This window comes from Pseudomonas sp. S06B 330, from assembly GCF_002845275.2.
Lineage (GTDB): Bacteria > Pseudomonadota > Gammaproteobacteria > Pseudomonadales > Pseudomonadaceae > Aquipseudomonas.
In genome coordinates this window covers 3,032,821-3,090,491 of record NZ_CP088149.1, presented here as the reverse complement: position 1 = coordinate 3,090,491, position 57,671 = coordinate 3,032,821, and the positions used below count along the sequence as shown (strand labels likewise).

Below are 57,671 nucleotides of genomic sequence, written 5' to 3'. Positions count from 1 at the left end.
TTTGCAACGCTGTAGTGTGTGAACGCCGCTTCCGTTGGCCCGCCGCTGTGGCTAAGGTGAATAGCAGCACGGTGCGACGAGGGAGCGGTATGCAGCCACTGATCAACTATTTCAAGATGGTTCTGCACCCGGGGCCGGACACGTTTCGCTTCGCCCTGCGCACTATCGTGGCCTGTTTGCTGACCCTGTACCTGGCCTTCATCTTTGACCTCGACCAGCCCAAATGGTCGATCATGGCCGTGTTTATCGTCAGCCAGCCTTTGGGCGGCATGACCTTGCAGCGCAGCTTTGCCCAGGTGGTGGGCACCACGATAGGCGCCGCCGTAGCCGTGCTGATCATGGCGCTGTTCCCCCAGGCGCCTTTGCCATTCATGGTTACCCTGGCGCTGTGGCTAGCCCTGTGTACCGCCGGGGGTACCTTGTTGCGCTACACCAGTTCTCACGCCTTTGTGCTCAGTGGCTTCACCGCCGTGGTGGTGGCCATGCTGGCGATTCCGGAGCAGGACAATACCCTGATGCTGGCCATCACCCGGGTTACTGAAACCCTGCTGGCGGTGGCCTGTGTGAGCGTAGTGAGTTTGCTCAGTGCCAGGCCGCAGGCGGTGACTCGTGGTTACTTTGCCAAGGTCGACAATTTGATCAAACTGATGGCCAGCCATGCTGCGGCGGCCATCCGTGGCGAGGAAACGGCGGCCGCCTTCAGCCAGCGACAAATGCAGATCCTTGGCGAAATCAGCGCTTTGGAGAGCTTTCGCCGCCACCTGTATTTCGATGCGCCACACCTGCGCGGCGCCAACGGCCTGGTGCAGTTGCTGGGCAATCAGCTGGTGTTGCTCACCTCCAGGCTTACTGTGCTGCGCAACCAGAAGCTGATGATTGCCGAGCGTTGGCAGGGGGCCTATCCGGATTTCATCAACCGCCTGCTCACTGACGAACTGGCGTTCCTCGACCAGTTGGCGCAACAGGGCAGGGCCATGCCAGCCAGTGCTCGCGAGCACTTCAGTGCCTTGCAGCGGCGCTTCGACCAGGCAGCGCTGCAGGCCGAACAACTAAAGAATGACATGCCGGCCACCCTGCGTTCGCTGGCCTGGGCTCTGCGCTGGGAGCAGGCGCGGATGCTGGAACAACTGAGCGAAATGCTCGAACTCAGCGATGCGATCCAGGAAGGCCGGTCCGGGGATTGCTTGTACCGCCAGGCCCGGACCAATCCTTTGCACCTGGACTTTCGCCTGGCTGCGATGAACGCCAGCCGTGCCTTCATCGCCTTGCTCTGCGCGGGCTTGATCTGGATCGAGACCGCCTGGGACGGCGCCCGTGCCGGGGTCATCATTGTTGGCATCCTGTGTTCACTGATGGCCACCTTTCCGCGACCACTCATGGCTGCGCAAAACTACGTGCGCGGCTTGGGCTTGGCCCTGGTGGTGTCGGCCTTGTATCAGTTCTGGCTGATCCCTCAGGTGGTCGATGTCGAAATGCTATTCCTGCTACTACTGCCGTTGCTGTACGTGGTCGCAGTCGGGCTGTCGACGCCTATGACGGCGGGTATCGGTATGGGCCTGGGGTTGTCCAGCTTTCTGCTGTTTGGCCCGCAGAACATCGGCGCCTGGCAGAACACTGCGATCCAGTGGTTCGAATTTGCCGGCGCTTATGTATGCGGTGGGGTGTTGTCGCTGCTGGTGTATGCCTGGGTGTTCCCATTCAACCCGCAGCTACGCATCGAGCGTCTGTTTCGCGAGACCCGTGAACAAGTCTACGCGCTGCTTAAGGGGCCTACCTCCGATGAGCGCCAGTTCGCATTCGAAAGTCGCATGGTCGATCGTTTGACCTTGATCCTCGGCCTGTTGCCAGCCACTCAGGATGCTCGTTCCAAGGCGCTGTTCGAGGTCAACCTGGCCTGCATGGCATTGGGTGTGGCCTTGCGACAACTGCAGGAGCAGAGCCGCGACAACCCGTTGATCGCAGCACAGACCCGCGCGCAGCTGGAGCAGGTGTTGCGCGATACTGGCCGCTATATCGCCGGACGCACGCGGGTACAACTGGCGGCTTTGCTTGACACCTTGCAGGCCCTGGGTGAAGCGCTCGACGCCTTGCACAGCGAGCAGTTCAACGCCCCCGCCGAGGATTTGCGTTCGCTGTTTCGTATCCGTGTTGCGCTGCTGGTGATCGCCGGCTTCTTGCGCCATTACAGCAGTTACCTTGATCCCGCAACTGAAGGAGCGCCAGCCCTTGCCCATTGATTTCGAGGTGGGCGGTGTCTACTTGCCGCCGATTGCCCAGGCCCTGTTGCTGGCCATGCCGTTGTTGTTTGCGCTGTTGTGGCTGCTGCAGCGCCTGGGGGTGATGCAGCGGGTGTGGCATCCGGCGCTGTTCGAAGGAGCGCTGTACACCTGCATTTGTGCCTTGATCATCCTGTTCATGGGGAGCTGAAACCGTGAAAAAAGTTGTCGCCCAGGCCTCGACCCTGGCAATTGTGCTGCTGGCGCTGCTCCTTGGCTGGTATGCCTGGGAGCATTACACACGTGATCCCTGGACCCGCGACGCACGGGTGCGCGCTGACGTAGTAACACTCTCGGCGGATGTCTCCGGGCGCATCATCGCCTTGCATGTGGACGATAACCAGCATGTGAACAAGGGCGACCTGCTGCTGGAAATCGACCCGGCGCGCTATGCCCTGGCGGTGGAGTACGCGCGTCGGGCGGTGGAAGTGTCCAAGGCCAGTGAGGGCCAGGCGCGGGCGCAGATCGTTTCCAGCCAGGCCTTACTCAAGCAACGTCAGAGTGAGGAACAGCGGCGACGCACGCTCAAGCAGGGCTTCGCGATTTCCGGTGAAGAGTGGGAAAAGTCCAGTACCGATGTCGCTGTCGCCCAAGCCGAGCTGATGCGTGGCCAGTCGGATCTGAGCCTGGCATTGGCCAATATCGAGCTGGCGCAAGCTGCGTTGACCCAGGCTCAATTGGACCTTGAACACACGCGCATCTATGCGCCGGTCAGTGGCTATGTGACCAATCTATTGACCCGCCAGGGCGACTACGCCAACAGCGGGATCGGCTTGCTGGCACTGGTTGACAGCGCCTCGTTCCATGTCAGTGGCTACTTTGAAGAAACCAAGCTGCCACGGATTCATCCCGGCAGCCGTGTGGATATCGCCTTGATGAGTGGCGAACGTTTCGAGGGTACGGTGCAGAGCATTGCCTACGCCATTACCGATCGCGAAAATGCGCTGGGCAACCGCCTACTGGCCAACGTCAACCCCAGCTACACCTGGGTCAAACTGGCCCAGCGCATTCCGGTACGTATCCAGATCGACCCCAACTATGCCGGCAAAGACCAGCTGCGTGCCGGCACTACCGCCACTGTTACGGTGCGTGATTGAGGCCGTCAGGTTAGCGTTGCCGGCGTGCTCAGTCGTGCACGATCATTACTTTGGCATGCTGCTCCGGGCGGGCCAACTGAGTAAAGGCATCGGCAACGCCGTCCAGGCCGACCGTGCCAGTGATCATCGCGGCAGCATCGAGGCTGCCATCCGCCAGGGCGTGCAGGGTGTCCACGAACTCTTCAGCCGTATAGCCAAAGGTAAAGTGCACATTGAGCTCCTTGGGCAAGGCCATCAGCGGTTCTATCTGGTCGCTCTGCATGCACATGCCGACTACGATCAGGCGCGAGCGCGGCGGTGCGTGCTGAATCATCTGCTGGATCATGCCTGGTACGCCGACGCATTCGAATACCACACAGGGGCGTGGTTGCGGGCCCAGCCCCAGCAGCGCCAGAGGGCTGCGCATGTCGTAGTCGCTCGGGGCGGCGACCTCAAGCCACGACGTGTAGGGCGAGTTTACGCCCGGATCGACCACCTGGTCGGCACCGAACTTTTCTGCCAGGGCGCGCCGCGCCGGGGAAAAGTCCGCGGCAATCACCGGGCCCACGCCTCTGGCCTTGAGCGCAGCAATCACGGCCAGGCCAATTGGCCCGCAGCCGATCACCAACGGCACTTCCTCACCGCTCAGTTGCGCGCGATTGACCGCATGTACGGCCACGGTCAAGGGCTCGGTCAACGCCGCGATAGGCGCTGGCAAGTCCCCTGGCACCGCTACCAGCATCGGTTCGGCAAGTACCATTTGCTCGCCATAGCCACCGGGATAGGGGGTGGAGAAGCCGATATGCTCGAAACGTGTCGGGCTGATCACAAATGGCAAGGCGCAGACCCGTGTGCCAACCTTTAGCTTCTTATCGCAATCGGGGCCGTGATCGAGAATCTCGGCGCAGTACTCGTGGCCCATTACCAAGCCCTGGCTGGGGTCAAAGGCCACCGGGATGTTGGCATTGCGAAAACCGCTGAGCACGTTTTCACAGTGGTGGTACATGTGCAGGTCAGAACCGCAGATGCCACAGGCCAGAGTTTTCACCAGTACCTGGCCGTGGGCCGGTTGAGGTGCCGTGAGCTGTTCAACGACCAGCGTTTGGTTACGCATTACGACTGCTTTCATGGGGCAGGCTCCTAAGAGGCAGGTTCAGCTCAGTTGTCCGGTTTCGCTCAGCCAGGCTTTGGACCGGCGCAGGCCTTCCTCCAGGGCGACCTTGGGCTGGTAGCCGAGCAGGCGTCTGGCCTTGTCGATGGAGATCCCACCACTGCGGGAAAACATGTACATCACGTCCGGGGTGACTTCGTCGTGGCGACCGAGCCACTGATTGATGCGCCATAACAGCCCGGTGATCGCCACGGCGGCCTTCAGCGGCAAGCTGCGCGGGCTTCCGGAACGCCCGGCCCAGTGCCAGTGGTTGGAGAAAAACTGCTGGCAGCTGACGGCTTCGTGGGCACTGATGTGAAAAATTTGCCCCAAAGCCTGAGGCAGGCCAGCAGCTAGCATCAAACCATCGAGCAGGTCATCGATGTACACAGGCGTGAACATGCCGCGGCCACCGTCGGGAAGGATCAGCATGCCCGACTTGGCCATTTTCAGCGGTTCGCTGAGCCAGGCCCGGGAGCCGGGCCCATAGACATCGCCGGGGCGAACGATAGTGCAGTCGATCTCGCCAGCACTATGGGCGGCCAATACCACATGCTCGCTGGCGCCCTTGGCGACGCCATAACGGTACTCATTGCCGATCACCACGTCGCATTGCTCATCGGCCTGATCGGGATACTGCCAACCCAGCGCGGCGATGGATGACAGCTGGACAAAACGCGTGGCTCCGCCGGCAATGGCCACGTCCAGGCAATTACGCACACCACGTACCGACACCTGGCGATAACGTTGCCAGGATGCGGCAAGCGAGACGATCGCTGCGGTGTTGATGAACAGTTCGCAACCTTTGGCATGGTCACGCCAACCTTGCGGGTTGCACAGATCGCCGGCCACCACGTTGTGCGCCGGGTCGGCGTTAAGATCCATGCCGCGTACGTCACAGCCAAGGGCTTGGTAACGCTTGCGCAGGGCCTGGCCGATAAAGCCACTGGCACCGGTGATGAACACGGAGCGGGGGATAGGGGGCACCTGCCCCTCAGCACCGTTGGGGAGATTGGCTGGGTTCATCGATGAATTCCACAAAACGCGCGAGTAAGTCCCAGCCGCAGCGCAACCGCGGCGGGGCGTTCATGAGCTAAGGGTCAGGCGGTGGTATAGCGCGCCTGCGCCGGGCGGATATAGCGCGCCGGTTGCATGCCGCGTTCGCGCACCAGCCGGTCAATCAGTTGCATGATGTCGCTGGCGTCCATCAGACCGACGTAGTTGCCGTCCTGGTCGAAGTTGATGTTGGCGCCGTGCACCACCATGAAGGTGTCGGTCAGTTCGGTATTGTCTGCCGGGGTCGAAAAGGTATGCACCGACCCCCCGGGCTCGAACAGGTAGCAGCCAGCGGTTTGAGGCTGGTCTGGGTATTCAAGGTAATTCCAGCGCCCGGACATCGTGTACAGGTGCACGGCACCTGTGTGGTAGTGGCAGGGCAGGGTAACGCCTGGGTGGAAGATAACCCGCAGCACCCAGGTGCCGACGCTGGGATCGAGGAACAACGGTTGCACGTCGACGCCGGGGAAGTACGGGGCCAGGGCATCTTTGAAAATCGGCAGGCGGTTGGTGTCCAGCGACAGCAAATGGTCGTGTTCGTAGACGGGGGTTGGCATTGTCATTGTTGTTATCCTCAGCGGCTGTTGTAGATCAATCAAAAAGCGCCACTGATGGTAGGCGTGCCAGGCGCGGCGTGGCTTTGTAAATCATGCTAATGATCATCCATTTCGCGCCACGCCCAAGATGGCTTGGCATTTGACTTGAGCCGTGCTTGTCTCGACTATGTGAGCCTTGCATTTCAGTACTTCCAATAACTTTAAAGCGCCTGAACATGTCTCATCTGACCCGTGCTTCAGCACTCGCCGGCTTCGCCGAATTTGCCTGCAGCCAGCAGCTTGACCCCGAGGCCTTGCTCAACCATGTGGGCCTGTTGAGCGATGTCCAGGACAACCCCAACAACCTGATCAGCTACGACAAGTTCGTGCACCTGCTCGAGCATGCCGCCAAGGTTGCCAACAATCCCCTGTTCGGTTTGCAGTACGGCTTGTTTCAGGGTGTCGACATCTTTGGCACGCTGCGTTATCTGATCCGCAATGCGCGGAGCGTGGAGCAGGCGCTGCACGACCTCAGCCACTACTTCCATATGCACAACAACAGCACCGAAGTGCTGTTGCAGCATAGAGACGGCCAGACGGTGCTCAGTTATGTGTCGAGTATCGCTAGCCACCGCGGGCAATTGCAGATCGACGAGTTGGCCATGGGCGTCGGCCAGCAATTGATGCAGGGTCTGCTGGGCAGCCACTGGCAACCGCAGGCGTTACTGATCAAACATGCCCCGTTGGCACCCAGTAACCAATACCGTCAACTGCTGGGTATTTCCCCGCAGTTCAACGCGCCAGACAATGCCTGGGTGTTCAGTGACAGCTTGCTGGCCATGCCAGTGCCCAACGCCGATCACGCGCTGCATGAGTTCATGCGCCAGCGCCTGGCACAGTTGAGTAACCGCAGTGAGGGGGGATTCGCCGGTCAGGTGCAACGTCTGCTACGCAGCTTCCTCCCGGATGGACGGGTCACGCTCGACTACATTGCCGAAGTCATGCACCTGAGCCCGAGAACTTTGCAGCGGCATTTGGCCAACGAAGGCACTTCGTTCCAGAAACTGCTCGACCAGACCCGCCAGCACATGGTCCGCCACTACCTGTCGGAGCCCGACATGAGTGTCTGCCAGCTATCAGAATTGCTCGGGTATGCGGACCAGAGCGCCTTTGCCCGGGCATTCCAGCGTTGGTACGGCATGAGCCTGACGCAATGGGCCAGGCAGCAAGAAGCGGGCAGTGCCGACTGATACCGGTCGGCGGATATTTTCTGTGCTGTCCTGAAAAGATAAGCCAGTGGCACAAAATGACAAGACATCTGCCCGGCAAACAGTGAAAGTAGGTGACCAACAACAAAAAACTTCACCATCCCGGCCACCGCCAGGATGCAGGAGCTTCGTTATGCATCACTATCTGCTGTCCCTGCTTGTCATCGGCTTTGTCGGCATCGCGACCGCCTTGCCACCATCACCTCCCGCCCAGTCACACACCTACAGCGTCAGTCACTATCTGCCCAAAGTCACCGAAAGCGAGACGTTCAATCGTTTTTAAGCTCAATCAGGGTGTGCCCAACGGCGCCGTGGTGGTAGGCTTTTCGCCCTTGATGCCACCTCTACACCGCGCACGCAGGTCAGCCGTTTTCGATGATCCTCAACCTCGCTGTATTTTTCTGCACCCTGACAGCCATGGAAGGCATCGGCTACCTGGCGCATCGTTACATCATGCATGGCTGGGGCTGGTTCCTGCACCGTTCGCACCATGAACCGCATTTAGGCGCGCTGGAAACCAACGATATTTACCTACTGGCGTTGGCATTGATTGCCTTTGCTCTGGTGGCGCTTGGCCGTGCCGGGCATGCGCCGTTGCAGTGGGTTGGTGCCGGAGTGGCGGCTTTTGGGGTGATCTATGTGATTGTCCACGACGGCATCGTGCACCGGCATTGGCCGTTCAAGCCGCAGCCGCGCAACCGTTACCTCAAGCGCTTGTACAAAGCGCATTTGCTCCACCATGCCTTGAAGGGCCGGGAAAACAGCGTGTCGTTTGGCTTTTTGTATGCGCCGCCGCTGCATCGGCTCAAGCGTCAGCTGCGTGCACGACGCACTGGGAGCGCCCCCAATAACGGCAACGTGTCGTAGCCGCTGCCGAGGCACGAGGCTGCGATCGACCGCAGAGCAGTCGCAACGGGGCACCGTCTTGGGCCTGACGAATCCGGTGGCAGGTTTTACGAGCGTTTCACGCCCGATCGCAGCCTCACGGCAGCGGCTACAAGGGGCCAATCAAGACAGTTGTCCGCAATTTCGTACAAGATTGAGCGACGCGTTAGGCGTAGGCTGGAGGTGTTCTCTACAGGGAGTAAGCGCATGAGCCTGCATATCGAAACCCCACTGCTGGCATCCCGCCCGCTGAGCCTGGCCAGTGGCCTGGACATCTGGCTGAAACTCGACGCCTTGCAGCCTTCCGGCTCGTTCAAGTTGCGCGGTATTGGCGCGGCCTGTGAGGCCTATGCCAAACAGGGCAAGCGCCGTTTTGTCTCCTCCTCAGGCGGCAACGCGGGCATTGCCGTGGCCTACGCCGGGCGCTGCCTGGGCCTGGCCGTCACTGTGGTGGTGCCGGAAACCACCACCGAGCGCGCCAAACAGCTGATCCGCCAGGAGCAGGCCGATGTCATCGTTCACGGCAAGGCCTGGCATGAAGCCAACGCCCTGGCGCTGTCGCTGCTGGGCGATGACGATGCCTATATCCATCCCTTTGATGACCCGCTGCTCTGGCAAGGCCACGCGACCATGATCGATGAAGTGGCGGCCAGCAACTTCACGCCTGATGCGGTAGTGGTCGCGGTTGGCGGCGGCGGTCTGCTTTCTGGTGTGTGCGAAGGCCTGGCGCGCAACGGTTGGGATCAGGTACCGGTGTTTGCCGTGGAAACCCAAGGTGCTGCCTCCCTGGCCGCGGCCATGGCGCAAAAACAATGGATCGCTCTGGACAGCGTCAACACCGTGGCCACTTCGCTGGCGGCCAAACAGGTCTGCCAGCGTGCCTTTGCGTGGAGCCAGGAGCGACCGGTGTACAGTCATGTCGTCAGTGACCAAGACGCATTGGACGCTTGCGAGCGCTTCCTTTCTGATCAACGCATTCTGGTTGAACCGGCCTGTGGCGCTGCACTGGCCCTGGCGTATGCCCCAACCGAGGCGCTCAAACGCTATGACAAGGTCTTGGTGATTGTCTGCGGTGGCGTCACCGCAACCATCGATCAGATCCGCCAGTGGCGGGCGGCCTGCTAGTTGGATAGCGTCGTTCATCAGGCGCCGGGGCATCCAGGCGTACGCCTGATCGATGCCCGTTACCAGCAATTTGCCTTTCCTCGGCATTTTCACCTGGAATATCACATTGGCCTGATCGTCACTGGTCAGCAGCGTTATGCCGCTGGAGGCGAACGCCAGTTGGCCGGGGCAGGGGACATTCTGCTGATGGCACCGGAGCATGTGCATGACGGTGCCAGCGCTGATGACCAAGGGTATGCCATCCGCATCCTGACCCTGGATCCCACCTGGCTGACCGAAGTCAGCCGCGACCTGAGCGACGGTCGCCAGGGCTTGCCGACCCTCAGCGCCAAGCAACTGCGCAATCCGCAGTTGCAACAGTTGCTCTATGGCTTGCATCATCAGCAGGATGCGCTGGCCTTTGAGAGCCAGCTATGGGAAACCTTGGCGCTGCTGCTCGGCATGGGCTCCAGCCTCAACGTCAGCGAACCTGGCAACGGTTTCGATCCCCAGCGTTGGCGATTGTTACGCGACTGGCTGGAATCACGCCTCGACCAGCCGCCGAGCCTGGAAGAAATGGCGGCGTTCGTCGACTTGAGCCCTTGGCAACTGTTACGGCGTTTTCGCAACCATTGCGGCTTGCCACCGCAGCAATGGCTGACTCAACTGCGCTTGGAGCGCGCGCTGCCACGGGTATTGGCGGGGCAGCCGTTGAGTGCGATCGCCCTGGACCTGGGCTTTTACGACCAGGCGCATTTCAGCCGTTTGTTTCGCCGCACTTACGGCGCGCCGCCGCGTGGGCTCAAGGTGGTGAAACGGTAATCACAGTGGAGCCTGAGAACGGCCCTGGGGCAACTGTTCCGTTTGTGCTCAAGGTCGAGGTGATATCGAGCCTGGTGCTCAGGCCATCTGAAACCGCCACATTGATACCCGCCGTGGCGTCTTTACCGTTGACGGTTACTTTCGAGTACAGGCTGTCGTCGCTTCTGAGTCGCACGCCTGAAGCATTTGTTCTGGATGCCGAGACAGTAACGCTGGCCGGCCCTCGGCACTGCAAACTGAGCTGGGTCGAGGCCTTTACGCCGTCCAGCGCATTGTCAGGCAGATTTTTATGGTTGATCGTGGGATCGCCCTTGATCTCGCACTGCAGCACCGGCTTAACAACACGGGAGCATGGCCCGAACAGACCTATGAATCCACCAAGGTCGGGCCCGATTCTCGAGGAGCTGAAACTGATGCAGAGTTCATCGTTGACGTCTTCAAGTGGGACCAGAATCGATGCACTCAGCGGTATCCGAAAACCTTTACTCTGCAGATCCAACAGCAGATGGTCCATCGACGAGCTGCCACGGCGAACGGGCAGATCGTACGAGTTGTACCACCCTACTGCATCGTAGTATCCCGGACGTTTGCTCGCGACAAGCCCAACTCTACAAACGGTTAGACGCGGATCGTCCGTTTGGCACGGGTTAGGCCGACCTGCCTCGCCCGACATCCAGTCGTTCACTACGAAGTAATAACGTACCCCACCTGGCTCATAACGACTTTCAGTTGTAGTAATGGTAATGGCTTGTACCTGCATCACCGCACCGCATAGCAGCACCGATGCCAGGGCGCTGCGCAGCGCAGTTGCGTAAGGCTTTTTCAAGGTGATCACTCGTAACTCAAGGCAAAAGTCAGGGACCCTTTAAAGTCGCCTAACCCAAGGGTTCGATTGGCCAGCACCTCGGGCTCCCCTTGCAGGTAAGCCTTGAAGCTGACCACGTTGTCGCCACTGGAGAGTTCTCCCATGCGGTGGGTCTTGTTCAAGGGCATGGCAGTGCCGGCCGTGGTCTCCAGCCCCACCATCAGGCCTTGGACAGTGGCGCTCTCAAGTACCAGCAGGCCCGGTGGCTCGATGCTTTCGTTGCCATCGGCGCTGAGGGTGATGCTGACCATGCGCTTGCCAACGTCCAGATCGCAGTTTGTCAGGCGCAGGTCGATGGGGCGTCCCAGCGTTCTGCCGTTGAGGTAAAGGTCCTTGTTGATCACGGTCTTGAAGTTCAGGTTGAACAGTTCGTCTTCCGCTACCAGTACACAAGGTTCATTCACCAGGGTGCCGGAGAAGTACAAGTTGTCTTCTGCCTGCACCGCAGGCAACCAGAGGCTGGCGGTAACCCAGGCACTCAGGGTCATGGTCCACTTGCCCATAGATCCTCCTAATAAAGCTCGGCCATCAATAGCGCCGAAGCGGTAAAGTCGGTGCTGGGCAACTCCGCGCCGGTAAACTTGACCGGTACAGCTTCCAGCACGGGCGGTGTCGATGCGTAAACATCGACTTCCCGGGGTTCATTAGGAATCAGTGCGGTACCACCCAGCAGTACCCTGATACCCAGGTCGTTCACCGAGGTCTTGAGCGCGGCAGGGTCGAAGTGGACGTCATCCCCCTTGAGGGTCAGGCGCATGTGCCAGGTGATGCCGGCGCCGGCCGCCCCCGGGCATTCGATCTGATAGGGAATCGCCTGGCGGTAGCGTTCACCATCGATGCGGTTGACCGCGATATTGCGCTCGAAGCGCACCTCGATACGCCCGCCCTTGTCGCTGACGGTGCAGCCGGGCGGCGCCAGCAGGTTGCCGGTAAACTTCATGTTTTCCGCGCCAACGTACGGCAGGGGCAAGGTCGTAAGCGACAGGATGAGCAAAAAGCGCCATAGGGTGTTCATCGATAATCCACCACCAGGGTTGCACCGGCATTTAAGCCGCCGGCTTGGACCACACTGTTTTCTCGTTTGACCAGGACGGCTTGCAGCACTGGCTTTTTGCGGGTGTCGAAGTCAGCCCAGGTATTAAGCGCAAGCGGTACGCCGTCTTTTTTTAGGGCAATGCCGAGGTTGTCATAACCCCGCACCAACAGCAGCGCGGGATCGAAAGCGGGGTCACCGCGTACCTGCATGCGCAGTTCATTGGTCGCCGAGCGGCTGCAGTCGAGCGCGTACTCCAGGGTGATGGTCTTGTAATTGCCATCGATACCGGCGGTCTGCACATCGCCAAAGGGGCCAGTAATGGGCGCGTTTTTATTGATCACGCAAGGAATCGCCGCATAGACGACCCCCTCGATCGTCACCACCTGCTGCTCGTCAGCGTGGGTAATGGATGCACAGCCAAGCAGCATGGCCAGCAGTGCGGGACGTGCGGTAGTCATTGCAGGGGCCTCAGTCATACGCCAGGTTCACATTCAGGCTGGCGCGGAAGGCGCCCGGGCGCAAAGGGGCCGCTGTGCGCTCAGGGCGAATGTAATAGGTCAGCTGGTTATCGCCTGGCGAGACGAACCACGCCGGCGCGGTTCGGCCCAGGCGCACGTCGCGGCCCTGGACATCGAGCAAGCGCAGGCCGAAGCCCTCGGCCCCGGCCACCTTGATCAGTTCGGGGCTGTCGGCATCGGCCACGGCATTGAAGGTCAGTGCCAGGACCGGTTCGATGGCGCTCCAGATCAGGGTTCCATGCTGACTGTCCCGTCGACCGCCGTCACTGCGCACACAACCGTGCAGCTTGAGGTGCAGGGCCACAGGGGTACCCTGATCGCCCACGCGCAACAATCGGGCGGTGCTCAGGTCGCCCAGTGCCAGGGTCTGATAGGTGGAGCGCGGGTCCAGATAGCAGGCGCTTTCAAGCAAGGTCCCGGTCACTTGAACCTCGGCCGTCTGCGCAAGGGTGCCAGCGGCATGAGACAAGGTTGAAACACTTGCGCTGTAGAGCAAGGCTGCCAGGCAGCTACGGGTTCCAGGCATCATGGTGTGCACTCACTTGAATACGACAGGGCTCGGGAGTCAGCGTTTGTTGTCGACGGGACTGGCGGTACAGGTGCTGGCCACACAGCTGAACTGCAATTGCGGGCGGCCGCCGTAGTCATTGACGTAGGTCAGTACTGGCTTTTCGCCCAGCGTCTTGCTGCTCAAACCCAGGTCCTGCTGGGCCTTGGGGGCGATCATCAAGGGTTTGAAACCGGTCACGGTGTCGGCCTTGGGGTCGCGCGTTGCATCGATTACGGTGATGTAGAAGGGTGTCGGGTTATTGACCAGATAGCGGTCGTTCTGGCGGGTCAGGGTCAGTTTTTCCTGCCAGGGGGCTTCATTCACCCCACGCTTTGGAGCAATTGCCGCTGGCCGATAGAACAGTTTGACCCGCGTCTGCAGGGCAATCTGCAAGGTGTTGGGTTTATCGCTACGTGGCGGAATTTCGCGCAGGTTGAAATAGAACAGCGACTCGCGATCCTGGGGGAGCTGGCTCAGTTCAGGTAGGCCTTGAATCTTCACCTGACTGTTGGCACCGGCTTCCAGGCGCTGGATCGGCGGCACCACCACCAGGGGGCCGGTGATTTTCTCGGCCTGCTCGTTCTCGACCCAGGCCTGGGCCAGGTAGGGCAGTTGGCCGTTCTGGTTGCTGATGCTGAGGCTGACCGATTTTTCGGTGCCGGTAAAAATCACCCGAGTGCGGTCCAGCGACACGGCAGCCAGGCTGGTTTGTGCGGTGCACGCACCGAAAACGGCGAGCAGCGACAGGGTGTTGCGTTTGAAGCGGGTTTTCATAGAGGTACCTGTTGCAAAAAAATTAAGCGGCGGCGTTGTCCGCCTCGCTGACGGGCTGACACAGCAGCTCCAGTTGTCGTGCAGGCGATTGGACCTGGTCGGGTAGGGTGAAATGGCAGCGCGCGGCGCCATCCCAATGCACCGACATGGTTTCGCCCGGCTTCATGCCGCTCAGATAAGTCGATCCTTCTTCGCCGACAATGCCGGTTTCCTGGCCGCGGCTGTTCTGTGCGGTCGCGCCAAAGGGCGGAGCGATGCGATTGGCCATGCGAATGATGACCATGGCCTTGTGGCCTGCGATCACATCGAAACGGCGGTAGCCAATCGCGCCCTCGGTCAAGGTGGCCTGGGTAATTGACTGGGTGGCTTCGACATCGTCGGCCAGGTCGTCCAGCACGATGTTGGCTTGGTTGCGGTAGTAGCTGTTAACGTCGGTAATCACCGCCTTGCCGAAGCGGTTGGTACGGCTGACCCCGCCGTTACCGCGCACTGGGACGCCCGCCACACCCTGGGTATCGACCAGCAACCGGGTGCCACCCATCACGCTGCTACGGTGCAGCGCCGCGCCCTGGCCGGTCAGCGTGGCGCCGCCTTGCAGGGACAGGCCGGCCGAGGTGTATTCACCGGCCTGATAGCTGGCGCTGGCCACTACCTGGGCCTGGTCACCGTCATGAGACAGGAAACCACTGGCGGTTGGCCCGCTTGAGGCCTTGCCGGCGCTGAGCATGTAACGGCTACGCTCATCGAGACTGTCGTAGTAACTCAGGCTGTGGGCGCTTTCACCGCGGTTGACCGATGAGCTGTAGCTGAACGAACCGGTGCTGTCCCAAGGAATACTGACCGACAGGTAGGCGCCGTCATCGGAGGTACCGTTGGACTTGTTCTGGTACGCAGTCAGCGACAGGCTAAGGTTCTTCAAGCCGCCCACATTGAAATAGCGCGACAGTGACAGGCTGTAGCGATCGCTCGCTTGGCTGTTCCAGTAGGTCTGGTGGTTGTAGTTGAGGTACACGCTGAGCGAGGAATCACGAAACTGTTTGCTTACCGTTGTCGTGTACAGCTCCTTGCTCTGGTTCAGCGGCTGGCCGCCACGCCGGGTTTCGATGAATTCGTTCATGCTCATGTAGTTCTCCTCGGAGAACCGGTAACCGGCGAAGGTAACTTGGCTGTCATACTCGTCAAAGCGCTTGGAATAGCTGGCACGGTAGGACTTGCCGCTGAGCGTATCGTGTTCCGGGAGCGTCGCCCGCGACTGGGTGACATCGAATGACAGTGCACCGAAGGCCATCAGGTCGCGGCCCACGCCCACGGCCAGCGAGCTGTAGTCCTTGGCGCCGAGGCTGCCGCCATACAGCGACCAGCCATTGCTTACACCCCAGGAAAACTCACCGGTGGCGAAGGCCGGGCCATCCATCTGATGTTCCCAGTCGGAGGGTTTGCCGGCGGCCAGCTTGTAGCGCACTGTGCCTGGGCGGGTGAGGTAGGGGATGCTAGCGGTGTCCATCTGGAATTCCTGGACGCTGCCGTCTTGTTCTTCGACGCGCACATCAAGCTGACCAGAGACCGCATCGTTGAGGTCCTGGATACGAAAAGCGCCCGGCGGCACCTGGGTGTCGTAGAGCACCCGGCCTTGCTGGCGAATCACCACGCGTGCGTTGGTGCGGGCCACACCGCTGACTTCAGGGGCGTATCCCCTGAGGTTGGGGGGCAGCATATTATCGTCGCTGCTCAGGTTGCCGCCGGTGTAGCGGAAACTGCCGAACAGGTTCGAGTCCAGGTAGTCTTCGCCAAGAATCAGGCTCGAACGCAGTGACGGCACAGCGCGCAGCGCATAAAAGCGGCTCCAGGAAAACTGGTCTTGAGACGGCTGGCCAGCACTGTGTTGCATCTGGCTTTGCCAGTCGCCGCGCAAACGCCAGGCGCCCAGGTTGACACCTGCAGTACCGTTACCACTGAGGCTGTCGCTGCGACCTTCGCCGCGCTTGCGATCGGTGGTCTGGGCGTTGAAGTTGTAATCGAACAGCACGCCGGAAATCCCTTCGTCCCAGCGCGAGGGTGGGTCCCAGTTGGCCGCGGTGTATTCCAGCTGATCCTGGGGGATGCTCAGGTACAGCCCCGAAGTGCCCAGGTCGCCGCGTGCCTGCATGCCAGGCACACTACTGAAGTCCAGGCAGGCGCCGTCGTGCCACCAGGTCAGGGCTTTGACAACCTGTTCCTTTAAACCCAATTCGCTGACCAGCGCCGGCGAAAGACAGGCAACACTGCTTTTCGGATCGTCCTGGGCAGGGAAATAAGCAATGGGGAACTCGCTCAACGTATCGCGGTTCACTTGTACCAGCAGGGTATATTGGCCGGGCATAATGAAGTTGGCCGAAGCAAACACCCCAAGATCAAGGTTCTCGCGATCCTTGACGTCGAGTACATCGGTGTTGAATTGGAATTCTTCGGCCGCATTTGCCCACGCCGCCACGCAGTACAATGCAGTGGTAGCCAGTACCTTACGATGATCCACGTGACTAAATCCTTGAGCGCTACTGCACAATCAGTATCGGCAGTTCAGAAGTGCTGAATACTCAGCTTGATCGTGGCGTGATAATCGCCCGCTTCCAGTGCATGCCCGCTACCGACGAGGGTCAGCGAGTAATTAAGCATCAGCATGTCCGCAGACGGTGTGCTGTGTTCCAGTAACATGCCAGGTGAAATCAACTTCCCTTGTTCATCTTTTATCTGTAATGCAATGCCTCGGGCGGCGCCCTGAACACCGAAGTGTTTGCCTTCACGTTCGCTTTCGAACGTCAGCCGGAAGCGTTGTGAAGGATCACCATCGGCGCTTGAATTCGAAGCAATGCAATCGCTGATGTAAATGTTCAAGGTTTGTTGATCAGAGGTGGCGCCGCGCACTAGTCCGCCAAGTGCAGTAGGTTTGAAAGCGACGGCCTGATTGGCATTGCCTACACGGATGCTGCACGCGCTGTCGACAATGCTCCCGACCAGTTGCACGCGCCCCTTTTGCGCACCGCCAGGTAATGGTTCAGTGGCGCGAGCGGGCTCGCCAAGCCCGAACAGCGCCAGCGGTATCAGCAGCACTGTGGTTGAGCGAATCATCTAAACCTCCACAAGCACCCCGGAGCACGCACTGGGTACGTGCTCCGGGTCACCTCAGTAACGATGCGTGTTACTGATAGTCGAGGGTGAAGTTGGCGAAGGTTTCGTAGGTGCCCGGAACGATAGCCGCTGGTATGGCTGTGCCACCACCTTGTGGCTCAACCATGTCGCCCTGCAGGTAAGCGTTGAACTGCAGGTAGGTGTCGCCATCGGAAAGCGGCTGTGCAGGCGATTCGGAGCCGAGCTTGATCAGTGCGCCGGTGTGGTCGGCAATCGCCAGGCTAGCGCCCTGGGCGGAGCCGCGGATGGCCAACAGGTCAGCGTTGCCCGCTGGCGAACCGGTGAACTTGGCGGTGGCGGATTTCATCGTGCCAAGCTCACAGCCGATCAGGTCGATCTTGAATGGAGTCAGGTGGGATTTGCCGCCGTTCTTCAGGGCAACGTTGGAGATCTGGTCCATCTCGACGGTCTGGTAGGCCGACTTTTGAGAAATAGAGCAAGGCGCGTCGATAATCGAACCTTCGAAGGTGATTCTTCCGTGACCTTTATCGGTTGCGAAACTTGCCGCAGACGTCGCAGCAAGGGTAACTGCCATGATTGCGCTGGCCAAGGTACTAACTTTCATTTCACACTCCTAAGTTTAAATTGATGTCCTTGAAGGGGACTCAATGGAACACTCTCGAAGCCCCGGTATCTGTGTACCGTTGAGCTGGAGTAAGTCTAGGAGTGAAGATGGTAGAAGTGAGTAGGACGTTGCCGACGCGACCCTAGGAAATTTCCTACAGGCCTTCAGCGCTGACTATTAAGGCGTCAGTGCATTGCGCTTGGCGAACTCGGCAAGATCTACGAGCGAAGCAGCACCCAGTTTTTGCAACAGACGGGTTTTGTAGGTGCTGACCGTTTTGTTACTGAGAAAGAGCTTTTCACCGATCTCCTTGTTGGAGTATCCCTGGGCCAGGTACTGCAGTACGGTAACTTCCCGATCGGTCAAGGACTGTATCTGTTCAAGTTCAGTGAGCTGATCTGTCGAATTGACACTGTCATAGGTCAATGAAGGGAAAAAGTTATAACCCGACTCCACCGCTTTGATCGCGGTAATCAGGCTGCCGAGGTCTTCTTCTTTATTAATGAAGCCGCGAGCACCGAGCTGGATGCAGCGCCGGCAAACGGCGTCGGCGGTTTGCGATGTCAGCACCAGTATTTCACTGCGCACATTAAGCGCCTTGATACGGCTGATAACTGTGAGGCCATCGAGTTTGGGAATGCCAATATCCAGAATGACCACTTGCGGGGTCAACTCCCGAACTAGTTGAACGGCATCCAGGCCATTGTCGGCTTCGCCCACTACACGCATATCGTGCTTTTCCAGCAGGACCCTGACGGCCAGTCGAATCACCGGATGATCGTCGACGATCAATACGCTATGCATAGTTTCAATTAACCTTGTTTCTGGCTTGTCTTGGGCTGGGTTACATCAGCCGTGAAAGATTAACACCATTGGCGGGATTGGGCAGAATCCTGACCTCAGGTAACAAAGCTTAGGAAATTTCTGAGGACGCATGGGAAAAGTCGCATGGTGCCAACCGCCCCCCTGTCCACACACTGAGCACCCCTTTGTGTGTAGAACAAAAAATGCAAAACTTGACTGTGCTGGTGTTGGAGGATGAGCCCTTTCAGCGACTGGTTACCGTGACAGCGTTAGAAAAACTGCTGCCGGGCCCGATTTTGCAAGCAGCCAATGGTGACGAAGCCATCGCGATCCTGGACGGCTGCGCCCAGGTCGACATTGTCCTGTGTGATCTGAAAATGCCCGGCATGGATGGCTTGGCATTTCTGCGCCACGTCAGCAGCCTGGGCAAAGTGCGTGCAGTGGTACTGTGCAGCGAGCTGGACCCGATCTTGCGTCAGGCGACTATTGCGATGATCCATTGCCTTGGGCTGACATTCCTCGGTGACCTGGGCAAGCCCTTCAATCTGGAGGGTTTCAAACGCTTGGCCTCGCATTATCAAGCCCATAACCAGTCTGCGCCACGCATGCTCGAGTCTGCCGAGCTGCCCTCCCTGCAGGATGTAGAACGGGGCCTGGACAATGGCGAGTTCGAGGCCTACTTCCAGCCTAAAGTCACCCTTCAAGGGCAACGGCTGGTAGGCGCTGAAGTGTTGGCGCGCTGGACGCACCCACAGTGGGGCGTGTTGACGCCAGCGCATTTCTTGCCGGTCATGGAGCAGAACCACCTGATCGACCGGTTGTTCTACCAGATGTTGACCCAGGGCCTGACCCTGCACCAACGATTGGCGTCTCAAGGCCGAGCCATCAACCTGGCGTTCAACCTGCACCCCGCACAATTGGCCTGTAGCGTTTTGACTGAGCGTATCCCGGCCTTGCTCAAGCGTTTTCAGGTTCCAGCGACACAGATCATGTTCGAGATCACCGAGTCCGGGTTGATCAGTGCCCCGGCCAGCAGCCTGGAGAATCTGGTGCGCTTGCGCATCATGGGCTGCGGCTTGGCCATGGACGACTTCGGGGCAGGGTATTCGTCACTGGATCGGCTCAGCGAATTGCCGTTCAGTCAGATAAAGCTCGATCGCGCCTTCGTACACAAACTGCAGACTCAACCCAGAAGTGCCGCGATCATCAGTTGCGCGGTGGCCCTGGCCCAGGCGCTGGGCTTCTCACTGGTCATTGAAGGGGTGGAAAATGCTGAACAACAAGCACGCCTGATCGAACTCGGTGGCACCTATGCCCAGGGCTATCTGTTTGCGCGTCCTATGCCGCAGAACCATTTTGTCGATTACTGCACGGAGCAGGCGGGGCGCAGTTGATCGAATTAAATGGGCCGCTTTGAGCTATCATTCGCACAGCCATGACCGCTGTCCAACAGCGCATTCTATTCGCAAATGAATACCTCTCACATGGCTGACTCAGTCTTCAGGCACCTTCGGTTTCCCTCACACATGTATCTACGTCCTATTTGGCTTTCCATTTGCCTGATCGCGTTCAGTGCCTCATTGCACGCCGCGCCGTTGCCGCTGCCACTGCAAGTGCTGTCCAGTCAGTTGCATATCGACCGTCATGACATCGCGATTTCCACTGACGACTGGCACTGGTTGCGGCACAAGGGTGAAATCAGGCTCGGCATATCGCCCAGTGAGTCCGCGCCGTTCGCGGTCAATGCCGAAGACAACCAGTACGAAGGCATCAGTGCCGATGCAACCGCGCTGGTGTCGCAGTTGCTAGGCGTACAGGTCAAGATCGTCCCTTTTGCCAGCGATGCGCAGGCGCTGCAGGCCTTGCAGGCGGGCAGTATCGATATGATCAGTAGCCATGGCAGTCACCAGCCACGGGAAAACCTGATCCTCAGTACACCCTATGCCCGAGATCGGCTCGCGCTGTTCAAGCGCAGCGCCGAACCCCGGCATTCGCCCATCGACCTGGCGGGGCTGCGCGTGGCAACCACGGCCGCGCACAGCGAGGATTTACGCAAGCGCTTTCCCCGTGCCGACTTTCGGGTCTATGCCGATCACGACAAGGCCATCGCTGCGGCATCGTTCGGCCAGGCCGATGTGTACCTGGACGACCTGTACAGCGCCTACTACCGGATCAACCGCTCATTCTATGGTTTTGTCCGCTTCGAGCGTTTTACCGACCTGTCAGTGGGCGGCTACAGCTATGCCTTGCGCGCAGACAGCACCCGACTGCAGCACTTACTCAATGTGGCCATCGGCGCCATCGGTGAAGTGCAGTTGCGTAACCTGGCCAAACGCTGGGTCGGCAACAGTTTCATCCCCAGCGAAGAGCCTCTTAACCTGACCAATGAGCAATTGCGCTGGATCGAACGCCACCCGGTGGCACGCCTGGTGATCAATGATGACCTGGCACCCGGTGCCTATTTTGACTCCAGCGGGGTATTTTCCGGTGGCATAGCAGATCTTCTCGAAGTGGTGACCCTGAGCACCGGGCTGCACTTTCAAGTGACGTCGCGCAGTGGCGGTTTTCCGCAAATGATTGATGCCGTGCAAAAAGGTGATGCGGACCTGGCAATCATGACGGCCAGCCCTGAACGTGAAACCAAGCTGCGCTTTAGCCGACCTATAATTTCCGGGCCTTTTGTGTTGCTCAGCACTGTCGAGCAACAAGGCAAACTGGACAGTTTGGCCAACAAACGCGTCTCTATTGCGACCGGGCACGTGGCCATTCGACAGCTACGCAAACGCTACCCTGATGCGCAACTGGTCGAGGCGGGCGGATCGCTCGACAGCATGAACCTGCTGTATGAAGGCAAGGCCGATGCCGCCGTCGTCGCGCTACCCGCAGCGCGTTACTACATCGAGCGCCTGTTCCGTGACAAACTGGCGATCAATTACGTGCTCGACGTAGGGCCCGCTAAGGTCAACTTTGCCATGCGCCGCAGCGATGCCGAACTGCAGTCAATTATCGACAAAGTCCTGCAGAGCATTGCGCCGGATGAACTCAACGCGATTTCCAACCGCTGGCGTTCACCGCCCGGGATGAGCGGCCAGACCTGGCGTAATTACGAGCGCGTCATCAGTGAAGTCATTGCCGCCGCTGGCGTATTGCTGTTGCTCTCGCTGGTGTGGGTAGTCTATTTGCGCCGCCAGATAAAAGCCCGCCTCAAGGCTGAGCAGATGCTCAATGACCAGTTGCAGTTCGTTCAAACCCTGACCGATTGCATGCCGCCGCCCCTGTATGTGCGGGATATCAACGGCCGGATGCTGTCGTGCAACCGCAGCTACCTCAAAGCGGTTGGCCTGAGCGCCGAGCAGGTATTGAACAAGACGGTGCATGAACTGCCGATGGAGCATTTCGAAAGCATCCCAGACTTTCACCAGCATTACCTGCAAGCCATACGCGACGGCCAGACAATCGAGTCGGTACATCAAATTCAGGCCAACGGCAGGGACCTGTGGATCGAACACTGGGTACAACCCTTTCAAGACTCACGTGGGGTGACCAAGGGCGTGATCTGCGGCTGGCTGGATATCACCGAGCATCGCCATTTGGTGCAGCAGTTGAAGGAAGCCAAGAACCAGGCGGTGGACGCCAGCCGGGCGAAAACCAGCTTTTTGGCGACCATGAGCCACGAGATTCGCACACCGATGAATGCGGTCATTGGCATTCTGGAACTGGCTCTTAAACGTGCTGACAGTGTTCCCATTGACCGGGCCAGTATCGAGATCGCCTACACCTCGGCAAAAAGCCTGCTGGAGCTGATTGGCGACATCCTCGACATCGCGCGCATTGAGTCCGGACGCCTGAGCTTGTCACCCAACCGCGCCAACTTGCGTGAACTGGTCGAATCGGTGGCGCGTGTATTCGAAGGGCTGGCCCGACAGAAGCGTCTGAAGCTGATCTTGGAAATCGATTCAAGCATCAATTGTGATGTATTGGTCGATGCCCTGCGCTTCAAGCAGATCCTCTCCAACCTGGTGAGCAATGCGATCAAATTTACCGAGGAGGGTGCGGTCAAGATCAGCATTGCTGGCGTGTTGATCGACGCCAACCTGATCAACGTTCGGCTTAGCGTTGAGGACAGTGGCGTTGGCATCAGCCCGGCTGACCAGCAGCGCCTGTTCCGTCCCTTTGTTCAGGTTCAGCGTAATGTGCAGCCCAACGAAGGCACCGGTCTGGGCTTGGTGATCTGTCGCTCGCTGTGCGAAATGATGGGGGGCCAGGTGAGCATGACCAGTGCGCTGGGCCGTGGCACGCGGGTGGATGTCGAACTGCGTCTTCAGGTGCTCGAATGCATCAGCGTCGGCTTCACACCGGCACTGATAAAAACGGGGCAGCGTTATCGCTTACAGGTGCTGGTGGTCGATGATCACCGGGTCAATCGCCAGGTGCTTCATCAACAGCTGATTTTCCTCGGTCATGATGTCAGGGAGGCAGAGGATGGCAAGGAAGCCTTTGCACGCTGGCAAGAGCAGGCATTTGATGTCGTCATCACAGACTGCCATATGCCCATCATGAACGGTGTCGACCTGACCCGTGCCATTCGCCAGGCTGAGCTTCAAGGGGCTATGCCGGCCACAGTGATCATTGGCCTGACTGCCGATGCGCAGCCCGAAGAGATTGGGCTGTGTATTGAAGCGGGGATGAATGAATGCCTGATCAAACCCATAGGGCTTGATGAGCTGGACGCTCGTCTGATGGCGTACCAGCACGGGGAAGCGGAGCAAAGCTTAACCGGGGAATTGTTGGTCGCCGGACCAGCCACTTTGCAATTGGTCGACCTTGGCCCGCTGGAGCTGCTGATCAGCAGCGAGCCGGTGAAGTTTCGGCAGATACTCAACGAGCTGATCAACAACAATCGCAACGACTGCCAGCGCTTGTCGGCCTTGTTGCAAGAGGGCGATACCGACAAGGTGGCCGAGCTGGCGCATCGGATCAAAGGTGCTGCACGGGTAGTCAAAGGTGAACTGTTGGTTGAGTGTTGCCGCCAATTGGAGGCAGTGTGTCTGGACCCGCAGGCCACGTTTGGGCAGCTCCAGCAGGCGGTGGCGCAGGTTGAAGCGGCGATCAATGCGCTGGAGCAGGCGTTGTTGAGTCTTCAGGGTGACTAGCCAGCTCCGCTTCCTAGGACATATCCTACGTAATCTGTCGGCTTCAGTAGCTTGCCCGGGGAAGGTCTTCACACTAGGCTCGCTCGGTCACTGACTATTCGGTGATCGGGTTTGGCGACTCGGGAAAAGATACTGACAGAAAGCTTCCATTCTTAATGGCGGCTATGTGTGGGAGGGTTTCGGCCCTGCCGGGTTTTCCAGTGTCTTCCGGTTCGCCAACCCACGCATGGCTGCCACCCAATCGTTTGGCGACGGTGCGGTGGCAGCTCCTTTAAAGACCTGGAGTTGACCATGAAAAAGCCCGTCCCCGATCCTCCCAGCCTGCACCTTATTAAAACGGTCGAGACCGACGTCCCCAGTTGCCCGGAACATCCGCCCTTGTTCAGCGTGCGTGCGGGTATCAGCGCAGAAGACACGCTGGTGCATGCCTTGCTTTACCTCAGGTGCGCCCGCACCACTGTCCTTGAAGCCGTGCAATACGCCAGCAAAGAAGGGCGCGGTTTTGTCTGGTCAACCCAACATTCGGTGGAGATGGCCATGGCGCTGCTCGATGCGTTGCTCGATGGCATCGAAGCGCGCCAGATGGGCCTGAGCACCGACGCGTAGGCGTCAGGCAAAGCACTTGGGGGAGCCGGCCTTGCCGGCGATGGCATCGACGCGGTATCAGCTATTGCCGGGTGTCTGCATCGCTGGCAAGGCCAGCGCCCACAGGTGAGGACTGTTCATGCCCTCGGCTCACCCACCAGCCAAATCCCGCCGCCGTAAAGAACATGATCAAGCTGTAAATCGCCGCCGGTATCGCCATGGTCGAGTTGTTCAGCAGGGTAGGGGCCAGGGCCAAGGCGATGGCCAAGGTGCCGTTGTGAATGCCGATCTCCATGCCGATGGCGATCGCCTGGCGCTTGGGGATTTTCAGCAGGCGTGGCAGCCAGTAACCAATACCCAGGCTCAGCAGGTTGAACAACAGGGCCGCGCCGCCTACCACGGGCGCGTAGTCGAGTACGGTCTGCCAGTCCTTGACCATCGCCAACACGATGGTGAACAGCAGAAACAGCGCGGCAATAATCTTCATTGGCCGCTCCATGCGCGCCGAAAACCCCGGTGCCAGGCGACGGATCAGCATGCCCAAAGCTACCGGCACCAAGACAATCGCGAACACCTGCAGCACCTTGCTAAATTGCAGGGGGATCGCTTGATCAGCGGTCATGAAATACGCCAGCGACAGGTTCACCAGCAGTGGCATGGTCAGGATGGCGATCAGTGAGTTGACTGCGGTCAGGGTCACGTTCAGGGCCACGTCGCCATGCGCCAGGTGGCTGAACAGGTTGGCCGTGGTGCCGCCTGGGGAGGCGGCCAGCAACATCAGGCCCACCGCCAGGGCTGGGGCCAGGCCGAAACCTTTTGCAATAAGAAAGCAGATAAAAGGCAGTAGGAGAATCTGACAGGCCAGGCCGATCAGCACCGGTTTGGGGAATTTCACCACTCGGGCGAAGTCGGCCAGGGTCAGGGTCAGTCCCAACCCTAGCATGATGAACCCCAAGGCCAGGGGCAGAAACGCGCTTAGCAGCGGTGATGCAGTCATGTCACAGGCTCGCAAATAAGGGATGAACGGCAGTGTAGGCGAGGATTTTAGTCCTCGTAGTACGAGTGCTTCTCATCACGCGCCTGCGTCAAGCCGACGCGCTTGTAGACCCTGTCCTCAGGCAGTAGCATTCGCGCTTTACTCAAGGATCCGATTCCCGATGCAGTTCCAGCCAGGCATTCTCGCCGCCCCCGTTCCCGCGCAAGCCCTTCATCTGTTCTTCACCCTGCAATCGCCGGCCGCGCTGCCGGGCGTGCTCGATGCGCTGCTGCAACAGGTCGATGGCAGCCGTGTGGTAGCCGGTTTCGGTGCGCCGCTGGTGCACGCGCTGGGTCGCAGCATTGACGGCCTGCGCGCGTTCCCGCAGCTCACTGCCGCAGTTGATAACCCGTGCACCCAACATGACCTGTGGCTGTGGCTGCGTGGCGAAGACCGTGGTGAGCTGTGGCTGCTCAGTCAGGACCTGGAGAAACTGTTGGCACCGGCCTTCAACCTGGCCGAAGCGACAGACGCCTTCCGCCACAAAAGCGGTTTTGATCTGACCGGTTATGAAGACGGCACCGAGAACCCGATTGAAGATGCCGCCGTCGACGCCGCCATCGTTGCCAGCGATGTGCCGGGCCTGAGCGGTTCGAGCTTCGCCGCATTCCAGTTGTGGCGCCACGACCTGGACAGCTTCAAGGCGCTGCCGCAAGCCGAACAGGACGACATCATCGGCCGTCGCAAGGCAGACAATGAAGAGCTCGACGAGGCGCCGGAATCTGCCCACGTCAAACGCACCGCTCAGGAAAGCTTTGACCCTGAGGCGTTTATCGTCCGCCGCTCGATGCCGTGGGCCGACCAGCGCGGTGCGGGCCTGGCCTTCCTGGCCTTTGGCAATAGCTTCGATGCCTTCGAGGTTCAATTGCGCCGCATGAGCGGCCTGGAAGACGGCGTGGTCGATGCCCTGTACCGCTTCAGCCGTCCGCTCACCGGCGGCTACTACTGGTGCCCGCCGATCATTGCGCAACGCTTGGATCTGAGCGCATTGCTCGGCTGAAGCGTCACCTGTCGCCGGCCTGCGCAACAATGGTGCGGGCGCGGGCGATCACCGGGGCGTCGACCATCTGACCGTCCAGGGCGAATGCGCCGGCACTGCTCGCTGCGGCGTGCAGCACGCGCTTCGCCCAGCCAAGCTCATCCTCGCTGGGTTGCAAGGCCGCATGAATCACCGCCACTTGCTCTGGGTGAATGCACAAGACCCCACCAAAGCCCATGTCGCGGGCGTTTGCTACTGTCTGTCGGAGGCCGTCGTGGTCTTTGATGGCGGGAAATACCCCATCTAACGCCGGTGCCAGGCTGGCGACACGGGTGTTGAGCAGCACGGCATAGCGGGCCTGATCAAGCATCTGCTCAGCAGCGCGAGTACCACTGCGTAAATTCAGGTCCAAGGCCAGGTCAAGACTGCCGAAACACAGGCGCTCTACGGCGCGTGTGGTTGCAATATCAGACAGCGCCGCCAGACCGCGAGCGGTTTCGATGATCGGCAACACCGCTTTGCCGGTGGCACTGGCCTGGCGAATCTGAGCCGGTGTCTCTGCTTTGGGCAGCAGTAGGCCAATGATCTGGGGAAAGCGCTGACACAGTGCCAGATCGGCGCTGTGTGCTCGATGCTCAGGCCCATTCACGCGCACCAGCAACTGAACCTCGGGGTGCTCGTGGAGAAACTGCTCAAGGTTGTTGCGTGCCTGATCCTTGAGCGGTTCCTCCACGGCGTCTTCGAGGTCAACGATGACCCGGTCGGCGCCGCTGGCCAAGGCTTTGGCAATGCGTTCCGCGCGGCTGGCGGGGACGAACAGGGCACTTCGGATCACGGCGTCAGTCATGACGGCCTCCCTCAATGAAGGTCACTTCTGCGATTTGCGCGGTGCCGTCCTGGTTTCCCGCCTGAAGCAGGGCCTTGCCCGGTGCCGTCAGCTGACCAGACACTTCGAACGGCTGCGGTGAAATCAACGGACGTAGGCCGCGAAAGCTGAACGTCTTGATGCGTGCCTGTGGATGGGCGCGCAGGAATGCGCGCAGGTTCAGCGTCGCAATCAGCGGCCCGTGCACCACCAGGCCGGGATAGCCTTCCGTTTCGGTGACATAGGGCCAGTCGTAATGAATGCGATGACCGTTAAAGGTCACTGCCGAATAGCGGAACAGCAAGGTGGCGTTGGGTTCAACGACTTCTCGCCATTGTCCGGCCAGCAGGGGTTCGGTACCGCCGAGCTTGGGTGGGGAGGGCTCGCGGTAGACGATGTCCTGTTCGTCGACCAAGGCACATTCACCGTTCTGAACGATCTCGTGGCGTACGGTGACAAACAGCAGCGAGCCGGTGCGGCCGTGTTTTTCCTCGACCTTGAGCAGGGTGGAAATCCGCTTCACCTGGGCATCGACCTTCAGCGGGCGGTTAAACGTCAGACGGCTACCCGCCCACATACGGTTGCGGTTGTCGGCCGGTGGTAGGAAGCCGCCACGTGCCGGGTGGCCGTCGGTGCCTAAGCCGATTTGCGCTACAGGCTCTTGAAAGAATGCCCAATGCCAGAGCGGTGGCAGTGCTTCGCCGGGCTGGGGGGCGGGTTCGCCGAGGGTGGCGGCAATGCGTTTTACCAGGTTATGGCTGAGCTGATCACGGCTTTCTTCAATGCGACCGATCCATTCGGAGTAATCAATGTTGCTCATGTTGTGCTCCTTTAAATGCTGCCAGTCGTATGGAGTTCGGCAATGTGCTCGGCTGACAAGCCAAGGCCTCGCAGTATCTGCTCGGTATGCTCACCAAGAGCCGGCACCGGATCCATGCGCGGCATGTAGGCATTGCTAGTAGCCGGTGGCAGCAGACTCGGAACAACGCCAGCGCTGGTGCGCACCTGCTTCCAGCGCTCACGCGCCTGCAACTGCGGGTGCTCCCACACGCCTTGCATGTCGTTGACCCGGGCATTGGCGATCTGCGCCTGGTCCAGGCGTTCGGTCACTGCTGCCAGGCTCAGGCTGGCAAATGCCTGAATAATCAGTGCACGCAGGACCTCACGGTTGTCCACGCGTCTGACGTTGGCATTGAAGCGCTCATCGTCAGCCAACTGCGGCTGCAGCAACACCGTGGCGCAAAACAGCTGCCATTCCCGCTCGTTCTGCAAGCCAAGCATGACGGTGTTGCCATCACCGGTTGGGAACGGGCCGTACGGGTAGATGGTGGCGTGCGCCGCGCCACTGCGTGTCGGTGCAGGGGCGCCGGCGTAGGCGTAGTACAGCGGGAAGTTCATCCATTCGACCAGGCTTTCGAGCATGGACACCTCAACATGGCTGCCTTCACCGGTTTTGTCGCGCAGTAGCAAGGCGCTGAGAATCCCGGTGTAGGCGTACATGCCGGCCGCGATGTCGGCAATCGAGCAACCCGCTTTGGCCATCTGGCTTTCGTGCGGGCCACCGGTGACCGAGAGAAAACCGCCCTCGCTCTGGATCAGCAGGTCGTAGGCCTTTTTCTGCTCGTAAGGCCCACCTTTGCCATACCCGGAAATGTCACACAGGATCAGCCGCGGAAAACGCTGATGCAGCGTCTCGAACGATAGGCCCATCCGCTCAGCAGCACCCGGGGCGAGGTTCTGTACCAAGACATCCGCTTGTGAAAGCAAGGTGTCGAGCACCTCGATGGCCAGCGGTTGCTTGAGGTCCAGGGTCAGGCTCTCTTTTGAACGGTTGGTCCAGACGAAGTGCGAGGCCAGGCCATTGACGCGCTCATCGTAACCGCGGGCAAAGTCACCGACACCTGGGCGTTCTACCTTGATTACGCGGGCGCCAAGGTCGGCCAGCTGACGGGTGCAAAAGGGCGCGGCAATCGCATGTTCGAGGCTGACGACGGTGATGCCGTCGAGGGGGCGGCATCCTGAGGGCTGAGTCATATTGTTATCTCTGTTGTTATCAGGCCGGTGCAGGGAACAATGGCAACCTAGAACGAACGTGGCAGCTCCAGCAGGTGCTCGGCCACGTATGACAGGATCAAGTTGGTGGAAATCGGTGCGACCTGGTACAGGCGGGTCTCACGGAACTTGCGCTCGACATCGTATTCATTGGCAAAACCGAAGCCACCATGGGTTTGCAGGCAGGCGTTGGCCGCTTCCCAACTGGCCTTGGCCGCCAGGTACTTGGCCATGTTGGCGGCGGCACCGGCGTTCTTGCCGCTGTCGTATTCGGCACAGGCACGCCAGCGCATCAGGTCAGCGGCCTCGATTTCGATATGCGCTTGGGCAATTGGAAACTGCACGCCCTGGTTCTGGCCGATTGGCCGCCCGAACACCACGCGGTCCCTGGCGTACTGGCTGGACTTCTCGATGAACCATCGGCCGTCACCGATGCACTCAGCGGCAATCAGGGTGCGTTCGGCATTCAGGCCGTCGAGGATGTACTTGAAGCCTTTGCCTTCTTCACCGATCAGGCTGCTGGCTGGGATGCGCAGGTTGTCAAAGAACAGCTCGTTGGTTTCGTGGTTGACCATGTTGGCGATCGGTTGCACGGTCAGGCCGTTGCCAATGGCTTCGCGCAGGTCAACGAGGAAGATCGACATGCCTTCGGATTTTTTCTGTACCTCGGCCAAGGGGGTGGTGCGGGCCAGGAGGATCATCAGGTCGGAATGCTGGACCCGTGAGATCCAGACTTTCTGGCCGTTGATCACATAGTGGTCACCCTCGCGCACGGCGGTGGTCTTGATTTTGGTGGTGTCGGTCCCGGTGGTCGGCTCGGTGACCCCCATCGACTGCAGGCGCAGTTCACCACTGGCAAGCTTGGGCAGGTAGTAACGCTTCTGCGCGTCGCTGCCGTGGCGCAGCAGGGTGAACATGTTGTACATCTGGCCGTGGATGGTCCCGGAGTTGCCGCCGCAATGGTTGACCTCTTCGAGGATCACCGACGCTTCAGCCAGGCCCAGCCCCGAGCCGCCGTAGGCTTCGGGGATCATCGCCGACAACCAGCCCGCAGCGGTCATGGCGCTGACAAAGGCTTCCGGGAAGCCTTTGTGCTCATCGATCTTGCGCCAGTATTGGGCAGGGAAGTCGGCACACAGGGCGCGCACACCCTCTCGTATGGCGATGAGTGCTTCGTCGTTGCGATCAGTCATTGTTGGAGTCCCGGCCGTTGTGTTTTCGTCCATTCTGGCGTGATGGAGGAGGGAGGAGGACTACCGTTTTTCTCTTTGAGATATGCCGATTGGGCATAGCTGCTGGCGCAGGTTACACTCGCCCGTTAATGCAGCTACTCATCAGACGGGGCAGCCCATGGATGTTGTTCAACTCAAAACCCTGATTCACGTTGCTGAGCTGGGCAGCTTGAGCAAGGCCTCCGACCGCCTGCACATTGCCCAACCTGCCCTCAGTCGGCAGATCCGGCAATTGGAAAAGGAGCTGGGCGTGTACCTGTTTGAACGCCATGGCCGCGGCATGCAAATCACCGAGATGGGCCGCGAGGTACTGGCCCATGCCACGCGGATCATGGATGAGATGGAGTCGATACGCAGTGCTGCGGTAGGGGGGCGTACGCTGTTTCGCGGCACCGTGGTGATCGGTACCACGCCCACCGTTGCCGAAATCGCCACCGTACCGCTGGTACGCCGGTTGCGCGAAGCACAACCGAACCTGGGGATCCGTTTTTCCTCGGCCTACAGCGGCTACCTGCTTGACTGGGTGCAGCGCGGTGAACTTGAGCTGGCAATCTCCTATGACCCTCAGCCACTGCACACCCTGCGTATCGTCCCGGTGATGATGGAAAACCTGGTACTGGTCGGCCCGCCGCAAGCCGGGCTGCGCCTGGACACACCAGTGGCATTCAGCAGCCTGGCGGAACAGGCACTGGTGCTGCCCAGCGCTCGCCACGGTTTACGCACGATCCTTGATGGCTGTGCGCGAGAAGTTGGCATCAGTTTGCGCACCAGCGTTGAAGCGGACGCATTTGGCGCAATGGTTGACCTGGTGCGTCATGGGTTCGGCCTCACTGCACTGCCGCTGGCCTCGATCTACAGCCAACTGGAAAGCGGCACGCTGTGCGCCGCACCGTTGGTTGACCCGACGCCGATGCGCAAGTTGGTGCAGGTGTTTGCGGCCGACCGCAGGATCAGCCCGGCGGCCAAATTTGTCGGTGAAACCTTCACTGAGATCGCTGCCGACCTGGTCGAACGACGCATCTGGGCGGGTTACATGCTCTAGCGTTTTTTTACGCACTTTTTACGCCGTCGTGGCGGACGAGCAAGGATACTGGCGGCGTAACTTCCTGACTGTCCCAGCAGCGAATATGCGCTGCTCGGCAGCTGTTTTCAGGCCTTGCGTATTCGAGAAGTCATATTGTGAGCTCATCCGCCTCCCACGCCGCTAGCCATGCCCCCGCAAAAACCTCGTCAATCAGCTTGCTTATCGCCGCCGTCGGTGTGGTCTATGGCGATATCGGCACCAGCCCGCTGTACACCCTGAAGGAAGTCTTCGCCGGCCACTATGGCGTGCAGGCCAACCATGACGGTGTGCTCGGCATTTTGTCGCTGGTGTTCTGGTCACTGATTTGGGTAGTGACCATCAAGTACGTGCTGTTTGTGTTGCGCGCCGACAACCAGGGCGAAGGCGGCATCATGGCCCTGACCGCGCTGGCACGGCGTGCAGCTGCGCCGTATCCGCGCTTGAGCCGGGTACTGGTGCTGCTTGGTTTGTTCGGCGCGGCGCTGTTCTATGGCGACAGCATGATTACCCCGGCGATCTCAGTACTTTCGGCGGTGGAGGGCCTGCAGCTGGCCTTCGATGGCATTGACCATTGGGTTGTACCCATTGCGCTGGTGGTGCTGGTGGCGCTGTTTTTGATTCAGAAGCACGGCACCGCCCGCATCGGCACCCTGTTTGGGCCGGTGATGGTGCTGTGGTTCACCGTGCTGGGCGCACTGGGTGTCTATGGCATCGCCCAGCGTCCCGAGGTGCTGCTGGCGCTCAATCCTGCCTGGGCGGTGCAGTTCTTTGTGGTGCATCCTGGCATCGGTGTGGCCATTCTGGGCGCGGTGGTGTTGGCCCTGACCGGTGCCGAAGCGCTGTATGCCGACATGGGCCACTTTGGCCGCAAGCCCATTGCCCGCGCCTGGATTGTGCTGGTGTTGCCCGGCCTGGTGCTGAACTACTTCGGCCAGGGCGCGCTGATTCTTGGCAACCCCGAGGCGGTGCGCAATCCGTTCTACCTACTGGCACCGACCTGGGCCTTGCTGCCGATGGTCGGGCTCGCCACCCTGGCCACCATCATTGCCTCGCAGGCGGTGATCTCCGGCGCATTCTCGCTGACCCGCCAGGCCATCCAGCTGGGCTATGTGCCACGGATGTTCATTCAGCACACCTCCAGCCAGGAGCAGGGGCAGATCTATATCGGCACGGTGAATTGGGCGCTGATGGTGGGCGTGGTCCTGCTGGTGCTCGGTTTCGAGTCGTCTGGTGCGCTGGCCGCGGCCTATGGTGTGGCGGTGACCGGCACCATGTTGATTACCACCTTGCTCTCGGCGGCGGTGGTCCTGCTGCTGTGGAAGACCCCGCGCTGGCTGGCGGTGCCGCTGTTGCTTGGTTTCTTGCTGGTCGACAGCCTGTACTTTGCCGCCAATGCGCCGAAGATCTTCCAGGGTGGTGCGTTCCCGGTGATTGCCGGTATCGCCTTGTTTATCCTCATGACCACCTGGAAGCGCGGACGCAAGATCATCGTCGAGCGCCTGGACGAGTCGGCCTTGCCGCTGCCGCTGTTTATCGCCAGCATCGCCTCGCAGCCGCCATATCGCGTGCAGGGTACGGCGGTGTTCCTGACCGCGCGCTCCGACGCCGTGCCTCATGCGTTGTTGCACAACCTGTTGCACAACCAGGTGCTGCATGAGCGGGTAGTGCTGTTGACCGTGGTGTCGCAGGATCGACCACGGGTGCCGCTGTCTGAGCGTTTTGAGGTTGAGGACTTTGGCGATGGGTTTTACCGGGTCCACCTTAACTTCGGCTTTATCGAAGAGCCTGACGTGCCGACCGCGCTGCAGTTGTGCCATGTGCCGGCGCTGGATTTCAGCCCGATGGGCACTACCTATTTCCTTAGCCGCGAGACGGTCATCCCGACCAAGCGCATTGGCATGGCGCGTTGGCGAGAAGGGTTGTTCGCGTTCTTGCTCAAGAACGCCAACAGCAACCTTAAGTATTTCAACTTGCCGCTCAATCGGGTGATTGAGCTGGGTACGCAAGTGGAAATGTAGGTAGAGCTGCTGCCGAGGCACGAGGCTGGGATCGACTGCAGGGCAGTCGCAAATCGGACACCTTGTTGGGCTGGATGAATCGCGGTTGCCAGGTTTTACGGCCGTTTCACGCCCGATCGCAGCCTGGCGGCAGCGGCTACGAGGGCATCAGCTGGGATCGACTGCAGGACACCTCGTTGGGCTGGATGAATCGCGGTGGCCAGGTTTTGCGGCCGTTTCATGCCCGATCGCAGCCTTACGGCAGCAGCTGTAGCCGCTGCCGTAAGGCTGCGATCGACTGCAGGGCAGTCGCAAATCGGACACCTTGTTGGGCCGGACGAATCGCGGTTGCCAGATTTTGCGGCCGTTTCACGCCCGATCGCAGCCTGGCGGCAGCGGCTACGAGGGCATCAGTTGTGGTCGACTGCAGGGCAGTCGCAAATCGGACACCTTGTTGGGCTGGATGAATCGCGGTGGCCAGGCTTTGCGACCGTTTCACGCCCGATCGCAGCCTGGCGGCAGCGGCGATCGATAGTGCCGAGCGCGTCAGTTCACCGCTGGCTGTGCCGTCGCCGCAAGTTGCGCATTGTTACGCACCAGCCTGTGCATCAGGCTGGCGACCACAAAACCAATCACGGCCAGCACCATCATGGCGATGAACACATAGTTGTAGCCCTGCTGGCCCGGGAAGTGGTCAAGCAGCGCACCATAGCCGACATAGGCGAACATCCCCGGCGCATAGCCAATCAAACAACCGATACCGAAGGCCGACCCGGTGATGTGCGGGGCAATCCCCACTTCACCCATTGGCGCCCAGAACACCCCGCGCATGGAAAACACGATAAAGGCAAAGGACAGTGTGGCTGCCATGCCGGCGTAGATGTATCCCGGGCTCTTGGGCACCATCAGGATGATCACCATCAGCGGCAGCAGTGCCAGAAATGCCCATTTCATATAGCGGCTGGGGCTCTTGAACTGTTTGTCGGCAAGGAAGCCTCCGGCAGGGCCGCCAAGGATCTTCAGCATGTATTGGTTGATGATGCCGTACGCGCCGACCAGGGCCACCGGCAAGCCATAGACTTCCTTGAGGTAGGGGATGAAGTAGGTCAGCCCGCAGTAGACGATGTAAACCATGAACACGTTGCAGCTGACCACCCAGATGGCCGGTACCTTGATGGCTTCCATCAGGTTCGACAGTGGGTTTTTCCTCGAGATGACGGGTTGGCTGGCCTGTGTGCCCTTGAGCAGGAACCAGGTCAGGACCCCGGCAGCGATGTCGATGACCGAGTAGAACACAATCGCGGCCTTCAGGCCCGCTTCGGCAGCGCCCATGGCAATGAACACGCCCAGGGCCGAGAAGGCTACCAGCGTGTCGATCACCCCACGCCCACCTTCGAGCAGGCCGAACAGGCGGCCTTGCTCTTTGTCATCGCCCAAACCACGAATGGCCTTGAGCAGCGCCGGCCAGTAGATGCAGTCGGCGCAGACTGCCAGCAAGCAGAACACGATCATCAGGCTGTTGAACGGCGGGAAGGTCGCCAGGTACAGGCCCAGCGCACCGGTGCCGAGCAGGCCCAGGGGGATCAGTTTGCGGGTGTCAAAGCGGTCGGCAAGTACGCCGCCCACCACGAACAGCCCGGTGGCGATGATGGCATTGGCACTGAGCAACAGGCCGATCTGGGTATGGGACAGCCCCATGAACTCCTGCATCGGCACATAGAAGGCGTCTTTGAGGTTGGCGAGCTTGTAGATGGTGCCGCCACCGAGGATGAGGATCAGGAATTTGAACCATTTGGCCTTGTCTTGCACGGTCATTGTTATTCTCCAGGCGTGATGGGTAGTAGCGTTCAGGCGGCCAGGGTCAGCTCGGCAAGGGTGCGCAGTTCGGCCAGCAGGGTCTTCACGTAGGTCACCTGGTTGTTGGCCCAACGCTGTTCACCTGCCAGCATTTGCTCCAGGGTGAAACCTGCAGGCAGTGGCGTTTCGCTCATTTCCCGGTAGGCGATGAAGGGATCGGCAGCTTCGTTGCTCTGGCGGAAGGCCGGGGCAACGTAGTGGTTTTCCTGTTCGAGGATGAAGGCGATCACCTGCGGTTGCTGTTCGCCGAGCATCAGCAATTCAAACAGCATGCGTGCGCTGGGCAGATCGTCTTCGACGCTACCCTGAAGCACACCGTAGTGGCCAAACCCTTGTTCTTCGGCAACCACGCGAACACCTTTGAGGTGGGTCTGACGGATGTGCGGGGCAAGGTTGGCGAGGGCCTGCAGGGGTTGCTCACAAGCATTGATCATGTTGCCAAAGTCAAACAGGGCATGCAGGCGCGGGTGGTTGGCCTGGCGGAGCAGTTGCGCGATTTCGTCGCTTTTGAGCTCCTCGTGCTGCTCGAAATCGAAATGCAGGTCATGGGCATCGGCTTGTTGGCCCAGGTACAACAAGTCGCCGCTGATGCGGTCCATTACCTGAGACAGTTGGCCTTCGTAGCGCGAGTACACGCGGATGTTGCGGGTGCCAATGGCCTTGGCCACGGCGATGGCCGCATCGACATCAGCCTTGAGCGTGCTGCTGATCTCCAGGTGCACATCCAGCTGCAAGGCGCGGGCCTTGGCGGCAAAGGCATGCAGCTGTGCAGCATCCATTTGCGACAGGCTGTTGTGTTCGCCATCGAGCATGTGCAGGCTCAGCCCTGCCAATTCATGGCGATAGGCAAAGTCGAGCAGGTCGAAAGGCGTCAGGCCACCGTAGGTGAGGTTGGTCAGCAGCGGATAGGCGTGGGCGAACAGGCGTGCCTGGTCGAGGCGCTGGAGCAGGCGGGTGGCCAACTCGCGGGTCAGCAGCGGCGCGGGAGCGCCGTCCGCGTTGTGGTTCAGTAACGTAGCGAAGCGTTCTTGTAGTGCTTTCATTCGAGTCGTTCCTGGTGCGGGCACCGGTTCTACCGGCGTGTTCTTTATCGCGCCGGCGTGGAACTCCCGATAGATCCATTACGGATCAAATGATAAGGCCACTGACTTCACTTGGATAAAAGCCCCATCGCCCGCAACGCCTGGACCAGGGCGTCGACTTTCTGCTCGGCCTGTTCCTGCGCGGTACCGGCAAAGCCAATCAGCAACGCTGGCGGCAGGTAACGTTGCAGGCAGTAGTCGCTCAATGCGTAGGTGTGTACGCCGTGCACCGCCAGTTGCCGGGCCACTTCCTGATCATCGAGTTGTGGTGGCAGCCAGGCAATCAGGTGCATGCCAGCATCCACCGGGGTGATCCGTAAAAAATCGCCGAGGCGTCGTTGCAGCACGTCGACCAGGCATTGCTGACGTGCCTGGTAGAGTGCTCGCATACGGCGAATATGGCCGATGAAGTGGCCTTCACTCATAAACTCGGCAGTAACCGCCTGCAGCAGGGTCGGCGGGCTGCGGTCCATCACTGCGCGCATGGTGCAGAACGGCTCGACCAGGGCATTGGGCAGAATCACGTAGCCCAGGCGCAGGGACGGGAACAGGACCTTGCTGAAGGTACCGACATAGATCACCCGGTCGTGCTGGTCCATGGCGTACAACGCCGGCAATTGCCGACCGTTATAGCGCAGCTCACTGTCGCAATCGTCTTCGATGATCCAGCGCTGGTTGGCTGCTGCCCAGTCGATCAGTTCAAGGCGCCGGCCATGGCTGAGGGTCACCCCCAAGGGGTGCTGACGCGAGGGGGTGGTGAACACCAGGCGGGCATCCGGGCAGTCAGCAATGCCTTGCTGGACGTTGATGCCCTGGTCGTCGATCCGTACCGGTATCACCTGGCAACCGTGGGCCTGGAAGGCAATCCGCGCGGCAATGTGGCCGGGATCTTCCATCCACACCGGATCATCCGGATTGAGCAGCAGCATCGCCAGCAGGTTGAAGGCTTGTTGCGCTCCGGAGACGATCACTACCTGTTGTGCGGAGCAGTCGATGCCACGGGCGTCGAAGACGTACTCGGCAATGGCCTGGCGCAGCTCGATCAACCCTTGCAGTTCGCCATAACCGAGCAGGGCCTTGCTCGGCTTTTGCGCGTGACGGTTGAGCAAGCGCCGCCATACCACTTGAGGAAAGGCTTCAAACGCGCCATGGCTAGGCAAGAACGACGTGGGCGTGTCGGCGCCGCAATGCGCATAGGACACCCCGCGAAAGTGATCGCTGCGCAGTGACAGCATGGTTTGACTGAGGTCCGACAGCGTTGGTGGCACCGCTGGCTGCGGTTCGACACTGGCCGAGCGCTCCCATTCATCGCCCACGAAGGTGCCAGCGCCTGTACGCGACACCAGAAAACCCTCGGCAATCAGCTGGTCGAAGGCATTGAGCAGGGTAATGCGCGAGAGGCTCAGTTCCTGGCTGAGGGTACGCGTTGAGGGTAGACGAATTCCCCCTTTGAGGCGCCCAGTGAGAATCTGCTTGCGAATCTGCAAGTACAGCTGGCGATAAAGCGGGGTGGTACTGTCGCGATCCAGCTCAATACCTGAAAACAGCAAACCGGCTGGGGACTTCATCTGAGGCTCGTTGGCAAGGTGAACTGGGGTCAACCATCGTACGAGAAAGCCTTGCAGGCGGCCAGTGGCGCGGGGTTTGTCATCAAATGAAAAACCCTTGTCGTCCGATGCGAAGCACCCCGCAAGCGTTGGGCATAGAGTCCAATCAACCTGAACTGACGCCATGCGTCCAGATCGATGATTGGAGTGACAAGAATGTCCAAAGTCGTACGTTTCTATGAAAGCGGTGGTCCTGAGGTCTTGCGTTATGAGGATGCCGAAGTCGGTGACCCAGGCCCGGGCCAGGTCCGCCTGCGCCAGGTTGCAGTTGGCCTGAACTACGCTGACACCTATTTCCGCAACGGCACTTACCCGATCCCGCTGCCCAACGGCATCGGTGTTGAGGCAGCCGGGGTGGTCCAGGCTGTGGGGGAGGGGGTGACCAACGTCGTGGTTGGCGACCGTGTGACCTACACCGGTTTTATCAACACGCTGGGGGCTTATTGCGACGAACGCCTGATCGGCGCCGCCGCACTGATCAAACTGCCGGAAACCATCGCTTTCGAAACCGCAGCGGCGATGACCATGCGCGGTCTGACCTCGGCCTACCTGATGCGCCGCCTGTATGACTTCAAGCCCGGTGACACGGTATTGCTGCACGCCGCTGCCGGTGGCGTTGGCCTGATCGTTTCGCAGTGGGCCAAGCTGCTCGGCGTCAACGTGATCGGTACGGTCTCCACTGACGCGAAGGCTGAAGTGGCTCGCGCCCATGGTTGCACCCACACCATCAACTACAGCCATGAAGATGTGGCCTCGCGGGTGCGTGAGTTGACCGACGGCGTTGGTGTCAATGTGGTGTTCGACAGTGTTGGCAAGACTACCTTCATGGCGTCGCTCGACTCGCTCAAGCGTCGTGGCCTGATGGTTTGCGTTGGTACCGCCTCCGGCACCATCCCGCCGTTCGATCCGCAGCTGCTGGCCATGAAAGGTTCGCTGTTCATGACCCGCCCGGCGCTGGCCGACTATATCGCCGACCCGGCGGAGAAGGCCGATCTTGCCGGTGAGCTGTTCGATCACGTCGGCAGTGGCCGAATCAAGATCGAGATCAACCAGCACTACGCCCTGCAGGATGCTGTTCAGGCCCACCGTGACCTGGAAGCGCGCAAAACCACCGGTTCGTCAATCTTCGTCATCTGAAGAGGGCTGTAGCATGCACATCGAACAACTGACCTGTGCCATCGGCGCCGAAGTGTCCGGGGTCAACCTGGCCGATGCGGTACACGATGATGATCTGTTCGAGCAGCTCCGTGCGCAATTGCTCAAGCACCGAGTGCTGTTCTTGCGTGACCAGAACATTAGCCGCGCCGACCATGTGGCATTTGCCCGGCGCTTTGGTGAGCTGGAAGACCATCCAGTAGCCGGCAGCGACCCGGAGCATCCGGGCCTGGTGCAGATCTACAAGCGCCCGGACCAGCCAGCTGATCGTTATGAGAACGCCTGGCACACCGACGCCACCTGGCGTGACGCACCGCCCATGGGCTGTGTGTTGCGCTGTGTGGAGTGCCCGCCCGTGGGTGGTGACACCATGTGGGCGAACATGGTCCTGGCATACCAGAACCTGCCGGATGAGGTGAAACAGAAGATTGAAGGCCTGCGCGCCCGGCACAGCATTGAAGCCAGCTTCGGTGCCAACATGCCGATCGAAAAGCGCCTGGCGCTCAAGGCCCAGTACCCCGATGCCGAGCACCCGGTGGTGCGTACTCATCCGGAGACCGGTGAACAGGTGCTGTTCGTCAACGCCTTCACCACCCATTTCAGCAACTACCACACCCCACAACGGGTGCGGTTCGGCCAGGATGCCAACCCCGGCGCCTCTGATCTGTTGCGCTACCTGATCAGCCAGGCGTACCTGCCTGAGTACCAGGTGCGTTGGCGCTGGAAGCCCAACAGCATTGCGATTTGGGACAACCGCAGCACTCAACACTACGCGGTCATGGATTACCCCGCATGCCACCGCAAGATGGAGCGCGCCGGGATCAAGGGCGACCGCACGTTTTAAGACCACGACCTGCATTACCCCTCCGCTGCCTGGCGGACAAAAGACAATAACAAGACTGAGGACCAAAGCATGCAATTCTTCGACGATTCGTTGCACCCGGAAAACATGGAAAAGGTGGTAATCACCGTCGCCCCTTATGGCCCGGAATGGATGCCTGAGGATTTCCCTGAAGACATTCCGCTGACCATGGACGAACAGGTCCAGAAAGCCGTTGACTGCTATGAAGCGGGCGCCACCGTGCTCCACTTGCATGTGCGCGAACTCGATGGCAAAGGCTCCAAACGCCTGTCCAAATTCAACGAACTGATTGCCGGTGTACGCGAAGCGGTGCCGGATATGATTATTCAGGTCGGTGGCTCGATCTCCTTCGCCCCGGAAAGCGATGGCGAAGCGGCCAAATGGCTCAGTGACGACACCCGTCACATGCTCGCCGAACTGACGCCCAAGCCTGATCAGGTCACGGTGGCGATCAACACCACACAAATGAACATCATGGAGCTGCTGTATCCGGAATACCTGGAAGGCACCTCCCTGGCCCACCCGGCGATTCACGCGGCGTACAGTGAAATGACCGTACCGGCCGGCCCAGCCTGGGTTCGCGAGCACCTGCGTCGTCTGCAGGCGAGCAACATCCAGCCGCACTTCCAGCTCACCGGCATGCATGCCCTGGAAACCCTCGATCGCATCGTGCGTCGCGGCGACTACATGGGCCCGCTGAACCTGACCTGGATCGGTATCGGCGGCGGCTTTGATGGCCCGAACCCGTTCAACTTCTTCAACTTCATTCACCGCGCGCCAGACGGTTGCACCTTGACCGCCGAATCGCTGCTCAAGAACGTGCTGCCGTTCAACACCATGGCCCTGGCCATGGGCCTGCACCCACGTTGCGGCAACGAAGACACTATCATTGACCAGCACGGCAAGCGCTTTGGCTCGGTGCAGCAGATCCAGCAGACTGTGCGCGTCGCCCACGAGTTGGGCCGTGAAATTGCCACCGGTAAAGAAGCTCGCGCTATTTATCGCATCGGCGAGCAGTACAGCAGCATCGAACAGACCCTAAAAGCCAACGGCATGGCGCCAAACCGCCAGCCAGGCCAGAAGGGTGTGCCACAGCGCGGCTGACCGGGCAGGGTCGGCCCACCACGCTGGTGCCGACCCGCCACAGTCCATTGCGCTGTCAGTCAGGCTTCTCATAACAACAAGACTTACGCCAGACAATCAGAGGAGGCAGCATGGCCGCCTATATCGCCAGCGCCACAGATGATGGTGCCGACACTTCACGTGGCATTCCACGGCGTTATGCCTGGATTGTCTTTGCCTTGACCTTCGGCTTGCTGATCTCCGACTACATGTCGCGGCAGGTGCTTAATGCTGTGTTCCCGTTGCTCAAGAGCGAATGGGCGCTGAGTGACAGTCAGTTGGGCCTGCTCAGCGGTATCGTTGCGCTGATGGTTGGGCTGCTGACCTTTCCGCTGTCCCTGATGGCCGACCGTTTTGGCCGGATCAAGAGCCTGGTGCTGATGGCCGTGCTCTGGAGCCTGGCAACCCTCGGCTGCGCCTTGGCAGAAAATTACCAACAGATGTTTGTCGCCCGTTTTCTGGTGGGTGTCGGCGAAGCTGCCTATGGCAGTGTCGGCATCGCCGTGGTGGTCGCGGTGTTCCCCCGGGACATGCGCGCGACCTTGGCCGGGGCCTTCATGGCCGGCGGCATGTTCGGCTCGGTGCTGGGCATGGCCTTAGGTGGTGTGATGGCCCAGCATTTTGGCTGGCGTTGGGCGTTTGCCGGTATGGCCCTGTTCGGCCTGTTGCTGGCATTGCTCTACCCGTTGATTGTCAAAGAAGCGAAAATCGCCCCCAAGCGCGCCGCTCAAGCCGCGTGCAAGATTGCTCGCCCGCTGCACACCCTGTACGGCAGTCGTTCGGTCATCGCCGCCTATGTTGCCAGCGGCTTGCAGTTGTTTGTCGGCGGTACGGTGATTGTGTGGATGCCCAGCTACCTGAACCGTTACTACGACATGGGCACCGATAAGGCTGGCGTTGTCGCCGCCATCATCGTGTTGTGCAGTGGCATCGGCATGATTCTCTGCGCCATGCTCTGCGACCGCCTCGGTCGTCAGCGCCCGGACCGTAAAATCAGCTTGGCTATTGCCTATTGCCTGGGTAGCTGCCTGCTGCTGTCGCTGGCTTTTGCATTGCCATCGGGTACCGCGCAACTGGTGCTGATCTGCCTGGGGATGATGATTGCAGCGGGCACCAACGGCCCTTCGAGCGCCATGGTTGCCAACCTGACGCACTATTCCGTACACGGCACGGCCTTTGCCACCTTGACCCTGGCCAACAACCTGTTGGGCCTGGCGACGGGGCCGCTGATCACTGGCCGGGTTTCCGATCTGATCGGCCTGCATGCCGCGTTCCAGCTGGTGCCACTGATCAGCATTGGCGCCGCCGCGGTGTTCTTTATTGCCAAGCGCCATTACCACAGCGACATGGCCCGCTTAGAGGGCTTGCAGCAAACAGCGCCAGGCGCGGCGCAGATTCAGGAGGTAAAACCGTGAAACACGCGTTGTCCATTGATGTATTTTTTGACTTTATCTGCCCCTGGTGCCTGATCGGCCAGCGTCAACTGCAGCAGGCGCTCGCGCAATTGCGCGTGGAGCAACCACAGGTTGAGGTCAGCCTGCGTTGGCGCGGGGTGCAACTGCTGCCGGACATGGCCAGGACCGGTCAGCCGTTCGAAGCGTTCTATCGCAAGCGCCTGGGCAGTGACGAGGCCGTACGCCTGCGTCAAGCCCAGGTTCGTGCGGCGGCCGAGGCGGTAGGGGTGACGATCGATTTTTCCCGCATCAGCCGCATGCCCAACACCGCCGATGCCCATCGCTTGCTGCAGCGCGCCGTCGCCCTGGGCAAGCCGGAGCAGGTCGACGCCCTGTTGGGGCAGCTGTTTGCGGCCTACTTTGAGCAGGGCAAGGACCTGGGCGACCCGATTACCTTGATGCAAATTGCCCAGGCCTGTGGCTTGAGCCCGGCACAAGTCGCCGACTGTTTACGTGGCGATGCGAGCCCGTTCGTTACGGCCGATGATGGCGCCACAAACGGCGTGCCATGTTTTCGCATCAATGAGCTGCAAGTGGTCGGTGCGCAACCGGCCGAGGTGTTGCTCGCGGCCATGCGTGAGGCGCTGGCAGAGGCGGTTCTGGCATGAGTTACCGCTACCCTGTGCCAGGGGCCAAGGTGCCGGAGCGTGGCGGCCGTGTACTGCTGGAGTTCGCGGACAAGAGCCTGGCACTGTTCAACGTAGCCGACCAGTTTTACGCCATTGATGACAGTTGCCCGCACCAAGGCTCTTCCCTGTGTGGCGGACGCCTGGAAGGGCGTGTGATCCAGTGTTGCGCCCATGGCCTGCGTTTCGACCTGGCCAGCGGGTACCTGCTCAATTCTACCCAGCTCAAGGTCGCCAACTACCCGGTCGAGCGCCAGGGCGAGCAGCTGTTTATCGTTATCGATGCCGAGGAGTCCGGCCAATGAGCACTGTTGCCATCGCCGCCGTCAACCACCGCGTGCGCGAGCTTGCGCCGGGTTTTGTCGTCAGCCTGATTGCGGCTGGCGCGGCCAGCTTTCTTAGCGAGCATTATGATGCGCCGGTGATGCTCTTCGCCCTGTTGCTGGGCATGGCCTTGAATTTTCTCTCGGTTGACGGTCGCTGCAAGGCCGGCATTGAGTTTACGGCGCGCACCGTGCTGCGCGTGGGCGTGGCGTTGTTAGGCATGCGCATCACCCTGGAACAGATCGCCAGCCTGGGTTGGAAGCCGGTGGCGCTGGTAATCATCATTGTTGCGGTGACCATCGGTGTGTCGATGGTGGTGGCCAAGGCGATGGGTTTCAATCGCTTGTTCGGCATGCTCACCGGCGGCGCAACGGCCATCTGTGGCGCGTCGGCGGCCTTGGCACTGGCTGCCGCCTTACCGCACCACAAGCAGAAAGAACATGCCACGTTGTTCACCGTGATTGGCGTGTCGGCGCTGTCGACCCTGGCGATGATCCTTTATCCGATGATTGCCGGTTGGTTGCAGCTTTCACCGCCTCAGGCTGGGGTATTCCTCGGGGCCACGATTCATGATGTGGCGCAGGTGGTTGGCGCGGGCTACAGCATGTCGACCGAGACCGGCGACATTGCCACGGTGGTCAAGTTGATGCGGGTGGCGATGTTGCTGCCGGTGATTGTCGTTGCAGCGATGATTACCCGACGGGCAGGGGATGACGCCACCGGGCAACGGCCACCCTTGTTGCCTTGGTTCGCGGTCGGCTTTGTATTGCTGGCCTGCCTGAACAGTACTGGCTGGGTGCCAACGGTGGTGCAGGGCGGGGTCAATGACCTGTCGCGCTGGTGCTTGGTGGTGGCGATCAGTGCGCTGGGGATGAAGACTCAGCTCAAGGAACTGGCCAAGGTGGGCTTCAAGCCGATTGCCCTGATGGTGGGCGAGACCGTGTTTCTTGTCTTGTTGGTGCTAGCCCTGATGCATTGGGGGCTTTGACAATTCCCGTAGCCGCTGCCGCCAGGCTGCGATCGGCTGCGAAGCAGTCGTCATCCAGCCTCCACAATGGGCCCGAATGACGGCCGTTTCACGCCCGATCGCAGCCTGGCGGCGGCTACGGTTCAGCGCGGCCATGCTGGGCTCGCCAGGTTGCCGGCGGCATGCCGAACTGCGCAATAAACCAGCGAGTAAATGAACTCGGCATCGAGTAGCCCAGCATGTCGGCAATCCGCCCCAGCGAATAGCTGGGGTTTTCCAGGTACCGAATCACCAGGTCACGACGTACGCCGTTGATCAGGTCGCTGAAGGTCACCCCGCATTCTTCCAGGCGCCGCTGCAGGGTGCGCACGTTCATGCCCTGGGTTTGTGCCACCTGTTCGATGGTCGCCCGGCCCATAGGCAGCAGCAGGTAGATGGTTTTGCGCATTTCCAGTTCCAACGACAGTTTGCCGCTGGCCTGAAGAGTGTCCAGGTACCGCTGGGCCAGGCGCGCCATGGCTTCGTTGGCCAGTGGGTTGGCGGCATCGAGGTCAGCCGCGGCGCAGACAATGCCATTGAACTCGCTGCCAAACACCAGTTTGCAACCGAAAATCCGCCGGTGAATGGCCAGGTCCGCCGGGGCAGCGTGGGTGAAATTGGCACTGATCGGATGCCAGTGCGCGCCCAGAACCGCCGCACACAGGCGGCGCATGACACCAATGGCAAGCTCGGTGGCCTGTCGGCTGCTGTGCGGCAGATCACTGACCACTTCTTCACGGATGATCACGCTTTTGCCCGCATCTTCGATATGGATGGCCAAGGCGTCGTTGAGCAGATGACGGTATTGCACGATCACCAGCAAGGCATCGCGCAAGGTGCGCTGGTGGCTGAGCAGCAGGCTGATCTCGCCAAAGTCCGAAAGCTGGCGCAATTCAGCCATGCGCAGGCCAAAGGATTCACAGCCACTGACCCGCGCGGATTCCTCCAGCAGGCTAATGACGCTTGAAACGGCAAGGCGTTGATTGGGATCGTCGAGCAAGGCGGCACTGAGGCCGACCTGGGCGAGCAAGGCATGGGGGTTCAACCCCACGTGGCGCGAGACTTCGAGGTAATTGGTCAAGCTTGCAGCACGGACGAGGGCGGTCATTTTATTGTTTTCCACGCATTCTCATTAGGCGTCCCGCTTCTGCGGCGGGTCGCTTTTTATAGCCTGTGTGTCGTCAAATGAAAAGCCGGTTTCGCTACCTTAATGAGCGCTCGGGAGACTTGGCCCACGCCCGCCTGACGGGCGCCCGTCGCGCTGTCATCAAATGTGAAGTCACTGACGCTCAATGTAAAGCACCCCAGGGGAGGGGTGATTACTGTGACTCTCGAAACGCTCGACTGACACAGCGAGCAGATGTCTTGAGCATAGGTGCTGACGTGGAAAGATTGCATACCGCCGCTACTGTTCTGATCGTCCCTGGCCTGCGCGACCATGTCGCCGAGCATTGGCAGACGCTGCTCCAGGCGCGCCTGAGCAAGGTTCGCGCAGTGCCTCCTCTGCAGGTCAACGGGCTTGATTGCAATGCCCGGGTCGAAGCGATCCAGCGCGAGCTGGAGCAGATCGACGGCGATGTGCTGCTGGTGGCGCACAGCGCCGGTGTGCTGATGGTCGCCCATTGGGCCGCACGCTATGACCGGCCGATCAAAGGCGCGTTACTGGCCGCCCCCCCAGATCTGCAGGCCCAGTGGCCCGCCGCCTATCCAAGCCCGGATACCTTGCGCGCCAATGGCTGGGCGCCGCTGCCGATCACCACACTGCCATTTCCCAGCATCGTTGCGGCCAGCAGCGACGATCACCTGGCAAGCCTCAGTGCCGTCGCGGCCATGGCCGAGGGCTGGGGTAGCGAGCTGTTGCAACTGGGCAATGTTGGCCACCTCAACCCGGCTTCCGGATTCGGCCCTTGGCCGTTGGCCGAAACCTTGATTCACCAGCTCGACCAATAATCCTGCAGCACTGCACGGACGCTTGACCAACGCCCGCACAAGTCGGGCGGCGATAACAAAAATAACAATTCGTGGAGTCATCGCAATGCCAAAACACCGCACTCTTTGCGCTGTGACATCGCAGCGTCATCTGCTCGCCTGCGCCATCGGTTTGCTCGCACTGCCTGGCGCCCAGGCGTTCGAAGTCGATACCGGTAACGAAGACTGGGCCGTGCGTCTGGACAACACCGTCAAGTACAACTACGGGGTGCGCACCGAAAGCGCCGACAAGCGCATGCTGGCCACGCCGAACAACAACGACGGCGACTACAACTTCCGCAAGGCCGGCACCAATATCACCAACCGTGTCGACCTGCTGACCGAACTGGACGTGATCTACCAGGGCAACATGGGCTTTCGCGTCAGTGCTGCCAGCTGGTACGACAAGGCCTATGACAACACCGGTTCGAACTCCAACCCCTTCGTCAACGGCAATGGTGACAGCTCTGGTATCAACCCGAGCCTCAATGGCTTGCCCGGTACCGGTACGCCCCTGGGCAGCCCGCACCTGAGCAACTATGCCCAGCGTTACTACAGCGGCCCGTCGGGTGAAGTGCTCGATGCCTTCGTGTTCATGCGCACCGAAGTTGGCGACAGCTCGGAGCTGAGCGGCAAACTCGGTCAGCACAACCTGTTCTGGGGTGAAACACTGCTCAACCCAGTGCACTCGCTCAGCTATGGGCAGTCGGGCCTGGACCTGGCGAAGCTTGCCGCATCGCCTGGCACCGAAGCCAAAGAACTGTTCGTGCCGCGCAATCAGCTGTCTACCTCGTTTCTGGTCAATCCTGAGCTGACCATTGGCGCCCAGTATTTCCTTGATTGGGATGCTGCCAGGCTGCCAGAAGCGGGCACCTATTATGGCGGTTCGGACGTGGTGGGTGAGGGTGCCCAGAGCTTCTTGCTCGGTCATACCGGCACCCCAGGCCTGATCCCGGTGCAGGGGGCGCTGACCAGTATCCGCCGTGGCAACGACTTGACCCCGGACAAGCGTGGCGATTGGGGTGTCATGGCCAAGTGGTCGCCGGAATGGCTGGGCGGCACGCTCGGTTTCTACTACCGCAAGACCTCGGAGATTCTTCCTCAAGCCTGGCTCGATACCCGTGGCCTGACTGTATCCCGTGGCCCGTTCGGTACACCACCGGGCAGCCCCCAAGGCGCGGTCGGCAACCTCTACAACTCACTGCAAAGTGCCTCGTACCAGTTTGCTTACGCCGACAACATTGACGTCTACGGCCTGAGCCTTTCCAAAGACGTAGCCGGGATCAGTGTCGGTAGTGACCTGAACATCCGCCACAACATGCCGCTGTCCAGTATTCCGGCCATTGTCAGTGCGCCAGGGCAAGGTGGGCTGGGCGGTGGCTTCGGTCTGTTGCCTCCACGCCTGCCCAGCAGCGGTGTGGTCTATGACGTACCCAGTGATGGCGACGGTCTTGGTGCCACTGGCCAGACCCTGCACTGGACCCTCAACGGTTTGATGAGCATCGGCGACACACCGCTGTTCGACAGCGCCACCCTGTTGGGCGAGCTGTTCTACAGCAACCTGCTCAAACTCGATGGCCACAACGAAGCCTTGTACAAGGGCAAAAGCAGCTACCGCGGCATCGACAAGCCGACCCGTGACAACTGGGGTATCGCGGTCAACTTCACTCCGACCTGGTACCAGGTCATGCCAGGCGTTGACCTGAGCATGCCGCTGTCGGTCAACGTCGGCATCGATGGCGTTTCACCTGTACAGGGTGGCGGCGCCGAGGACACCGGCAACTACGCCGTGGGCGTTGGCGCCGCGGTCTACAACCAATATTTCGTCGACCTCAAGTACGTCGACAGCTTTGGCAAATCGCAGTCGTGCAAAAACGGCCAGACCGATGGCGCGACTCCTAATGCCCTGGACGGCGAGCAGGACTACACCTGCTACGGCGGAGGTTATGCCTCCTTCTCTGGCGGCGGTGCCACCACTGAGGACCGTGGCGCGCTTTACCTCACTGTTAAAACCACTTTTTGAGTCACGTCTTCCTTCAGACATCACGCAGGAAAACAATAATCATGAATTTCGTGCATACCTTATTAGCCACATGCCTGTCGCTGGCAACCATCACTACTGCCCACGCAGCTGTCTCCAGTGATCAGGCCGCCCGCCTGGGCACCAGCCTGACCCGAATTGGCGCTGAATCAGGCGCCAACGCCGACGGTTCGATTCCCGCTTACCAAGGCGGCCTGGTGACCCCACCGGCCAGCTACAAGAGCGGCGACAGCATGCGTCCAGACCCGTTTGCCGGGGAAAAACCGTTGATGGTGATCGATGGCAAGAACGTCGACCAGTACAAAGGTCAGCTCACCGCGACCACCCTGGAGCTGCTCAAGCGCTTCCCGACCTTCCGGGTCGATGTCTACCCCACCCACCGTACTGTGGCACTGCCTCAGCCGGTGCTGGACAACACCCTGAAAAATGCCGTCGGTGCCAAGAGCCAGGAAGGCGGTACGGCTGTTGACAACGTGCTGCCAGGCATCCCGTTCCCGATTCCGCAAACCGGCGCCGAGGCGATGTGGAACTTTCTCCTGCGCTACCAGGGCGTGAGCATGGCCGCCAAGTACGACTCGTGGAACGTCGACTCTGCCGGTGTAGCGTCGCTGTCCACCACCGGACAAGCGAACATCAGCTACCCAATCTACGAGGACATGAACAAAACCATCGGTGCCAAAGACACCTACTACCAGATGAAGTTGGTGTACACCGCGCCGGCCCGCCGTGCCGGCGAAGCGATGATGCTGCGCGATGCCGCCAACCCGCTGGTGCAACCGCGCAGCGCCTGGCAATACCTGCCGGGTCAACGTCGGGTCAAGCTGGCGCCAAACCTGGCCTACGACACACCGAACCCAGGCACCTCGGGCTCGGGTACCTACGATGACGTGTTTGTCTTCAACGGCGCCCTGGACCGCTACGACTGGACCCTGGTGGGCAAGCAGGAAATGTACGTGCCGTACAACACCTACAAACTCACCTATAACACCAACATCAAAACACTGACCACGCCAAACCATCTGGCGCCCGAATTCGTGCGCTGGGAAAAACACCGGGTGTGGGTGGTTGAGGGCAAGCTCAAGTCCGGCGCTCGCCATATCTATCACAAGCGTCGCTTCTACCTCGACGAAGACAGCTGGATCGCTCTGGCCTCCGACCAGTACGACGCCCGCGGCCAGCTGTACCGTGGTTCGTTTGCCTTCCTGAGCCAGAGCTACGACAAACAGACCCCGGATGCCACGCCCTTCATGATCTACGACCTGATCGGCGGCACCTACAACCTGAACGGCGTGGTCGGTGCCTACGGCGGTATCCGCTACATCGATCCACTGTCCAAGACCCAGTGGTCGCCGGAATCCCTGGCCGGGGCCGGTATTCGCTGAGTAGATCCACAGGGTAGGTACGGTCCGGCATCCACGCGATGGCGGACCGTTGGTTGAGCAGCCTGCTGCGTGCAGCGGCGATCCGGAGGATCGAGTATGTTTTTTCTCAAGCGCTGTACCGCGTTGATGTTGACGTGGGCCGCTCTTCAAGGCGCGGCACAGGCCGCACCTTACATGGATGTGCTGGATATGCCGGCGATGCCCAGTGCCTTGGCGACCGTGAGCCCGTTGCGGGATGTGACCAGCGCCGGCGCGCGCCTGGTAGCGGTGGGCCCGCGCGGGCACATTGTGTATTCCGATGACAACGGCAAGCAGTGGCAGCAGGCGCAAGTGCCGGCCAGTGCCGACCTCAACGCGGTCAGTTTTCCCAGCGCCGAGCAGGGTTGGGCGGTGGGCAACGACGGGGTGATTCTGCACAGCCGCGATGGCGGCGCCAGTTGGCAAAAGCAACTGGATGGTCGCGTGCTCGGCGAGCAGGTGCTGGCCTACTACCGCGCTCAGGCCCAGGCCTCGCCAGACGACGATCGCTGGGCAACCTTGATCGGTGAAAGCGAGCGTCTGGTGCAAGAGGGCGCCGACAAGCCTTTGCTCGATGTCTGGTTTGCCGATGAGCAACACGGCTTTGCCGTTGGCGTATTCAATCTGTTGTTGCACACCCAGGATGGTGGCCAGCATTGGACACCGTGGCTGGAACGCAGCGACAACCCGCAAGCGTTGCACCTGACCAGCCTGGCCAGTGTCGATGGTGCGCTGTACATCACCGGTGAACAGGGCCTGTTGCTGAAACTGGCCGCTGATGGCCAACACTTCACCCGCCTGAACATTCCTTATAGCGGCACCTTGTTTGGCGCGGTCGGTAAGCCGGGGGCGCTGTTGGCCTTTGGCTTGCGCGGCAATGTGCTGCGCAGCACTGATGGCGGCCAGCACTGGCAGCCGGTGACCACTGGCCTGCGCAATAGCATCACCGCAGCAAGCCTGGACAGTGCCGGCCAGCTGTGGCTGTTGAGCCAGGCAGGCGATGTGCTGATCAGTCATGACGACGGTGTCAGTTTTGCTCAATTCAGCCAAACCGCACGTACCCCGGTAACCGGCGCGGCATTCGCGGCGGCAACCGACCTGGTGCTGGTGGGTGAGCGTGGTGTACGCACGCTCGATGTCGAATAACCACCGCTCCCATAACAAGAGAAGACCCTGATGGCCACCATCAAACAAGACACCTTGCCGGTAATACGCACCCTCGACGAATTCGACACGCGCTCGGGCAACTGGCTGGAACGCCTGGTGTTCAACCATCGACTGCCGTTCATGGTGTTGATGCTGCTGGCTACTGTGGTGCTGGGCTACATGGCCCTGACGCGCCTGGAGCTGCGCCCCAGCTTCGAGAAGATGATTCCGCAGAGCCACCCGTACATTCAGAACTACCTTGAGAACCGCCAATCGTTGCGTGGCCTGGGCAACTCCTTGCGCGTGGTGGTGGAGAACACCGAAGGCGATATCTTCGATCCGGCGTACTTGCAGACCCTGCGCCATATCAACGATGAACTGTTCCTCAGCCAAGGCGTCGACCGCGCCTGGATGAAGTCGCTGTGGAGCCCGGCAGTGCGCTGGACCGAGGTCACCGAAGAAGGTTTCCAGGGTGGTCCGGTAATGCCGGACAGCTATCAGGGCTCGGCCGCCGACATCGCACAATTGCGTCAGAACATCGAGCGCGCCAACATCGTTGGCAGCCTGGTGGCTCGCGACTTCAAGTCGAGCATGCTGATTGTGCCGCTGTTGGATCATGACTCGGCCACCGGTCGCGGTATCGATTATTACGCGTTCTCGCAAAAGCTTGAGCAACTGCGCAACCAATACGAAGCCATCGGTGCAGAAAACGGCGGGCAGGGCACGTACAAGATTCATGTGATCGGCTTTGCCAAACTGATGGGCGACCTGATCGATGGCCTGATGCAGGTGATGCTGTTCTTTGCCCTGGCGGTGGTCACCACCTTGGTGATCATCTACCTCTACACCCGTTGTGTACGCAGTACCTTGCTGGTGGTGGTGTGTTCGTTGACCGCGGTGGTCTGGCAACTGGGTATCGTCGCCTGGCTGGGCTATGCCATCGACCCGTATTCGATTCTGGTGCCGTTCCTGATCTTTGCCATTGGTGTGTCGCATGCCGCGCAGAAAATGAACGGCATCATGCAGGACATCGGCCGTGGCACCCATCGCCAGGTTGCCGCGCGCTACACCTTCCGGCGCCTGTTCATCGCTGGGGTCACCGCGCTGCTGGCCGATGCGGTGGGCTTTGCCGTGTTGATGCTGATCGACATTCCGGTGATCCAGGACCTGGCAATCACGGCTAGTATCGGTGTGGCGGTGCTGATCTTTACCTCGCTGCTGCTGATGCCGGTGGCGCTGTCTTACATCGGTGTTGGCCGCAAAGCCGCCGAGCGCGCCTTGCGTATTGACTCTAGAGCCGCCGAACACCGCGGCTTCGGTAAGCTTTGGGACCTGCTCGACCGCTTTACCACGCGTAAATGGGCAACAGGTGCTTTGGTGGTGGCGGCCATTCTCGGCGCAGGCGGCTTTGCCATGAGCCTGCAGCTGAAGATCGGTGACCTCGACAGCGGCGCCCCGGAACTGCATGCCGACTCCCGCTACAACCGCGACAACGCCTACATCACTGGGCATTACGCGCTGTCCAGCGACACCTTTGCGGTGATGATCAAGACCGCGCCTGAAGGGTGCCTGCGTTACCAGACCCTGGTGCTCGCCGACCGCCTGGCCTGGGAGCTGCAGCAGCATGCCGGGGTTCAGACCACGCTGTCGTTGACCAACGCCGTACGCCAGATCACCGCTGGCACCTATGAGGGTAACCCCAAGCTCAACAGCATCCAACGTAACCAGGACGTGCTCAATTACGCGGCGCAGCAGGCCTCGGTCAATGCCCCGGAGCTGTTCAACAACGATTGCTCGGTGATGCCGGTGATCGCCTACCTCAAGGACCACAAGGCCGACACCCTCGATGAAGTGGTTGCGGTTGCCGAGCGTTTTGCCCAGGCCAACAGCAGTGAAGACCGTCAATTCCTGCTCGCCGCCGGCAGCGCCGGCATCGAAGCGGCGACCAACATCGTTGTCCGTGATGCCAACCGCACCATGTTGTTGCTGGTGTACCTGGCGGTCACGGTGTTCTGCCTGATCACCTTCCGCAGCTGGCGCGCAACCCTGGTGGCAGTGCTGCCCCTGATACTCACTTCGGTGCTGTGCGAGGCGCTGATGGTGATGATGGGCATCGGCGTCAAAGTCGCCACCTTGCCGGTGATCGCCCTGGGCGTGGGTATTGGCGTCGATTACGCGCTGTACCTGCTCAGTGTGCAGTTGCACTACCAGCGCAAGGGCTTGCCGCTGTCAGAGGCCTATGAAAACGCCGTGGCGTTCACCGGTCGGGTGGTGGGTCTGGTCGGCATCACCCTGGCTGCCGGGGTGGTGGGGTGGGCCTGGTCGCCCATCAAGTTCCAGGCCGACATGGGCATCCTGCTGACCTTCATGTTCCTCTGGAACATGCTCGGCGCGCTGATTCTGATTCCAGCACTGTCGTATTTCCTCTTGCCGGGCAACAAGGCTGAGGCTCCTGCACCCAGCCCCGTCAGCGCTGACGGGCTGCAACACTCCACCAAAGAAGTCGAGTATTCGCATCATGTCTGATTACCAACCACCTTTGCGCGACATGGAATTTCTGTTCAACGAGGTCTTCGCCATCCCGGACGTTTGGTCACGGATTCCGGCGTTGGCCGAACATGTCGATGCCGATACCGCCAAGGCCATTCTTGAACAGGCCGGCAAGGTCATCGCCGAGGTGGTGGCACCGCTTAACCGTAGCGGTGACGAACAGGGTTGCCGCTGGGAAGCCGGTCGGGTAATCACCCCGGATGGCTTTGCTCAGGCCTATCAGCGCTATGCCGAAGATGGTTGGGTCGGTGTAGCGGGGTCGCCGGAATACGGCGGCATGGGCATGCCGAAGGTGATCGGCGCTCAGGTTGAGGAAATGCTCAACGCCGCCAACCTGTCCTTTGGTCTGTACCCGATGCTCACCGCCGGAGCGTGTTTGTCACTGCTCAATCACGCCAGTGAAGCGCTCAAGCAACAGTACCTGCCAGCCATGTACGAAGGGCGCTGGACGGGCTCGATGTGCCTGACCGAGCCGCATGCCGGTACCGATCTGGGCTTGATTCGCACCCGTGCCGAGGCGCAAGCCGATGGCAGCTACCGCATCAGCGGTACAAAGATTTTCATCACCGGCGGTGAGCAGGATCTGACTGAAAACATCATCCACCTGGTGTTGGCCAAGTTGCCCGATGCACCGGCCGGCGCCAAGGGCATCTCGCTGTTCCTGGTACCCAAGGTTATGGTCGAGGCAGACGGCTCGTTGGGCGCCGCCAACGCGGTGAGCTGCGGTTCCATCGAGCACAAGATGGGGATCAAGGCTTCAGCCACCTGCGTGATGAACTTCGATGGCGCCACGGGCTATCTGGTCGGTGACCTGAACAAAGGCTTGAATGCCATGTTCACCATGATGAACTACGAACGCCTGGGCGTGGGCATCCAGGGCCTGGCGCTGGGTGAGCGCTCCTATCAGAACGCGATCGAGTACGCCCGTGAGCGTCTGCAAAGCCGTGCACCAACAGGGCCGGTTGCTGCCGGGCAGATTGCCGACCCGATCGTTGTGCACCCGGATGTGCGGCGCATGCTGTTGACCATGAAAGCCTTGAACGAAGGCGGGCGAGCCTTCTCCACCTATGTTGCCTTGCAATTGGACTTGGCCAAATACAGCGATGACGCCGACGAGCGTAGTCGCGCCGACGCCCAGGTTGCGCTGCTGACGCCTGTGGCCAAGGCCTTCCTCACCGACATGGGCCTGGAAACGACGGTCCATGGCCAACAGATTTTCGGCGGCCACGGTTACATCCGCGAATGGGGTCAGGAACAACTGATCCGCGATTGCCGTATCACCCAGATCTACGAAGGTACCAACGGTATCCAGGCCATGGACCTTTTGGGCCGCAAATTGGTCGCTGACGGTGGTCGCGCTTACAGCGTGCTGTCCTCGCAGATCAAGGCGTTCGCCAGTGCGCTGGAGCGTTCGCGAGTTGAATTCAGCGCGCCGCTGCTGGCGGCCGTGACCAACCTGGATGAGCTGACCGCCTGGGTGTTGGACCGTGCACAGGGTAACCCTCAGGAAATTGGCGCGGCGGCGGTCGAATACCTGCATGTGTTTGGTTACACGCTCTATGCCTACATGTGGGCACAGATGGCCGATGTCGCCCTCAAGCAACCGGAGCAAGCCGAGTTCTACACCCGCAAGCTGGGCACTGCACGCTTCTACTTCGCACGCCTGTTGCCGCGTATCCACTCGTTGACCGCCACCATCAAGGCCGGCAGCGCCAGCCTGTACCTGCTCGACGCCGAGCAACTGTGAAGGATTCTGCGATGATCAACACTCGTGTCATTACTCCGGCACCTGGGGCTTATAGCTACCCGCTGCTGATCAAGCGCCTGCTGCTGTCCGGCGTGCGTTACCAGCCCGGCCAGGAAATTGTCTACGCTGACAAGCTACGTTACAGCTATACGACCCTGCTCGAACGCATTCAGCGCCTGGCCAATGTCCTGGTTCAGGCCGGGGTCAAACCCGGCGACACCGTGGCCTTGCTTGACTGGGACAGCCACCGGGCGCTGGAGTGTTTCTTTGCCGTGCCGATGATTGGCGCGGTACTGCACACGGTCAATGTGCGCCTGTCTGCCGAGCAGATCCGCTACACCATGAACCATGCTGAAGATCGCCTGGTGCTGGTGCATGATGACTTCCTGCCCTTGCTGGAACAGTTGCAGGGTGATGTGCCGACGGTTGAGGGCTTTATCCGCTTCAGCGATGCCGAGCCCTGTGCCACTACATTGCCGATGCTGGGTGAGTACGAGGTGCTGTTGGCTGCCGCGCAAGCCCAGTTTGAGTTTCCCGACTTCGACGAGAACTCGCTGGCGACGCTGTTTTACACCACCGGTACCACCGGCAACCCAAAGGGCGTGTATTTCACCCATCGCCAGTTGGTGCTGCATACGCTCAATGAACTGGGGACCTTCGCTGCCTGCGGTGGCGAGCCGTTGCTGCGTTCGGGCGATGTGTACATGCCGATCACGCCTATGTTCCATGTACATGCCTGGGGCGTGCCGTATGTCGCCACCGCACTTGGCATCAAGCAAGTTTACCCAGGCCGCTACGAGCCAAACCAGTTGGTACGCCTGATGCGCGAAGAACAGGTGACGTTCTCCCACTGCGTACCGACCCTGCTGCAGATGATGCTCGATTGCGAAGAAGGCCAGCAGACAGACCTCAGTGGCTGGAAAATGCTCCTCGGCGGCAGTGCCTTGACCCAAGGTCTGGCCGCGCGGGCGAGCGGCCGCGGCATCCGGGTGTACTGTGGTTACGGCATGTCCGAAAGCTGTCCACTGCTGAGCCTGACCAGTCTGACCGCCGAGGATTTGGCACTGCCGATGGACCAGCAGGTGCCACTGCGGATCAACGCTGGCGTACCGATCCCGCTGGTGGACCTGCGCATTGTCGATGAGCAGGGCGCAGAAGTGGCGCACGACGGCGCCAGTGTCGGCGAGGTTGTAGTGCGCGCCCCTTGGCTGACCCAGGGCTATCTGAATGAACCCGAGCAGGGCGCGGCGTTGTGGGCCGGTGGCTGGATGCATACCGGTGACATGGCCTGTATCGACGCGCGTGGGGTAGTAAAGATCCGTGACCGGATCAAGGACGTAATCAAGACAGGGGGTGAGTGGATCAGCTCGGTGGCACTGGAAAGTTTGATCAGCCAGCACCCCAGCGTTGACTCGGTGGCGGTGGTCGGCATTGCCGATGCGCAGTGGGGCGAGCAGCCGTTGGCCCTAGTGGTGCGCGTCGAGGGTGTTGAACTGGACCAACCATCCCTGGCCCGCCATCTGCAACAGTTCGTCGATAGCGGCACTCTGAACAAGTGGGCGGTGCCACGCCAGGTACTGTTTGTTGACGAGATACCGAAAACCAGCGTAGGCAAGATCAACAAGAAACTGATACGCGAGATGCATGCACAACGCGAAGCTGTCAGCGCTCAATGAATGCCAGTGGTGGCGCCCAGGGAAAACAGGGCGCTGCTGCTGTTGTTAACCGAACACCGTGGTACGTCAGGCCCGCCACGACTTGGTTGGCGTGATGGCATTTAGTACACTTGCGCGTTGGTGCGTAGCCTGCTGATTGCAATCAGCGTTGCGCAGAGGTATCCAGGGATGAACGAAGGACGTTTTGTTGATGGCAGTCACCCCGTGTAAGTCGTGTAATGCGCCCGTAGAGTCCACTGCAAATGCTTGTTCGAACTGCGGCGAATACCCAGGCGTCAACAATCGCCAACAACTCAAATTAATCATCACGATTGGCCTCGGGCTGTTGCTGCTCACGCTGTATATGGGTTGGCAGCGCGACGCTGCGTCACCGGCAACAACCACCTCGGTGCCCGCGCCGGTTGCCGAACAATCCGCGCCACCAAAGTTGGTCAGGGATGTACTTAAGTCCCAATCCCTGGGGATGACCCATGAACAATATCGTGATCGGCTTAACGCGCTATTGATTGAAAGCGCCAGCCCTTATCGGGTAGAGGATGAATCGGTGCATGATGTTTATGACGGTCTTCTCTGGAAAGCCAAACTCGGCGACCACGTGACGGTAACTGCCCGTGCCTCGCATAGCACCGATCTGAT

At 60.2% G+C, this 57,671-nt stretch carries 51 protein-coding genes (1 of these 51 running past the window's edge); 29 read left to right on the top strand and 22 right to left on the bottom strand.

Annotation, left to right across the window (positions count from 1 at the left end):
* Positions 1-89: 89 nt before the first annotated feature.
* The 3 genes from CX511_RS13780 to CX511_RS13770 are packed head-to-tail and all read left to right on the top strand — an operon-like array spanning position 90 to position 3,373.
* Positions 90-2,237, top strand: a complete 2,148-nt coding sequence (locus CX511_RS13780) for an FUSC family protein (protein ID WP_101293555.1) — start codon at positions 90-92, stop codon at positions 2,235-2,237.
* Entirely contained in the window at positions 2,227-2,427 is a 201-nt protein-coding gene (locus CX511_RS13775; protein WP_101293556.1) for a DUF1656 domain-containing protein, read from the top strand. Before CX511_RS13780 ends, CX511_RS13775 begins: the two co-directional genes overlap by 11 nt.
* 4 nt (positions 2,428-2,431) lie before the next feature.
* A complete protein-coding gene (locus CX511_RS13770) occupies positions 2,432-3,373 on the top strand; it encodes an HlyD family secretion protein (RefSeq protein ID WP_101293557.1) in 942 nt (313 codons plus the stop codon).
* A gap of 28 nt (positions 3,374-3,401) precedes the next feature.
* On the opposite strand, the gene CX511_RS13765 is transcribed toward CX511_RS13770, so the two are convergent.
* The 3 genes from CX511_RS13765 to CX511_RS13755 all read right to left on the bottom strand — a co-directional run bounded on the left by CX511_RS13765 (position 3,402) and on the right by CX511_RS13755 (position 6,121).
* Complete coding sequence (locus CX511_RS13765) at positions 3,402-4,481, bottom strand: zinc-binding dehydrogenase (RefSeq protein ID WP_101293558.1); 1,080 nt, start codon at positions 4,479-4,481, stop codon at positions 3,402-3,404.
* Between the two features lie 24 nt (positions 4,482-4,505).
* Positions 4,506-5,528, bottom strand: a complete 1,023-nt coding sequence (locus tag CX511_RS13760) for an NAD-dependent epimerase/dehydratase family protein (RefSeq protein ID WP_101293559.1) — start codon at positions 5,526-5,528, stop codon at positions 4,506-4,508.
* A gap of 74 nt (positions 5,529-5,602) precedes the next feature.
* Positions 5,603-6,121, bottom strand: coding sequence for a 2,4'-dihydroxyacetophenone dioxygenase family protein (locus CX511_RS13755; protein WP_101293560.1), 519 nt, complete (start codon positions 6,119-6,121; stop codon positions 5,603-5,605).
* A gap of 209 nt (positions 6,122-6,330) precedes the next feature.
* On the opposite strand from CX511_RS13755, the gene CX511_RS13750 reads away from it, so the two are divergent.
* The 5 genes from CX511_RS13750 to CX511_RS13730 all read left to right on the top strand — a co-directional run bounded on the left by CX511_RS13750 (position 6,331) and on the right by CX511_RS13730 (position 10,173).
* A complete protein-coding gene (locus CX511_RS13750) occupies positions 6,331-7,344 on the top strand; it encodes an AraC family transcriptional regulator (protein WP_101293561.1) in 1,014 nt (337 codons plus the stop codon).
* 151 nt (positions 7,345-7,495) lie between these two features.
* The gene (locus tag CX511_RS13745; protein WP_158240009.1) at positions 7,496-7,645 is read left to right on the top strand and encodes a hypothetical protein; all 150 of its coding nucleotides are present in this window, start codon (positions 7,496-7,498) and stop codon (positions 7,643-7,645) included.
* A 92-nt stretch (positions 7,646-7,737) separates the two neighbouring features.
* The gene (locus tag CX511_RS13740; protein ID WP_101293562.1) at positions 7,738-8,229 is read left to right on the top strand and encodes a sterol desaturase family protein; all 492 of its coding nucleotides are present in this window, start codon (positions 7,738-7,740) and stop codon (positions 8,227-8,229) included.
* A gap of 225 nt (positions 8,230-8,454) precedes the next feature.
* The gene (locus CX511_RS13735; protein ID WP_101293563.1) at positions 8,455-9,372 is read left to right on the top strand and encodes a pyridoxal-phosphate dependent enzyme; all 918 of its coding nucleotides are present in this window, start codon (positions 8,455-8,457) and stop codon (positions 9,370-9,372) included.
* Positions 9,373-10,173: an AraC family transcriptional regulator gene (locus CX511_RS13730; protein WP_101293564.1), complete on the top strand. Its 801-nt coding sequence runs from the start codon at positions 9,373-9,375 to the stop codon at positions 10,171-10,173.
* On the opposite strand, the gene CX511_RS13725 is transcribed toward CX511_RS13730, so the two are convergent.
* The 10 genes from CX511_RS13725 to CX511_RS13680 form a co-directional block, all read right to left on the bottom strand.
* Positions 10,154-11,008, bottom strand: coding sequence for an MrpH family fimbial adhesin (locus CX511_RS13725; protein ID WP_143527789.1), 855 nt, complete (start codon positions 11,006-11,008; stop codon positions 10,154-10,156). The genes CX511_RS13730 and CX511_RS13725 overlap by 20 nt on opposite strands.
* The gene (locus CX511_RS13720; RefSeq protein ID WP_101293566.1) at positions 11,005-11,541 is read right to left on the bottom strand and encodes a fimbrial protein; all 537 of its coding nucleotides are present in this window, start codon (positions 11,539-11,541) and stop codon (positions 11,005-11,007) included. The genes CX511_RS13725 and CX511_RS13720 overlap by 4 nt, the downstream gene beginning before the upstream one ends.
* Positions 11,542-11,549: 8 nt before the next feature.
* The gene (locus CX511_RS13715; RefSeq protein WP_101293567.1) at positions 11,550-12,053 is read right to left on the bottom strand and encodes a fimbrial protein; all 504 of its coding nucleotides are present in this window, start codon (positions 12,051-12,053) and stop codon (positions 11,550-11,552) included.
* A complete protein-coding gene (locus CX511_RS13710) occupies positions 12,050-12,532 on the bottom strand; it encodes a fimbrial protein (protein ID WP_158240010.1) in 483 nt (160 codons plus the stop codon). Before CX511_RS13710 ends, CX511_RS13715 begins: the two co-directional genes overlap by 4 nt.
* A 10-nt stretch (positions 12,533-12,542) precedes the next feature.
* Positions 12,543-13,121, bottom strand: a complete 579-nt coding sequence (locus tag CX511_RS13705) for a fimbrial protein (RefSeq protein ID WP_052675553.1) — start codon at positions 13,119-13,121, stop codon at positions 12,543-12,545.
* A gap of 36 nt (positions 13,122-13,157) precedes the next feature.
* Complete coding sequence (locus CX511_RS13700) at positions 13,158-13,916, bottom strand: fimbria/pilus periplasmic chaperone (RefSeq protein ID WP_101293569.1); 759 nt, start codon at positions 13,914-13,916, stop codon at positions 13,158-13,160.
* Positions 13,917-13,938: 22 nt separating this feature from the next.
* Positions 13,939-16,428, bottom strand: a complete 2,490-nt coding sequence (locus tag CX511_RS13695; RefSeq protein WP_218248968.1) for an outer membrane usher protein — start codon at positions 16,426-16,428, stop codon at positions 13,939-13,941.
* A gap of 44 nt (positions 16,429-16,472) precedes the next feature.
* Positions 16,473-17,021, bottom strand: coding sequence for a fimbrial protein (locus CX511_RS13690; protein WP_045185364.1), 549 nt, complete (start codon positions 17,019-17,021; stop codon positions 16,473-16,475).
* Positions 17,022-17,091: 70 nt separating this feature from the next.
* The gene (locus CX511_RS13685) at positions 17,092-17,646 is read right to left on the bottom strand and encodes a fimbrial protein (RefSeq protein WP_101293571.1); all 555 of its coding nucleotides are present in this window, start codon (positions 17,644-17,646) and stop codon (positions 17,092-17,094) included.
* A gap of 177 nt (positions 17,647-17,823) precedes the next feature.
* Positions 17,824-18,450, bottom strand: a complete 627-nt coding sequence (locus tag CX511_RS13680; RefSeq protein ID WP_045185358.1) for a response regulator transcription factor — start codon at positions 18,448-18,450, stop codon at positions 17,824-17,826.
* A 203-nt stretch (positions 18,451-18,653) separates the two neighbouring features.
* Between CX511_RS13680 and CX511_RS13675 the strand changes: the two genes are divergently transcribed.
* The 3 genes from CX511_RS13675 to CX511_RS13665 all read left to right on the top strand — a co-directional run bounded on the left by CX511_RS13675 (position 18,654) and on the right by CX511_RS13665 (position 24,209).
* Positions 18,654-19,844 (top strand): EAL domain-containing response regulator, encoded by a 1,191-nt coding sequence (locus CX511_RS13675; RefSeq protein WP_101293572.1) that lies wholly within the window; start codon positions 18,654-18,656, stop codon positions 19,842-19,844.
* 132 nt (positions 19,845-19,976) lie between these two features.
* Positions 19,977-23,603, top strand: a complete 3,627-nt coding sequence (locus CX511_RS13670) for a transporter substrate-binding domain-containing protein (protein WP_101293573.1) — start codon at positions 19,977-19,979, stop codon at positions 23,601-23,603.
* A gap of 291 nt (positions 23,604-23,894) precedes the next feature.
* Entirely contained in the window at positions 23,895-24,209 is a 315-nt protein-coding gene (locus CX511_RS13665; protein ID WP_045185353.1) for a DUF6124 family protein, read from the top strand.
* A 61-nt stretch (positions 24,210-24,270) separates the two neighbouring features.
* Here CX511_RS13665 and CX511_RS13660 read toward each other — a convergent pair whose 3' ends face one another.
* Positions 24,271-25,185, bottom strand: coding sequence for a bile acid:sodium symporter family protein (locus CX511_RS13660; RefSeq protein ID WP_045185352.1), 915 nt, complete (start codon positions 25,183-25,185; stop codon positions 24,271-24,273).
* 160 nt (positions 25,186-25,345) lie between these two features.
* Between CX511_RS13660 and CX511_RS13655 the strand changes: the two genes are divergently transcribed.
* Positions 25,346-26,224, top strand: coding sequence for a Dyp-type peroxidase (locus CX511_RS13655; RefSeq protein ID WP_101293574.1), 879 nt, complete (start codon positions 25,346-25,348; stop codon positions 26,222-26,224).
* A gap of 4 nt (positions 26,225-26,228) precedes the next feature.
* On the opposite strand, the gene CX511_RS13650 is transcribed toward CX511_RS13655, so the two are convergent.
* Genes CX511_RS13650 through CX511_RS13635 form a run of 4 tightly spaced genes read right to left on the bottom strand, consistent with a single transcriptional unit; the run spans position 26,229 to position 30,313 of the window.
* Positions 26,229-27,050, bottom strand: coding sequence for an HpcH/HpaI aldolase/citrate lyase family protein (locus tag CX511_RS13650; protein WP_101293575.1), 822 nt, complete (start codon positions 27,048-27,050; stop codon positions 26,229-26,231).
* Positions 27,043-27,888, bottom strand: a complete 846-nt coding sequence (locus CX511_RS13645) for an HTD2 family dehydratase (protein WP_045185345.1) — start codon at positions 27,886-27,888, stop codon at positions 27,043-27,045. Before CX511_RS13645 ends, CX511_RS13650 begins: the two co-directional genes overlap by 8 nt.
* Before the next feature lie 11 nt (positions 27,889-27,899).
* Positions 27,900-29,102, bottom strand: a complete 1,203-nt coding sequence (locus CX511_RS13640; RefSeq protein ID WP_101293576.1) for a CaiB/BaiF CoA transferase family protein — start codon at positions 29,100-29,102, stop codon at positions 27,900-27,902.
* 47 nt (positions 29,103-29,149) lie between these two features.
* Positions 29,150-30,313, bottom strand: coding sequence for an acyl-CoA dehydrogenase family protein (locus CX511_RS13635; RefSeq protein WP_101293577.1), 1,164 nt, complete (start codon positions 30,311-30,313; stop codon positions 29,150-29,152).
* 157 nt (positions 30,314-30,470) lie between these two features.
* Between CX511_RS13635 and CX511_RS13630 the strand changes: the two genes are divergently transcribed.
* Together CX511_RS13630 and CX511_RS13625 are read left to right on the top strand one after the other, a co-directional pair.
* Positions 30,471-31,394 (top strand): LysR family transcriptional regulator, encoded by a 924-nt coding sequence (locus CX511_RS13630; RefSeq protein WP_045185337.1) that lies wholly within the window; start codon positions 30,471-30,473, stop codon positions 31,392-31,394.
* Positions 31,395-31,531: 137 nt separating this feature from the next.
* Positions 31,532-33,433: a potassium transporter Kup gene (locus tag CX511_RS13625; protein ID WP_045185334.1), complete on the top strand. Its 1,902-nt coding sequence runs from the start codon at positions 31,532-31,534 to the stop codon at positions 33,431-33,433.
* 525 nt (positions 33,434-33,958) lie between these two features.
* Here CX511_RS13625 and CX511_RS13620 read toward each other — a convergent pair.
* From CX511_RS13620 to pdxR, 3 genes are all read right to left on the bottom strand, one after another.
* A complete protein-coding gene (locus CX511_RS13620; protein ID WP_101293580.1) occupies positions 33,959-35,227 on the bottom strand; it encodes an MFS transporter in 1,269 nt (422 codons plus the stop codon).
* Between the two features lie 32 nt (positions 35,228-35,259).
* Positions 35,260-36,312 (bottom strand): sugar phosphate isomerase/epimerase family protein, encoded by a 1,053-nt coding sequence (locus CX511_RS13615; RefSeq protein WP_045185328.1) that lies wholly within the window; start codon positions 36,310-36,312, stop codon positions 35,260-35,262.
* Positions 36,313-36,419: 107 nt separating this feature from the next.
* A complete protein-coding gene (gene pdxR, locus CX511_RS13610) occupies positions 36,420-37,919 on the bottom strand; it encodes a MocR-like pyridoxine biosynthesis transcription factor PdxR (protein ID WP_101293581.1) in 1,500 nt (499 codons plus the stop codon).
* A 195-nt stretch (positions 37,920-38,114) separates the two neighbouring features.
* On the opposite strand from pdxR, the gene CX511_RS13605 reads away from it, so the two are divergent.
* From CX511_RS13605 to CX511_RS13575, 7 genes are all read left to right on the top strand, one after another.
* Positions 38,115-39,095, top strand: coding sequence for a quinone oxidoreductase family protein (locus CX511_RS13605; protein WP_045185323.1), 981 nt, complete (start codon positions 38,115-38,117; stop codon positions 39,093-39,095).
* Positions 39,096-39,108: 13 nt separating this feature from the next.
* Positions 39,109-39,957, top strand: coding sequence for a TauD/TfdA dioxygenase family protein (locus CX511_RS13600; protein WP_045185320.1), 849 nt, complete (start codon positions 39,109-39,111; stop codon positions 39,955-39,957).
* Between the two features lie 69 nt (positions 39,958-40,026).
* Complete coding sequence (locus tag CX511_RS13595; RefSeq protein ID WP_045185318.1) at positions 40,027-41,079, top strand: beta-keto acid cleavage family enzyme; 1,053 nt, start codon at positions 40,027-40,029, stop codon at positions 41,077-41,079.
* Between the two features lie 110 nt (positions 41,080-41,189).
* Entirely contained in the window at positions 41,190-42,512 is a 1,323-nt protein-coding gene (locus CX511_RS13590) for an MFS transporter (protein WP_045185316.1), read from the top strand.
* Complete coding sequence (locus CX511_RS13585) at positions 42,509-43,159, top strand: DsbA family oxidoreductase (protein ID WP_101293582.1); 651 nt, start codon at positions 42,509-42,511, stop codon at positions 43,157-43,159. The genes CX511_RS13590 and CX511_RS13585 overlap by 4 nt, the downstream gene beginning before the upstream one ends.
* The gene (locus tag CX511_RS13580; protein WP_045185311.1) at positions 43,156-43,482 is read left to right on the top strand and encodes a Rieske (2Fe-2S) protein; all 327 of its coding nucleotides are present in this window, start codon (positions 43,156-43,158) and stop codon (positions 43,480-43,482) included. Before CX511_RS13585 ends, CX511_RS13580 begins: the two co-directional genes overlap by 4 nt.
* Complete coding sequence (locus CX511_RS13575; RefSeq protein WP_045185309.1) at positions 43,479-44,489, top strand: YeiH family protein; 1,011 nt, start codon at positions 43,479-43,481, stop codon at positions 44,487-44,489. The genes CX511_RS13580 and CX511_RS13575 overlap by 4 nt, the downstream gene beginning before the upstream one ends.
* Positions 44,490-44,604: 115 nt before the next feature.
* Here the strand turns inward: CX511_RS13575 and CX511_RS13570 are convergent, their stop codons facing one another.
* Positions 44,605-45,615 (bottom strand): AraC family transcriptional regulator, encoded by a 1,011-nt coding sequence (locus CX511_RS13570; protein ID WP_045185450.1) that lies wholly within the window; start codon positions 45,613-45,615, stop codon positions 44,605-44,607.
* 275 nt (positions 45,616-45,890) lie between these two features.
* Between CX511_RS13570 and CX511_RS13565 the strand changes: the two genes are divergently transcribed.
* From CX511_RS13565 to CX511_RS13530, 8 genes are all read left to right on the top strand, one after another.
* Entirely contained in the window at positions 45,891-46,457 is a 567-nt protein-coding gene (locus tag CX511_RS13565) for an RBBP9/YdeN family alpha/beta hydrolase (RefSeq protein ID WP_045185308.1), read from the top strand.
* A gap of 85 nt (positions 46,458-46,542) precedes the next feature.
* Positions 46,543-48,498 carry a DUF1302 domain-containing protein gene (locus CX511_RS13560; RefSeq protein ID WP_045185306.1) on the top strand — a complete coding sequence of 652 codons (1,956 nt, stop codon included), beginning with the start codon at positions 46,543-46,545 and terminating at the stop codon, positions 48,496-48,498.
* Positions 48,499-48,539: 41 nt separating this feature from the next.
* Positions 48,540-49,898: a DUF1329 domain-containing protein gene (locus CX511_RS13555; protein ID WP_045185304.1), complete on the top strand. Its 1,359-nt coding sequence runs from the start codon at positions 48,540-48,542 to the stop codon at positions 49,896-49,898.
* 96 nt (positions 49,899-49,994) lie between these two features.
* Positions 49,995-51,062, top strand: coding sequence for a WD40/YVTN/BNR-like repeat-containing protein (locus tag CX511_RS13550; protein WP_045185302.1), 1,068 nt, complete (start codon positions 49,995-49,997; stop codon positions 51,060-51,062).
* 30 nt (positions 51,063-51,092) lie between these two features.
* Positions 51,093-53,588, top strand: coding sequence for an efflux RND transporter permease subunit (locus CX511_RS13545; protein WP_101293583.1), 2,496 nt, complete (start codon positions 51,093-51,095; stop codon positions 53,586-53,588).
* A complete protein-coding gene (locus tag CX511_RS13540; RefSeq protein WP_101293584.1) occupies positions 53,581-55,359 on the top strand; it encodes an acyl-CoA dehydrogenase C-terminal domain-containing protein in 1,779 nt (592 codons plus the stop codon). Before CX511_RS13545 ends, CX511_RS13540 begins: the two co-directional genes overlap by 8 nt.
* A gap of 11 nt (positions 55,360-55,370) precedes the next feature.
* Positions 55,371-57,035: a fatty acid--CoA ligase gene (locus CX511_RS13535; protein ID WP_101293585.1), complete on the top strand. Its 1,665-nt coding sequence runs from the start codon at positions 55,371-55,373 to the stop codon at positions 57,033-57,035.
* Positions 57,036-57,225: 190 nt separating this feature from the next.
* A protein-coding gene (locus tag CX511_RS13530; protein WP_101293586.1) for a zinc ribbon domain-containing protein crosses the window boundary here: on the top strand, positions 57,226-57,671 show its 5' portion. It continues 232 nt past the right edge of the window; the window shows 446 of its 678 coding nt (coding positions 1-446); its start codon is at positions 57,226-57,228; the stop codon falls past the right edge of the window.

Excerpts from the sequence above, each read along its gene's own strand:
- CX511_RS13780 (WP_101293555.1), top strand. The coding sequence starts at position 90 with ATGCAGCCACTGATCAACTATTTCAAGATGGTTCTGCACCCGGGGCCG.
- CX511_RS13765 (WP_101293558.1), bottom strand. The coding sequence starts at position 4,481 with ATGAAAGCAGTCGTAATGCGTAACCAAACGCTGGTCGTTGAACAGCTC.
- CX511_RS13760 (WP_101293559.1), bottom strand. The coding sequence starts at position 5,528 with ATGAACCCAGCCAATCTCCCCAACGGTGCTGAGGGGCAGGTGCCCCCT.
- CX511_RS13755 (WP_101293560.1), bottom strand. The coding sequence starts at position 6,121 with ATGACAATGCCAACCCCCGTCTACGAACACGACCATTTGCTGTCGCTG.
- CX511_RS13750 (WP_101293561.1), top strand. The coding sequence starts at position 6,331 with ATGTCTCATCTGACCCGTGCTTCAGCACTCGCCGGCTTCGCCGAATTT.
- CX511_RS13745 (WP_158240009.1), top strand. The coding sequence starts at position 7,496 with ATGCATCACTATCTGCTGTCCCTGCTTGTCATCGGCTTTGTCGGCATC.
- CX511_RS13740 (WP_101293562.1), top strand. The coding sequence starts at position 7,738 with ATGATCCTCAACCTCGCTGTATTTTTCTGCACCCTGACAGCCATGGAA.
- CX511_RS13735 (WP_101293563.1), top strand. The coding sequence starts at position 8,455 with ATGAGCCTGCATATCGAAACCCCACTGCTGGCATCCCGCCCGCTGAGC.
- CX511_RS13720 (WP_101293566.1), bottom strand. The coding sequence starts at position 11,541 with ATGGGCAAGTGGACCATGACCCTGAGTGCCTGGGTTACCGCCAGCCTC.
- CX511_RS13715 (WP_101293567.1), bottom strand. The coding sequence starts at position 12,053 with ATGAACACCCTATGGCGCTTTTTGCTCATCCTGTCGCTTACGACCTTG.
- CX511_RS13710 (WP_158240010.1), bottom strand. The coding sequence starts at position 12,532 with ATGACTACCGCACGTCCCGCACTGCTGGCCATGCTGCTTGGCTGTGCA.
- CX511_RS13705 (WP_052675553.1), bottom strand. The coding sequence starts at position 13,121 with ATGATGCCTGGAACCCGTAGCTGCCTGGCAGCCTTGCTCTACAGCGCA.
- CX511_RS13700 (WP_101293569.1), bottom strand. The coding sequence starts at position 13,916 with ATGAAAACCCGCTTCAAACGCAACACCCTGTCGCTGCTCGCCGTTTTC.
- CX511_RS13690 (WP_045185364.1), bottom strand. The coding sequence starts at position 17,021 with ATGATTCGCTCAACCACAGTGCTGCTGATACCGCTGGCGCTGTTCGGG.
- CX511_RS13685 (WP_101293571.1), bottom strand. The coding sequence starts at position 17,646 with ATGAAAGTTAGTACCTTGGCCAGCGCAATCATGGCAGTTACCCTTGCT.
- CX511_RS13680 (WP_045185358.1), bottom strand. The coding sequence starts at position 18,450 with ATGCATAGCGTATTGATCGTCGACGATCATCCGGTGATTCGACTGGCC.
- CX511_RS13675 (WP_101293572.1), top strand. The coding sequence starts at position 18,654 with ATGCAAAACTTGACTGTGCTGGTGTTGGAGGATGAGCCCTTTCAGCGA.
- CX511_RS13670 (WP_101293573.1), top strand. The coding sequence starts at position 19,977 with ATGTATCTACGTCCTATTTGGCTTTCCATTTGCCTGATCGCGTTCAGT.
- CX511_RS13665 (WP_045185353.1), top strand. The coding sequence starts at position 23,895 with ATGAAAAAGCCCGTCCCCGATCCTCCCAGCCTGCACCTTATTAAAACG.
- CX511_RS13660 (WP_045185352.1), bottom strand. The coding sequence starts at position 25,185 with ATGACTGCATCACCGCTGCTAAGCGCGTTTCTGCCCCTGGCCTTGGGG.
- CX511_RS13655 (WP_101293574.1), top strand. The coding sequence starts at position 25,346 with ATGCAGTTCCAGCCAGGCATTCTCGCCGCCCCCGTTCCCGCGCAAGCC.
- CX511_RS13650 (WP_101293575.1), bottom strand. The coding sequence starts at position 27,050 with ATGACTGACGCCGTGATCCGAAGTGCCCTGTTCGTCCCCGCCAGCCGC.
- CX511_RS13645 (WP_045185345.1), bottom strand. The coding sequence starts at position 27,888 with ATGAGCAACATTGATTACTCCGAATGGATCGGTCGCATTGAAGAAAGC.
- CX511_RS13640 (WP_101293576.1), bottom strand. The coding sequence starts at position 29,102 with ATGACTCAGCCCTCAGGATGCCGCCCCCTCGACGGCATCACCGTCGTC.
- CX511_RS13635 (WP_101293577.1), bottom strand. The coding sequence starts at position 30,313 with ATGACTGATCGCAACGACGAAGCACTCATCGCCATACGAGAGGGTGTG.
- CX511_RS13630 (WP_045185337.1), top strand. The coding sequence starts at position 30,471 with ATGGATGTTGTTCAACTCAAAACCCTGATTCACGTTGCTGAGCTGGGC.
- CX511_RS13620 (WP_101293580.1), bottom strand. The coding sequence starts at position 35,227 with ATGACCGTGCAAGACAAGGCCAAATGGTTCAAATTCCTGATCCTCATC.
- CX511_RS13615 (WP_045185328.1), bottom strand. The coding sequence starts at position 36,312 with ATGAAAGCACTACAAGAACGCTTCGCTACGTTACTGAACCACAACGCG.
- pdxR (WP_101293581.1), bottom strand. The coding sequence starts at position 37,919 with ATGAAGTCCCCAGCCGGTTTGCTGTTTTCAGGTATTGAGCTGGATCGC.
- CX511_RS13605 (WP_045185323.1), top strand. The coding sequence starts at position 38,115 with ATGTCCAAAGTCGTACGTTTCTATGAAAGCGGTGGTCCTGAGGTCTTG.
- CX511_RS13600 (WP_045185320.1), top strand. The coding sequence starts at position 39,109 with ATGCACATCGAACAACTGACCTGTGCCATCGGCGCCGAAGTGTCCGGG.
- CX511_RS13595 (WP_045185318.1), top strand. The coding sequence starts at position 40,027 with ATGCAATTCTTCGACGATTCGTTGCACCCGGAAAACATGGAAAAGGTG.
- CX511_RS13590 (WP_045185316.1), top strand. The coding sequence starts at position 41,190 with ATGGCCGCCTATATCGCCAGCGCCACAGATGATGGTGCCGACACTTCA.
- CX511_RS13580 (WP_045185311.1), top strand. The coding sequence starts at position 43,156 with ATGAGTTACCGCTACCCTGTGCCAGGGGCCAAGGTGCCGGAGCGTGGC.
- CX511_RS13575 (WP_045185309.1), top strand. The coding sequence starts at position 43,479 with ATGAGCACTGTTGCCATCGCCGCCGTCAACCACCGCGTGCGCGAGCTT.
- CX511_RS13570 (WP_045185450.1), bottom strand. The coding sequence starts at position 45,615 with ATGACCGCCCTCGTCCGTGCTGCAAGCTTGACCAATTACCTCGAAGTC.
- CX511_RS13560 (WP_045185306.1), top strand. The coding sequence starts at position 46,543 with ATGCCAAAACACCGCACTCTTTGCGCTGTGACATCGCAGCGTCATCTG.
- CX511_RS13555 (WP_045185304.1), top strand. The coding sequence starts at position 48,540 with ATGAATTTCGTGCATACCTTATTAGCCACATGCCTGTCGCTGGCAACC.
- CX511_RS13550 (WP_045185302.1), top strand. The coding sequence starts at position 49,995 with ATGTTTTTTCTCAAGCGCTGTACCGCGTTGATGTTGACGTGGGCCGCT.
- CX511_RS13545 (WP_101293583.1), top strand. The coding sequence starts at position 51,093 with ATGGCCACCATCAAACAAGACACCTTGCCGGTAATACGCACCCTCGAC.
- CX511_RS13540 (WP_101293584.1), top strand. The coding sequence starts at position 53,581 with ATGTCTGATTACCAACCACCTTTGCGCGACATGGAATTTCTGTTCAAC.
- CX511_RS13535 (WP_101293585.1), top strand. The coding sequence starts at position 55,371 with ATGATCAACACTCGTGTCATTACTCCGGCACCTGGGGCTTATAGCTAC.